This is a genomic window from Amycolatopsis acidicola, assembly GCF_007713735.2.
Classification (GTDB): Bacteria; Actinomycetota; Actinomycetes; order Mycobacteriales; family Pseudonocardiaceae; genus Amycolatopsis_E; species Amycolatopsis_E acidicola.
Genome location: NZ_VMNW02000046.1, coordinates 1 through 56,538, shown reverse-complemented (window position 1 = coordinate 56,538; position 56,538 = coordinate 1). Strand labels below are relative to the sequence as shown.

At 69.1% G+C, this 56,538-nt stretch carries 55 protein-coding genes (1 of these 55 only partly in view); 36 read left to right on the top strand and 19 right to left on the bottom strand.

The window, feature by feature from the left end; translation table 11 throughout:
- Both FPZ12_RS26800 and FPZ12_RS26795 read left to right on the top strand, forming a co-directional pair.
- On the top strand, positions 1-588 hold the end of the coding sequence (locus FPZ12_RS26800; protein WP_144761642.1) for an aldehyde dehydrogenase. 885 nt of this gene lie to the left of the window's left edge; 588 of the gene's 1,473 nt are visible here — the last part of the coding sequence; its start codon lies beyond the left edge, outside the window; the stop codon is at positions 586-588.
- 18 nt (positions 589-606) lie between these two features.
- Entirely contained in the window at positions 607-1,440 is an 834-nt protein-coding gene (locus tag FPZ12_RS26795; protein ID WP_144761644.1) for a glucose 1-dehydrogenase, read from the top strand.
- A 46-nt stretch (positions 1,441-1,486) separates the two neighbouring features.
- Here the strand turns inward: FPZ12_RS26795 and FPZ12_RS26790 are convergent, their stop codons facing one another.
- Positions 1,487-3,010, bottom strand: a complete 1,524-nt coding sequence (locus FPZ12_RS26790; protein ID WP_144757643.1) for a class I adenylate-forming enzyme family protein — start codon at positions 3,008-3,010, stop codon at positions 1,487-1,489.
- A 113-nt stretch (positions 3,011-3,123) separates the two neighbouring features.
- Between FPZ12_RS26790 and FPZ12_RS26785 the strand changes: the two genes are divergently transcribed.
- The 15 genes from FPZ12_RS26785 to FPZ12_RS26715 all read left to right on the top strand — a co-directional run bounded on the left by FPZ12_RS26785 (position 3,124) and on the right by FPZ12_RS26715 (position 19,543).
- On the top strand, positions 3,124-4,008 hold the full coding sequence (locus tag FPZ12_RS26785) for a LysR family transcriptional regulator (RefSeq protein WP_144757642.1): 885 nt from the start codon (positions 3,124-3,126) through the stop codon (positions 4,006-4,008).
- Between the two features lie 161 nt (positions 4,009-4,169).
- On the top strand, positions 4,170-5,486 hold the full coding sequence (locus FPZ12_RS26780) for an MFS transporter (RefSeq protein WP_144757641.1): 1,317 nt from the start codon (positions 4,170-4,172) through the stop codon (positions 5,484-5,486).
- Positions 5,464-6,504, top strand: a complete 1,041-nt coding sequence (locus FPZ12_RS26775) for a phosphotransferase (RefSeq protein ID WP_144757640.1) — start codon at positions 5,464-5,466, stop codon at positions 6,502-6,504. Before FPZ12_RS26780 ends, FPZ12_RS26775 begins: the two co-directional genes overlap by 23 nt.
- Positions 6,505-6,515: 11 nt before the next feature.
- Positions 6,516-7,415: a DUF7065 domain-containing protein gene (locus tag FPZ12_RS26770; RefSeq protein WP_144757639.1), complete on the top strand. Its 900-nt coding sequence runs from the start codon at positions 6,516-6,518 to the stop codon at positions 7,413-7,415.
- Positions 7,416-8,410: 995 nt separating this feature from the next.
- Positions 8,411-9,364 carry a PDR/VanB family oxidoreductase gene (locus tag FPZ12_RS26765; RefSeq protein WP_144757638.1) on the top strand — a complete coding sequence of 318 codons (954 nt, stop codon included), beginning with the start codon at positions 8,411-8,413 and terminating at the stop codon, positions 9,362-9,364.
- A gap of 46 nt (positions 9,365-9,410) precedes the next feature.
- Entirely contained in the window at positions 9,411-10,904 is a 1,494-nt protein-coding gene (locus tag FPZ12_RS26760) for an acetyl-CoA acetyltransferase (RefSeq protein WP_144757637.1), read from the top strand.
- Positions 10,901-11,812 (top strand): N-acetyltransferase, encoded by a 912-nt coding sequence (locus FPZ12_RS26755; protein WP_144757636.1) that lies wholly within the window; start codon positions 10,901-10,903, stop codon positions 11,810-11,812. Before FPZ12_RS26760 ends, FPZ12_RS26755 begins: the two co-directional genes overlap by 4 nt.
- A 37-nt stretch (positions 11,813-11,849) precedes the next feature.
- Positions 11,850-13,031 carry an aromatic ring-hydroxylating oxygenase subunit alpha gene (locus FPZ12_RS26750; protein WP_144757635.1) on the top strand — a complete coding sequence of 394 codons (1,182 nt, stop codon included), beginning with the start codon at positions 11,850-11,852 and terminating at the stop codon, positions 13,029-13,031.
- Positions 13,032-13,097: 66 nt separating this feature from the next.
- Positions 13,098-13,835 carry an enoyl-CoA hydratase-related protein gene (locus tag FPZ12_RS26745; RefSeq protein WP_341771234.1) on the top strand — a complete coding sequence of 246 codons (738 nt, stop codon included), beginning with the start codon at positions 13,098-13,100 and terminating at the stop codon, positions 13,833-13,835.
- Positions 13,832-14,590: a Zn-ribbon domain-containing OB-fold protein gene (locus FPZ12_RS26740; protein ID WP_243770043.1), complete on the top strand. Its 759-nt coding sequence runs from the start codon at positions 13,832-13,834 to the stop codon at positions 14,588-14,590. Before FPZ12_RS26745 ends, FPZ12_RS26740 begins: the two co-directional genes overlap by 4 nt.
- On the top strand, positions 14,587-15,753 hold the full coding sequence (locus FPZ12_RS26735; protein WP_144757633.1) for a thiolase C-terminal domain-containing protein: 1,167 nt from the start codon (positions 14,587-14,589) through the stop codon (positions 15,751-15,753). The genes FPZ12_RS26740 and FPZ12_RS26735 overlap by 4 nt, the downstream gene beginning before the upstream one ends.
- The gene (locus FPZ12_RS26730) at positions 15,750-16,487 is read left to right on the top strand and encodes an SDR family NAD(P)-dependent oxidoreductase (protein ID WP_144757632.1); all 738 of its coding nucleotides are present in this window, start codon (positions 15,750-15,752) and stop codon (positions 16,485-16,487) included. Before FPZ12_RS26735 ends, FPZ12_RS26730 begins: the two co-directional genes overlap by 4 nt.
- Before the next feature lie 11 nt (positions 16,488-16,498).
- On the top strand, positions 16,499-18,091 hold the full coding sequence (locus tag FPZ12_RS26725; protein ID WP_144757631.1) for an AMP-binding protein: 1,593 nt from the start codon (positions 16,499-16,501) through the stop codon (positions 18,089-18,091).
- A gap of 12 nt (positions 18,092-18,103) precedes the next feature.
- Positions 18,104-18,916 carry an enoyl-CoA hydratase/isomerase family protein gene (locus FPZ12_RS26720; protein ID WP_144757630.1) on the top strand — a complete coding sequence of 271 codons (813 nt, stop codon included), beginning with the start codon at positions 18,104-18,106 and terminating at the stop codon, positions 18,914-18,916.
- A gap of 30 nt (positions 18,917-18,946) precedes the next feature.
- On the top strand, positions 18,947-19,543 hold the full coding sequence (locus FPZ12_RS26715) for a TetR/AcrR family transcriptional regulator (protein WP_208026019.1): 597 nt from the start codon (positions 18,947-18,949) through the stop codon (positions 19,541-19,543).
- Between the two features lie 109 nt (positions 19,544-19,652).
- On the opposite strand, the gene FPZ12_RS26710 is transcribed toward FPZ12_RS26715, so the two are convergent.
- The 10 genes from FPZ12_RS26710 to FPZ12_RS26665 all read right to left on the bottom strand — a co-directional run bounded on the left by FPZ12_RS26710 (position 19,653) and on the right by FPZ12_RS26665 (position 29,668).
- Complete coding sequence (locus FPZ12_RS26710; RefSeq protein WP_144757629.1) at positions 19,653-20,294, bottom strand: TetR family transcriptional regulator; 642 nt, start codon at positions 20,292-20,294, stop codon at positions 19,653-19,655.
- Positions 20,295-20,341: 47 nt separating this feature from the next.
- A complete protein-coding gene (locus FPZ12_RS26705; protein ID WP_144757628.1) occupies positions 20,342-21,118 on the bottom strand; it encodes an SDR family NAD(P)-dependent oxidoreductase in 777 nt (258 codons plus the stop codon).
- Positions 21,119-21,153: 35 nt separating this feature from the next.
- Positions 21,154-21,903: an SDR family NAD(P)-dependent oxidoreductase gene (locus FPZ12_RS26700; RefSeq protein ID WP_144757627.1), complete on the bottom strand. Its 750-nt coding sequence runs from the start codon at positions 21,901-21,903 to the stop codon at positions 21,154-21,156.
- The gene (locus FPZ12_RS26695) at positions 21,900-23,066 is read right to left on the bottom strand and encodes an aromatic ring-hydroxylating oxygenase subunit alpha (RefSeq protein ID WP_144757626.1); all 1,167 of its coding nucleotides are present in this window, start codon (positions 23,064-23,066) and stop codon (positions 21,900-21,902) included. Before FPZ12_RS26695 ends, FPZ12_RS26700 begins: the two co-directional genes overlap by 4 nt.
- Positions 23,067-23,485: 419 nt before the next feature.
- Complete coding sequence (locus FPZ12_RS26690; RefSeq protein WP_150980507.1) at positions 23,486-24,676, bottom strand: HNH endonuclease; 1,191 nt, start codon at positions 24,674-24,676, stop codon at positions 23,486-23,488.
- Between the two features lie 206 nt (positions 24,677-24,882).
- The gene (locus tag FPZ12_RS26685; RefSeq protein ID WP_144753735.1) at positions 24,883-25,476 is read right to left on the bottom strand and encodes a metallophosphoesterase family protein; all 594 of its coding nucleotides are present in this window, start codon (positions 25,474-25,476) and stop codon (positions 24,883-24,885) included.
- Positions 25,473-26,993 carry a class I adenylate-forming enzyme family protein gene (locus tag FPZ12_RS26680; protein ID WP_144753732.1) on the bottom strand — a complete coding sequence of 507 codons (1,521 nt, stop codon included), beginning with the start codon at positions 26,991-26,993 and terminating at the stop codon, positions 25,473-25,475. The genes FPZ12_RS26685 and FPZ12_RS26680 overlap by 4 nt, the downstream gene beginning before the upstream one ends.
- Before the next feature lie 40 nt (positions 26,994-27,033).
- Entirely contained in the window at positions 27,034-27,231 is a 198-nt protein-coding gene (locus FPZ12_RS26675) for a ferredoxin (RefSeq protein WP_144753730.1), read from the bottom strand.
- A 9-nt stretch (positions 27,232-27,240) separates the two neighbouring features.
- Positions 27,241-28,107, bottom strand: a complete 867-nt coding sequence (locus tag FPZ12_RS26670; protein ID WP_144753727.1) for an SDR family NAD(P)-dependent oxidoreductase — start codon at positions 28,105-28,107, stop codon at positions 27,241-27,243.
- 106 nt (positions 28,108-28,213) lie between these two features.
- Positions 28,214-29,668 carry an aldehyde dehydrogenase gene (locus FPZ12_RS26665; RefSeq protein ID WP_208026018.1) on the bottom strand — a complete coding sequence of 485 codons (1,455 nt, stop codon included), beginning with the start codon at positions 29,666-29,668 and terminating at the stop codon, positions 28,214-28,216.
- A gap of 134 nt (positions 29,669-29,802) precedes the next feature.
- Here FPZ12_RS26665 and FPZ12_RS26660 point away from each other — a divergent pair, with 134 nt between their 5' ends.
- The gene (locus FPZ12_RS26660) at positions 29,803-31,035 is read left to right on the top strand and encodes a cytochrome P450 (RefSeq protein WP_144753724.1); all 1,233 of its coding nucleotides are present in this window, start codon (positions 29,803-29,805) and stop codon (positions 31,033-31,035) included.
- On the opposite strand, the gene FPZ12_RS26655 is transcribed toward FPZ12_RS26660, so the two are convergent.
- The 5 genes from FPZ12_RS26655 to FPZ12_RS26635 all read right to left on the bottom strand — a co-directional run bounded on the left by FPZ12_RS26655 (position 31,019) and on the right by FPZ12_RS26635 (position 37,229).
- Positions 31,019-32,617 (bottom strand): FAD-dependent oxidoreductase, encoded by a 1,599-nt coding sequence (locus FPZ12_RS26655; RefSeq protein WP_144753721.1) that lies wholly within the window; start codon positions 32,615-32,617, stop codon positions 31,019-31,021. The genes FPZ12_RS26660 and FPZ12_RS26655 overlap by 17 nt on opposite strands.
- A gap of 65 nt (positions 32,618-32,682) precedes the next feature.
- A complete protein-coding gene (locus FPZ12_RS26650) occupies positions 32,683-33,831 on the bottom strand; it encodes an LLM class flavin-dependent oxidoreductase (RefSeq protein WP_144753718.1) in 1,149 nt (382 codons plus the stop codon).
- A gap of 30 nt (positions 33,832-33,861) precedes the next feature.
- Positions 33,862-34,974 (bottom strand): NDMA-dependent alcohol dehydrogenase, encoded by a 1,113-nt coding sequence (locus FPZ12_RS26645; protein WP_144753715.1) that lies wholly within the window; start codon positions 34,972-34,974, stop codon positions 33,862-33,864.
- A 2-nt stretch (positions 34,975-34,976) separates the two neighbouring features.
- A complete protein-coding gene (locus FPZ12_RS26640) occupies positions 34,977-36,506 on the bottom strand; it encodes a class I adenylate-forming enzyme family protein (RefSeq protein WP_144753712.1) in 1,530 nt (509 codons plus the stop codon).
- 93 nt (positions 36,507-36,599) lie between these two features.
- The gene (locus FPZ12_RS26635; protein WP_144753709.1) at positions 36,600-37,229 is read right to left on the bottom strand and encodes a TetR family transcriptional regulator; all 630 of its coding nucleotides are present in this window, start codon (positions 37,227-37,229) and stop codon (positions 36,600-36,602) included.
- A 100-nt stretch (positions 37,230-37,329) separates the two neighbouring features.
- On the opposite strand from FPZ12_RS26635, the gene FPZ12_RS26630 reads away from it, so the two are divergent.
- The 13 genes from FPZ12_RS26630 (at position 37,330) to FPZ12_RS26580 (ending at position 47,945) form a co-directional block, all read left to right on the top strand.
- Entirely contained in the window at positions 37,330-38,742 is a 1,413-nt protein-coding gene (locus FPZ12_RS26630; RefSeq protein ID WP_144753706.1) for an aldehyde dehydrogenase family protein, read from the top strand.
- 33 nt (positions 38,743-38,775) lie between these two features.
- Complete coding sequence (locus FPZ12_RS26625) at positions 38,776-39,966, top strand: aromatic ring-hydroxylating oxygenase subunit alpha (RefSeq protein WP_144753703.1); 1,191 nt, start codon at positions 38,776-38,778, stop codon at positions 39,964-39,966.
- A gap of 11 nt (positions 39,967-39,977) precedes the next feature.
- Positions 39,978-40,418: a Zn-ribbon domain-containing OB-fold protein gene (locus tag FPZ12_RS26620; RefSeq protein WP_166462918.1), complete on the top strand. Its 441-nt coding sequence runs from the start codon at positions 39,978-39,980 to the stop codon at positions 40,416-40,418.
- Entirely contained in the window at positions 40,415-41,071 is a 657-nt protein-coding gene (locus tag FPZ12_RS46630; protein ID WP_166462917.1) for a beta-ketoacyl-[acyl-carrier-protein] synthase family protein, read from the top strand. The genes FPZ12_RS26620 and FPZ12_RS46630 overlap by 4 nt, the downstream gene beginning before the upstream one ends.
- A complete protein-coding gene (locus tag FPZ12_RS46625; RefSeq protein ID WP_243770042.1) occupies positions 41,068-41,580 on the top strand; it encodes a thiolase C-terminal domain-containing protein in 513 nt (170 codons plus the stop codon). Before FPZ12_RS46630 ends, FPZ12_RS46625 begins: the two co-directional genes overlap by 4 nt.
- On the top strand, positions 41,577-42,011 hold the full coding sequence (locus tag FPZ12_RS45720; protein ID WP_166462915.1) for a lipocalin-like domain-containing protein: 435 nt from the start codon (positions 41,577-41,579) through the stop codon (positions 42,009-42,011). The genes FPZ12_RS46625 and FPZ12_RS45720 overlap by 4 nt, the downstream gene beginning before the upstream one ends.
- Before the next feature lie 29 nt (positions 42,012-42,040).
- Positions 42,041-43,312, top strand: coding sequence for an MFS transporter (locus FPZ12_RS26610; RefSeq protein ID WP_144753698.1), 1,272 nt, complete (start codon positions 42,041-42,043; stop codon positions 43,310-43,312).
- On the top strand, positions 43,296-44,513 hold the full coding sequence (locus FPZ12_RS26605; RefSeq protein WP_144753695.1) for a cytochrome P450: 1,218 nt from the start codon (positions 43,296-43,298) through the stop codon (positions 44,511-44,513). Before FPZ12_RS26610 ends, FPZ12_RS26605 begins: the two co-directional genes overlap by 17 nt.
- Entirely contained in the window at positions 44,510-45,016 is a 507-nt protein-coding gene (locus tag FPZ12_RS26600) for a flavin reductase family protein (RefSeq protein ID WP_144753692.1), read from the top strand. Before FPZ12_RS26605 ends, FPZ12_RS26600 begins: the two co-directional genes overlap by 4 nt.
- Positions 45,013-45,795 carry an enoyl-CoA hydratase gene (locus tag FPZ12_RS26595; protein WP_144753689.1) on the top strand — a complete coding sequence of 261 codons (783 nt, stop codon included), beginning with the start codon at positions 45,013-45,015 and terminating at the stop codon, positions 45,793-45,795. Before FPZ12_RS26600 ends, FPZ12_RS26595 begins: the two co-directional genes overlap by 4 nt.
- A gap of 130 nt (positions 45,796-45,925) precedes the next feature.
- Positions 45,926-46,429 carry a cupin domain-containing protein gene (locus FPZ12_RS26590; RefSeq protein WP_144753685.1) on the top strand — a complete coding sequence of 168 codons (504 nt, stop codon included), beginning with the start codon at positions 45,926-45,928 and terminating at the stop codon, positions 46,427-46,429.
- Positions 46,430-46,438: 9 nt separating this feature from the next.
- Entirely contained in the window at positions 46,439-47,065 is a 627-nt protein-coding gene (locus FPZ12_RS26585; RefSeq protein ID WP_144753682.1) for a TetR/AcrR family transcriptional regulator, read from the top strand.
- A gap of 34 nt (positions 47,066-47,099) precedes the next feature.
- Entirely contained in the window at positions 47,100-47,945 is an 846-nt protein-coding gene (locus FPZ12_RS26580) for an alpha/beta fold hydrolase (protein ID WP_144753745.1), read from the top strand.
- Here FPZ12_RS26580 and FPZ12_RS26575 read toward each other — a convergent pair.
- A complete protein-coding gene (locus FPZ12_RS26575; protein WP_144753679.1) occupies positions 47,938-48,837 on the bottom strand; it encodes an LLM class F420-dependent oxidoreductase in 900 nt (299 codons plus the stop codon). The two genes, FPZ12_RS26580 and FPZ12_RS26575, sit on opposite strands and share 8 nt — an antisense overlap.
- Before the next feature lie 115 nt (positions 48,838-48,952).
- Here FPZ12_RS26575 and FPZ12_RS26570 point away from each other — a divergent pair, with 115 nt between their 5' ends.
- Positions 48,953-49,552, top strand: a complete 600-nt coding sequence (locus FPZ12_RS26570; RefSeq protein ID WP_166462914.1) for a TetR/AcrR family transcriptional regulator — start codon at positions 48,953-48,955, stop codon at positions 49,550-49,552.
- Between the two features lie 7 nt (positions 49,553-49,559).
- Here the strand turns inward: FPZ12_RS26570 and FPZ12_RS26565 are convergent, their stop codons facing one another.
- Together FPZ12_RS26565 and FPZ12_RS26560 are read right to left on the bottom strand one after the other, a co-directional pair.
- Positions 49,560-50,483, bottom strand: coding sequence for an NAD(P)H-dependent flavin oxidoreductase (locus FPZ12_RS26565; protein ID WP_208026017.1), 924 nt, complete (start codon positions 50,481-50,483; stop codon positions 49,560-49,562).
- Positions 50,480-51,238 (bottom strand): SDR family NAD(P)-dependent oxidoreductase, encoded by a 759-nt coding sequence (locus FPZ12_RS26560; RefSeq protein ID WP_144753673.1) that lies wholly within the window; start codon positions 51,236-51,238, stop codon positions 50,480-50,482. The genes FPZ12_RS26565 and FPZ12_RS26560 overlap by 4 nt, the downstream gene beginning before the upstream one ends.
- A gap of 250 nt (positions 51,239-51,488) precedes the next feature.
- Here FPZ12_RS26560 and FPZ12_RS26555 point away from each other — a divergent pair, with 250 nt between their 5' ends.
- From FPZ12_RS26555 to FPZ12_RS26540, 4 genes are read left to right on the top strand one after another with little or no spacing between them, the layout of a single operon-like run.
- Positions 51,489-53,252, top strand: coding sequence for an N-acyl-D-amino-acid deacylase family protein (locus tag FPZ12_RS26555; RefSeq protein ID WP_144753670.1), 1,764 nt, complete (start codon positions 51,489-51,491; stop codon positions 53,250-53,252).
- Positions 53,253-53,310: 58 nt separating this feature from the next.
- Positions 53,311-54,702, top strand: a complete 1,392-nt coding sequence (locus tag FPZ12_RS26550) for an MFS transporter (RefSeq protein ID WP_144753657.1) — start codon at positions 53,311-53,313, stop codon at positions 54,700-54,702.
- A complete protein-coding gene (locus FPZ12_RS26545) occupies positions 54,699-56,243 on the top strand; it encodes a class I adenylate-forming enzyme family protein (protein ID WP_144753654.1) in 1,545 nt (514 codons plus the stop codon). The genes FPZ12_RS26550 and FPZ12_RS26545 overlap by 4 nt, the downstream gene beginning before the upstream one ends.
- Entirely contained in the window at positions 56,240-56,518 is a 279-nt protein-coding gene (locus tag FPZ12_RS26540) for a hypothetical protein (RefSeq protein ID WP_144753651.1), read from the top strand. Before FPZ12_RS26545 ends, FPZ12_RS26540 begins: the two co-directional genes overlap by 4 nt.
- Positions 56,519-56,538: the final 20 nt, after the last annotated feature.

Genomic DNA, 56,538 nt, shown 5'->3' with positions numbered 1-56,538 from the left:
GCCTGCATCGCGCTCACGCGCGTGCTCGTGTCCGCCAAGCGCCACGACGAAGTGGTCGCCGCGCTCAAGGCTGCGCTGGGCGCGCTGCCGATGGGCGACCCGTGGAACGAGGCGAACATCCTGGGCCCGCTCGCGATGGAACGCCAGCGCGACCGCGTCGAGGGCTACATCGCGTCGGCCAAGGAGGAAGGCGCCACGATCGTGCTCGGTGGCGGCCGGGGCAAGGAGGAGCACGGGTTCTTCGTCGAGCCGACGATCATCGACGGCGTCCGCAACGACATGCGGGTCGCGCAGGAGGAGATCTTCGGGCCGGTGATCTCCGTGATCACGTTCGAGGACGAGGACGACGCGGTCGCCATCGCCAACGACTCCGTGTACGGCCTCTCCGGCGCGGTGTACACGGCGGACCTGGAGCACGGGTTCGAGGTCGCGCGACGGATCCGGTCCGGGACGGTCAGCGTCAACTGCGCCGCCATGGACTTCACGCTGCCCTTCGGCGGCTACAAGCAGTCCGGCCTCGGCCGGGAGGGCGGAGTGGAAGGGCTCGCGGAGTTCTTCGAGACGAAGACCGTGCACCTGCCGCTCTGAGCTGAGAGGAGAAGACATTTGTCCCGACTGACGGGAAAGGTCGCCGTGGTCACGGGCGGGGCGAGCGGCATCGGTGCCGGCTCGTGCACCCGGTTCGTCGCCGAGGGCGCTCGCGTCGTGATTTCCGACGTCGACGACGAACGCGGTGAAACACTCGCCGCTGAGCTGGGCGAAGCGGCGGTGTTCCGGCACACGGACGTGACGAAAGAGGACGAGGTGGCCGCCGCGGTGCAGTACGCGGTGGACACCTGGGGCAGCCTGGACGTCATGTTCAACAACGCCGGCCGGGTCGGCCCCTGGACGTTCATCGAGGACACCACGGAGGCGGAATGGGACACCGCCTTCGCGGTCCTGTGCCGCAGCGCGTTCTTCGGGATCAAGCACGCCGCGAAGGTCATGCGGGAGCAGGGGCGCGGCAGCATCATCAGCACCAGCAGCGTCGGCGCGATCCGCTCGGGCTACGGGCCGCATCCCTACAGCGCCGCGAAAGCCGCGCTGCTGGGACTGACCCGCAGCGTCGCGGTCGAACTGGCGCCGCACGGGGTCCGGGTGAACGCCCTGATCCCGGGCGGCGTCGCGACCCGTATCGTCGGGCGCGGCGCCGGGCTCGACGGGGCCGCGCTGGACGCGAGCGTCGAGCGCATGCGCGCCGGCATCGCGGACATGCAACCGATCCCCCGTGCGGGCGAGCCGGCCGATCTCGCGGCGGCCGCGGTGTTCCTGGCGTCGGACGATTCCAGCTACTACACCGGCCAGGAACTGGTGGTGGACGGCGGAGTCACGCTCGGCCGGGCCTGGCCCGCGGCGACGATGAAGACCGCCGAGAAGGCCGCGGCGAAGCGCAGGGCATGAAAAACCGGGGTCGTGGCCGGAGTTCCCGGCCACGACCCCGGTTTCGTCAACGGACCCGCGGGTGGGTCTCCGCGAGCGTCGCATACGTCTGCCGCAGTTCACGCTTCGCGATTTTGCCGCTCGCCATCCGCGGCATCGGGCCGTCCACGAAAACGACGTAGCGCGGAACCTTGAAGTCCGCCAAGCGTTCGTTGCACCATTCGACCACGTCCGCCGCCGAGATCTTCCTGCTCGCGCGCACCAGGGCGGCCGGGGTCTCGCCGAACTTCCGGTCGGCCACGCCGAGCACCACGACCTCCTCGATGCCCGGCATCGCCTGCAGCACCATCTCGACCTCCATCGAGGAGATGTTCAGGCCACCGGAGATGATCATGTCCTTCATCCGGTCGACGAACGTCAGGTACCCCCGCTCGTCGAGCACGCCGAGGTCGCCGGTGTGCAGCCAGCCGCCCTTGAGCGCCGCCTTCGTGGCCTCGTCGCGATGCCAGTAGCCCGGCGTCATCCCGGGCCCGCGCAGCAGGATCTGCCCCTGCACCCCGGCCGGCACGTCCCGGTCGTTTTCGTCGACGACCCGGATCTTCGTGAAAATCCCGCCCCAGCCGCACTTTTCCGGATGCAGCGCCGCCTCCTCGCGCGGCATCGCGGTGGCCGAGCCGCCGATCTCGGTCTGCCCGTAGATCTGCCGCAGCGCGACGCCCTTGGGCTGCCACGCCTTCAGCAGTTCAACCGGAACGCGCGCGCCACCGACGTGGGCGGTGGTCAGCGAGGGGAACCCGGCCTCGGCGAACCCTGGCTGTTCGGCGATCTGCTCGAAGATGATCGGCGGTCCCGTCAACGTCGTGACGTGCTGGGTGCTCAGGATTTCGAGCGCACGCGGGGGGTCGAACCGGGGCTGCAGCAGCAGGGTGCCGCCGTTGAGCAGTACCCGCGCGATGCCCCAGATCAGCCCGGCCGCGCTGAACAACGGCAGCACCATCAGCACGCGCAGCGCGCACGGCTGGACCCCTTCGATGAGCGTCCATTCATGAGCCATGCCCGCGATCGAGTTGTGTGTGAACAGCACGCCCTTGGGCTCGCCGGTGGATCCGCTGGTGTAGACGATCGCCGTCGGGTCATCGAGGTCGGCGGCCTGCGGTGGCGCGGGCGGATGCGTGGCGTTCCGCAGCTGCCGCACGTCCGTTTCCAGTGTCCGGATTTCGAAGTCCGGATTCGCCGCGTGCACCTCGTCGACCCGCTCACGCAGGCTCTCCGAGCAGAACATCACACGGGGCTCGCAGTCGCGGACCAGCCCTTCGAGCTCGCGCGCGACCATGCGCTGGTTGAACGGCGCCACGATCGCGCCCACCTTGAACCCGCCCAGCGCGGCGGCGCACCACTCCAGGCGGTTACCCCCGAAGACCGACACGCGGTCGCCCGGCCGCACCCCGGCGGCAAGCAGGTCAGCGGCCACGCCGTCGGCCCAGGAGTTCAGCTCCCGGTAGGTCACCTCGTCGCCGTCGAAGTCGATCGCGACGAGGTCGGGGTTGGTTCGCGCCCACCAGGTCAGGGCGTCGGTGACAGAACCGCTCACAGGCCACTCCTCTGTGGACCGGAAGGAAATACTTAGCGAACGCTATATCAGCACGCGATTCCAGTCTACGATCGTTAGGTTACGGAGACAATGGCGGTCAGGAGCGTGACGCGATGGAAATCCGGCATCTCCGCTACTTCGTCGCGGTCGCCGAGGAGGGCGGCTTCGGCCGGGCGGCCGAACGGGTGGCGATGGCGACCTCGCCGCTCAGCCGCCGGGTGCGCGATCTCGAAGAGGAACTGGGCACGCCGCTGTTCGTCCGCGATTACCACCAGGTGTCGCTGACCGAGGCCGGCCAGGCACTGCTCCCGGAGGCACGGGCGATTCTCGAACGGTTCGACGCGCTGCCGTCGCTCGTGCCGCACTCGTCCGGCGGCACCGTGCTCGTGGTCGGGACCGCGCCCGAGGTGTCGCCCGGCCTGCGCACGCGGTTCCTGGACCTGGTGCGGGAGCGGCGTCCCGGGGTGGTCGTGCGGCAGCGCCCGGCGAGCACCGGGCCACTGGTCCGTGGGGTCGTCACCGGCGAGGTGGATCTCGCGTTCGTGCACGGCTCGGTCGACGACCCGCGGCTGGAATCGGTCGTCGTGGAATCGCAGCCGGTGCGAGTGGTGGTGGCGAAGGGGATCGGGTTCGACGGTCGCGAGTCCGTCGGTCTGGCGGAGCTGGCCCACCTGCCGTACACGTACCTGAAGGCCGCGGCCGCGCCGTTCGTGGTGCAGGCGACCGAAACCCTGTTGCGCCGCTACGGGGTGATGGGCCGCGCGCCGGTGAACGGTGGTCACGCGGACCTGGTGCCGCGGGTGTCGGCGGGGGAGGCGTTCACGATCTGTGGCGCGGAATTCGGTGCCACGCGGAAGGTTCTCCTTGACGAGCCGGTGGTGTTCCTGAAATTCGAGCACGACCGGATCAGGTTGCACACGAATGCCGTCTGGTGCCGCGGCCGTGATCGTGCGTTACACGGCCTGCCGCGGCTGGCCCGGTCGCTGGCGGGTACGTGACCGGAATGGTCACGTGTTCCTTGCCAACCTGGTCGTGGACATTTCCAGCCTTATGTCTCTAGGCTCGGGTGAATTGCGGAAGACCCGGTGCACCGTCGCACTGATTCCTTTGTGGACGGTGCGGAATCCCCGCGAACCACCCGACGTCCCAAGGAGTCTTCATGTCCCGTGCCGCTACGCCGAGAGCCGTCGTGCTGACGTGCCTCGCCGTCACCACGCTCGACGGGCTCGATCTCGCCATGTTCGGGGCAGTGCTGCCGACACTGCTCGAAAAGAAGGTCTGGGGCATGACCACCATCGAGGCCGGCCTGATCGGCAGCCTCTCGCTGATCGGCATGATGATCGGCGCGATGCTCGCCGGGTACCTGATCGACAAGGTGGGGCGGCGGCCGGTCGCGCTGCTGTGCGTGGCCTGTTTCAGCATTTTCACCGCGCTGTGCGCGATAGCCCCGAACCTGCCGATGTTCGCCGCGTTCCGGCTGCTCGGCGGCATCGGGTTCGGCGGCGGGCTGCCGACCGCGATCGCGCTGACGATGGAGTACGTCCCGCGGGCCCGCAGGCAGTTTTACAACGGCGTCATCCAGACCGGTTTCACCATCGGTGGGGCGCTCGTCGCGATCCTGGCGATCTTCGTGGTGCCTTCGCTGGGCTGGCAGGCGTTGTTCGCGTTCGGCGGCCTGATCGGGCTGGTGCTGCTCGCCATCGCGCTCAAAACGCTGCCGGAGTCGCTCACCTTCCTCGCCGGCCGCGGCCGCAGTGACGAAGCCGCGGCGCTCGCGGCCAAGTACGGGGTTTCGCGGGCGTCCGAGTCGGGCGCGGCGGCCGGCGCGCGGGTGGCCGAACGCGTTTCGCCGGTCAGGTCGCTGTTCGTGCCGGGTTTCCGGGTCGCGACGGTGCTGTTCCCGCTCATCTCCTTCTGCGGTCTGCTGTGCGCCTACGGGATGAACACCTGGATCCCGCAGATCCTGCGCTCCAGCGGCTACAACCTGGGTTCCTCGCTGACCTTCCTGCTCGTCTACTACGTCGGCAGCGGGATGGGCATGGTCGTGCTCAGCGGCCTCGCCGACGGGGTCGGCCCGCGCCGGATCGTGGGCGGAGGGTTCTTCTGCGGAGGGATCGCGGTGGCCGTGGTCGCGCTGCATCCGGCGCAGGCGTTCGTGTTCGTGCTGGTGCTGCTGATCGGGTTCTGCTCGTCTTCGCAGACCGCGCTGTCCGGATTCGTCGGTGTCTACTACCCGCCGAACGCCCGTGGGACCGCGCTTGGCCTGGCCGTCGGCCTCGGCAGGCTGGGCGGCGTCGTGGGGCCGATCATGGTCGGCACGCTCGTCGCGTCCACGGTGGGTTCGACCGGCACCTTCTACGCGTTCGCGGTGATCTGCCTCGTCGCCGCCGTGCTGACCGTGCTCGTGCCGCGCACCGGCCTGCTCGACCGCTCGGCCAAGAAGGAGGCCGCGGATGTTTCCCCGCTCTCTGCGTGAGGTCACCCCGGACTGGCTGTCCGGCGCGCTCGCTCAGCGGTATCCGGGCACGCGGGTCACTTCGGTCGTGCAGGACAAGGTCATCAACGGGATGGCGACGAAGGTCCGGCTGCGGCTGACCTACGACGACGCGGGCCAGGCGCACAAACTGCCGGACACGATGTGGCTCAAAACCGGTTTCGAATCCCACAGCGAACGTTCGGCGCTGCTCTACGCCTCCGAGGTCAATTTCTTCGCCGAGATCGCCCCGCTGGCGAACGCGAACCTGCCCGCCACCTACTACGAGGCGATCGACCCTGCCACCGGCAACGGCGTGCTGCTGCTCGAGGACCTCGGGCAGCGCGGCGTCCGGTTCGGCCACCCGCTGGAACCGGTCACCCCCGCCGTCGCTCGTTCGCTGCTCGACATTCTCGCGCGGCTGCACGCCCTGCCGACCACGACCGAACAGGTAGGGCGGCTCGGCTGGCTCAAGCCGGGCGGGGCGATCCACGCGGTCAACGTCGTCGACGAGTACCTGGATTTCTGGGACACCGCGTCGCAGCAGCCGCGGTTCGCCTTCGTCCCGGAAACCCTGCAAGATCGCGCGCGCATCCGCGCGGCGCTGAAGGATATGGAGGCGCAGGACCGCGCGAACCCGGCTTGGCTGGTACACGGGGATCCCCACCAGGGCAACGTTTTCTTCGACGCCGAGGGCAACGGTGGCTTCCTCGACTGGCAGACCGTCGCGCTGGGCCACTGGGCGTTCGACGTGGCCTATTTCCTGATCATGTCGCTCACCGTGGAGGACCGGCGCGAGCACGAACAGTCGCTGGTGCGCCACTACCTCGAGCGGCTCGCCGTGCATGCGGGACAGGCGCCCGGCTTCGAGGACGCGTGGCTCGACTACCGCCGTCACGCGATCTGGTGCTTCCTGACGGTGCTGTGCCCGGTCGAACGTCAGCCGGAGGAGGTCTGCCTGGCCAACGCGGAGCGCACCTGCGCGGCGCTGGCGGATCTGGCCACGCTGGATGGTTTCTGAAGGAGAAAACCGTGTTGAAAACTGATTTCGACCTCGACGACCTGGCCGCCCACCAGCCTCCCGACGACGATCCGCGCTGGCAGGAGAGCTTCTGCATCGTCTGGCACGACCCGGCGACCCGCAGCGGCGGCAACCACCACTTCAGCCTGTGGCGCAACCAGCGGCGCGCGGACATCTGGAGCTGGCTGGTGCTCGACGGCGTCGAGGTGGGGCGCGAGCAGATCAACGAGATCGCCATCCCCGACGGCGGTTTCGAGGACTTCCGCGTCGGCGGCCTGCGGCTGCGGACCTACGGCGACTTCGGGAAGTTCCGGCTGGACGTCGAACACGGCGACGTCAAGGCCGCGATCGACTACCACGCGTACTCGCCGCCGGTCGAGCTCGACTACGCGCGCGGCGGCGCCAGCCTCGGGAAGCGGCACATCGAGACGCTCGGCGCCGTCGACGTCGAGATCGCCGGGCGTCAGTTGACGGGCGTCGCTTTTCAGGACCACTCGTGGGGCAACCGCGAACTCGGGCGCAACCCGGCGGGGCAGTTCATGTTCGCGGTGTTCGGGCCGGACCTGATGACCTCGGTGTTCCTGCGCCAGACGCTGACCGGGCTCGACCAGGACGGCTGGATCCTCCGCAACGGCGCCCTCGAACAGATCCAGCGCGCCACCATCGCCGCCGAGGTCGGGAACGACGGGCTGTTCCCGATCCGCAGCCGGTGCGACATCTGGACCGCGACCGGCGGGACGCGGGTCAACGGCACCTTCCAGACCGGTGCCGTCGAGGGCGGCATCGGGTTGCTCGCGGGGGACGGGCTGATGGAGTTCGAGACCGGCGGAAGGCTCGGCGGCGGGATGCTCGAACTGAAGCCGCTGCGCGCGCCGTTGCCGGAGCACCAGCGGATCCTCAACCTGCCGTAAGGCGTCCGGGCGCATCCGGCCTCGGCGAGCCGGCGTCGCTCCGCGGGCGGCCTCCGGGGCGGGCCTTCGGCAGGCGGGCCACCTGCGACGGGAGGAGAGCTACTCCACGAGCGGAGGGCCACTCCACGGCGGAGAGCCACTCCACGGGGCGGAGGGTCACCCGGGCGGCCTCCGGATGGGTCACCGCACAGGCGGAGGGCCACTCACGGGTGGATATGCCACCCATGGCGGAAGTGCCACCCCACGGAGGGGTCACCCCATGTGCAGAGCGGCCACCCCGCGGGCGGAGGGACCACCTCGAGAGCGCAAGGCTATGCCCGGCGGAGGGTCCACACCCGGCGGAGGGTCCACACCCCGCGGGCGTGCGCTGGCGGAGGACCACTCTTCGGCGGGCACCCCAGGCGGGCACCCCAGGCGGGCACCCCAGGCGAGCGTTCCCAGCGGGCAGCCCCAGCGGGCAGCCCCAGCGGGCGGCCACCGCGCCGCGCCGCCTGCCGTCCTGGCGGGCGCCGCTCCACCTGCCAGGTGGCCCTCCGTTCTGGAGGGAGCGGCTCTGTCTGTCAGGTGGCCTCCTTCCTGGCGGGGCCGCTCCGTCTGTCAGGTGGCCCTCCGCCCTGGCGGGCGCCGCTCTGCCTGCCGCTGTCGGCCTCGTGGCGCCGTCCGCCCCCTCGCCCTCCCGGCGGCGCCGCTAGGGCGGGTTGCCCGTCCCGTCGGTGTGTTGGCCGCAGTCGGCCGGCAACACACATCCGCGCGCAGCCCAACACATCCCCGGGAGAGGCCAACACGCGAACAGGAGGCGCCAAAACAGCCTCAGGGCACCGATCCCACCCCCGCTCGGTGCCCAGCTCCACGTCGCGACTGTGATACAGTAGGCAGACTTTGTCTCATGTTCCATCGTGTGACGCAGGCCAACCCCGTTTGCTGGATTTATCTACTGCCATTAGGCTAGAATCGTCGTAATTGAGCGATCGGTAAACAGAAGGCGAAGAGTCATTGTGAAGACTGGCGAACAGCGACTCGAGCTGAAGGTCGCGAAGAAGGAAACCATCGCCGAAGGCGTCGCGTACCTGGTCCTGGCCGACCCGGACGGGGCCGACCTGCCGGAGTGGACGCCGGGCGCGCACATCGACGTCGAACTTTCCGACGAGGTCGTCCGCCAGTACTCCCTGTGTGGTGACCCCGACGACAGGTCCCGCTACGAGATCGCGGTGCTGCGCGAGCCCGCCGGGCGCGGCGGATCCGCGCGAGTCCACGACGAGGTGCACGAGGGCGACCTGATCGCCGTGCGCGGGCCGCGGAACCACTTCGAGCTGGTCGATGCCGACGAGTACCTGTTCATCGCGGGTGGCATCGGCATCACGCCGATCATGGCGATGGTGCGGCGTGCTGAAGCGTCGGGCAAGCCGTGGCGCCTCGTCTACGGCGGGCGGTCGCGCGCGTCGATGGCATTCCAAGACGAACTCTCGGCCACGTACGGCGACCGCGTGCTGTTGTGGCCGCAGGACGAGTCCGGGCTGATCGACCTCGAAGCCCACCTTGGCACGCCGATGACAGGTGTGAAGGTCTACAGCTGCGGCCCCGAGCCGCTGCTGGCCGCGGTGCAGGAGCGCTGCGTGGCGTGGCCTGCGGGGTCGCTGCACCTGGAACGCTTCAGCGCCGTCGTCCAAAACGACGGCGAGTCCGCGTCGTTCGAGATCGAGCTGGCGCAGGACGGTCGCACGCTGACCGTCCCCGAAGACCGCAGTGTGGTCGAGGTGCTCCATGACGCCGGGATCGACGTCCCGGTCTCCTGTCGGGAGGGCGTCTGCGGCACCTGTGAGACGGCCGTGCTGGACGGCATCCCCGACCATCGGGACGTCGTCCTGAGCGACGAGGAACGAGCCTGCAACGACTGCATGTTCCCCTGCGTCTCGCGGAGTCTGACCCCGCGCTTGCGCCTCGATCTGTGATACACCTAAAGGTATTAGGTAATACCCGAGCGGGAGGACCCCATCGATGTCGCTGGACCCACGTACCCCCGTCCTGGTCGGCGGCGGCCAGCTGAACCGGCGGGACGGTGAGCCGGAGCGCGAACCGGTGGCGCTGATCGCCGAAGCCGCGCGCGCCGCCGAGGCCGATTCCGGTGGTCGTGGCCTGCTTCGCGCCCTCGATTCGGTGCGCCTGGTCCGCATGCTTTCGTGGCGCTACCGCGACCCGGGCCGCCTCGTCGCTGACCAGCTCGGCGCGAGCCCGAAGCACACCGCGTACACCGGCGATGGCGGAAACAACCCGCAAGTGCTGCTCAGCGGCGCCGCGCTGGACATCGCCGCGGGCCGGGCGGACGTCGTGCTGATCGGCGGCGCCGAGGCGTGGCGCACGAGGATGAAGCTGCGCGCCGAAGGTAAGCGGCCCGAATGGACGGTGCAGGACGAGTCAGTGCCCAAGGCGCCCGTGTTCGGCGCGACCGAGCCGTTGCTGGGCGAAGGCGAGCATCGCATCGGCCTGGACCGGCCGTCCTCGGTGTACCCGCTGTTCGAGCAGTCGCTGCGGATCGCCGCGGGCCGCGGGATCGACCAGCACCTCAAGCACTGCGGCGAGCTGTGGTCACGGTTCAGCGAGGTCGCGGCGGGCAATCCGCACGCATGGACCACCCGGGCGCACAGCGCCGAGGAGATCGCCACGCCGTCGCCGTCCAACCGGTGGATTTCCTGGCCGTACCCGAAACTGATGAACTCCAACAACATGGTCGAGCAGGGCGCGGCCGTGCTGCTGTGCTCGGTCGCCGCCGCGGAGCGCGCCGGGGTTCCGCGTGAGAACTGGGTGTTCCCTTGGTCCTCGGCCGAAGCGCACGACACCTACGCGATCGCCGAGCGGCAGGCGCTGCACGCCTCGCCCGCCATCCGGATCGCCGGACGGCGCGCGCTGGAACTGGCCGGCACCCGCATCGAAGACCTCGGGCCCATCGACATCTACTCGTGCTTCCCGGCCGCGGTGCAGGTCGCGGCGGCCGAACTCGGGCTGCCGGTGGACGATCCCGCACGCCCGCTCACCATCACGGGCGGGCTGACCTTCGCGGGCGGGCCGTGGAACAACTACGTCACGCACTCGATCGCGACCATGGTCTCCAAGCTGCGCGAGGCCGGGGGCCGCGGGCTCGTCACCGCCAACGGCGGCTACCTGACCAAGCACGCGCTCGGCGTCTACAGCACCGAGCCGCCTGCCGAGGGCTTCCGCGCTGAAGACGTCCAGGCCGAAGTGGGCCGTGAGCCGAAAACCCGGGCACTGGATTCGTGGCAGGGCAAGGGCTCGTTGGAATCTTGGACGGTGGTGCACGACAGGTCGGGCGCGCCGGAGACGGCGTTCCTGGCGGTCCGCACCCCGGACGGCGCCCGCACGCTCGCGGTGAACCGCGAAGCCGATGTGCTCGCCATGCTGGTGTCCGACGACCTGGCCGGCGCCGCGATCGCCGTGCGCGAGGACGGCACCGGATGGCCGGAGGGAGTCCGATGATCACCTACGAATGGGCGGACTCCTGGCACGAGGAGCCGGAAGTCGTCGCGTTACTCGACGAGTCGGCCCGATTCGACGCCGAGCAGGGCTTCTCCGCGACGCCGCCGCAGCTCGATCCCGGTCCCGCCGGCCATGCCCGGCATCGCGAACTGGTCGCGTGGATGTCGCCGGAGGTCGGTTCGGTCACCCCGGGCCGCCGCTGCGCGGTGGCCTTCGCGCGAGTGTCCATCGGCGGCGACGGCGACGGTGTGCTCGAACTGCTGGTGCACCCCGAATTCCGCTCGCTGGGCGTAGGGACGCTGCTCGCGGAAGAGCTCGGTTTCGTCGTCGGCGAGCAGGGCTGGGCCGGGACTGGCGCGACCTCGCTGCGTACCTGGGCCCGGGGTTCGCATCCGGCCGCCGAGCGGATGGGCCGGCGGTTCGGCGCCGAGGTCGAGCGCAGCGTCTGGCGCATCGTGCGCCCGGGCAAGGCGCACGACCGGCTCCCGGTGGACAGCTTCGGCATCACCGTCGAGCCGGCCGGGGCCGAGCGGGAGAAACTGGCCCGCGTGAGCACGGCCTGGCTGGCGCCCGTCGATAAAAACGACGATGCCGAACTCCTTGTCGCGAAAGACAAAGAGGGAGCCGTCGTCGGCTTCGTGGCGCTGAACCTGCCGGGCGCGCCCGGCAGCGAAGGGCCGCGGCTGGGCACGATCCGCACCCTCGGGCTGGCACCCGGCGCCGACGAACACGCGGCGCGGGCGACGTTGCTCAGCCACGCCGTCGATCACCTGACCGAGGCCGGCGCGCGCGAGGTGGACATGCTCGTGAACGCCGTGGGCGACGACCTCGTCCGTACCTGCCGGGTGCTCGGGTTCCACCATGACCAGACCGATCTCTGCTTCCGCGTCCCACTCCGGAACGCTTGAAGCCATAAACCTAATGACATAAGATAAGAATTCTAGGATGGGAGGTGTCGTGTCCGAATACGACGTCGAGCGCGAGAAACGTATCCGCCGTCTGCTGACCCACCTGCGGGACGGGACCACTGACCAGTTCGACGGCATGGTCGAGTTCGGTCCGGGTGAGTTCACCGATCCGGCGGTCGCCAAACGTGAGCGCGACCTGATCTTCGGCCGGGTGCCCTCGATCGTGGCGCACGGCTCGGAGATCCCCGAGGCGAACAACTTCCGCACGATCCGCATGCCGCGCAACAACGTGATCATCGTGCGGCAGCGCGACGGAGGCGTGAAGGCCTTCGTCAACCAGTGCCGCCATCGCGGTGCGCTGCTGGAGGAACAGCCCGAAGGCAAATGCCGGCTGTTCTCCTGCGGCTACCACCGCTGGTCCTACGACACCGACGGCAAGCTGCGCACGATCACCCGGGAGAACACGGTCGGCGAGTTCGACCACGACAAGTTCCGGCTGATCGAGCTGCCGGTCGAGGAGCGGCACGGGTTCATCTGGCTGGTGGACAAGGCCGGCGCCGAGATCGACGTGGCGTCCTGGCTGGGCCCTGAGGTGGACCGGATCATGGCCGGCTACCACCTCGAGGACCTGGTGTCGTTCCGGTGGGAGGGCTTCGACGAGCCGGTCAACTGGAAGGTCATGCAGGACGCCTTCGTCGACGGCTACCACATCCAGTACGCCCACCCGAACACCGCCGGCAAGATCATCCACACCAACGTCTACGCCTTCGAGGACTTCGGCAGGCATGCCCGCTGGCTGGCGCCGCGCAAGACGATCGACCGCTGGATCGACGAGGACCCCGGCGACGAGAGCCTGGCCCGGCACGTCACCGAAAGCCACTTCCTGCTGCCGAACAGCACCCTCCTGAGGCTGCCGGACGACCACTTCGAGCTGCTCACCTTCCGCCCGCACCCGCGTGATCCCGGGCGCTGCTGGATGGAGATGCGAGTGCTGGTGCCGCCGCTGGAGACGACGCCGTTCGACAAGGAGAAGTGGACGCGGCGCTGGGAGAAGAACTGGCAGATCCTGCTGGACGTGCTGCACCAGGAGGACTTCCCGCTGCTACGCAGCTCGCAGGAAGCGATGTTCTCCGAGGACGCCGGGCAGATGCTGTACGGCCGCAACGAGACCGGCAACCAGGTGTTCCATCGCGAGGTCCAGAAACTCCTGGCCCAGTAAGGGGAAACAGTGACAACGACGTCCGGGCCCGCTGCTTTGTACGAGCGTCGGGGACATGTCGGCATCGTGACGTTGAATCGTCCGACGGCGCTCAACGCCGTCAATGCCGAACTGGCCACCGCGGCGGGCGAAGCGCTCGCGGCGGCCGACGCCGATCCTGAAGTGCGCGCGGTCGTGATCACCGGCGCGGGCCGGGCGTTCTGTGCCGGCGCGGACCTGAAGGAGGTCGCGCGCCGGCGGTCCATCGACTCGCCCGAACATCCCGAATGGGGTTTCGGCGGGATCGTGCGGCACTGGATCGCGACGCCGACCATCGCCGCCGTCAACGGGTTCGCGCTCGGTGGCGGCACCGAGATCGTGCTCGCGTGCGATCTCGCGGTGGTCGACGAAACGGCCGAGCTGGGACTGCCGGAAGTCCGGCGGGGCCTGATGGCCGCCGCCGGTGGCGTGCTCCGGCTGCCGCGGCTGGTCCCGATGAAGATCGCGCTCGAAATCGGTCTCACCGGGCAGCCCGTCAGCGCGGCGAAGGCCGCCGAACTCGGCCTCGTGAACCGCACGGCGCCACAAGGGAAAGCGCTGGAGGTGGCGCTCGAACTCGCCGAGACGATCGCCGCCAACGCGCCGGTTTCCGTGCGCGAGACCAAACGCGTCATGCACGAAAGCCGGGAAGCCGGTTCGGACTGGGGCGACGAGATCTGGCGCCTCAACACGGACGCGATGCGCACAGTCATGCGCTCCGAGGACGCGAGCGAAGGGCCGCGCGCGTTCGCGGAGAAGCGCGCGCCACGCTGGAGCGGCCGATGACCACCGTGGAGGAGAAAGTGTTCCCAGGAGTTCCGGCGGACCTCGTCGAGGTCGCCGAACGGCACGGCCGCGTCGTCGCCGCGGGTGACAACAAGGCGATCCTCGCCGACTTCCGGCCCGACCGGGTCGCCCAGCTGATCGCGTCGGCGTCGCTGCCGCCCGATCTGGTCAAGTCCGAGTTGCTCGACCTGCGCCCCGAGGGCGACCTGTTCGCCGCCCGCATCCGCTACACGGCGGCCGACGGTTCGGAGACCGTGCTGCGTTCGCGGTGGATCCGGCTGCCGGAGGGCTGGAAGGTCACCCAGGTCCGGAACCTGCCCGCGACGCCGCCGCGGATGCACACCATCGGCCCAGCGGAGGACGGGCACGACACCCCGCACTGGGAAGGCCTGCGCGAGGGCGAACTGCGTGTCCCGCAGTGCGATGACTGCGGGAACTGGATTTGGCCCAAGCGGCCGATCTGCCCGCGCTGCCACAGCTTCAAGGTTTCGTGGAAAGCCGTCGAGCCGACCGGGAAGGTCTTTTCCTGGACCCGGACCTGGCAGCCGTTCGCGCCGGAGTTCTCCGGGCACCTGCCGTTCGTCACCGTGCTGGCCGAGCTGCCCCAGGCCGGCGGACGCCGTCTGCTGGGCATCCTGCTCGACGCCGACGGGGTGGATCCCCAAGTGGGACAACAGGTTCAGGCCGAGTTCGAGGCCTCGCCCGACGGTGGCTGGCCGGTGCTGCGCTGGCGCCTGAGCAAGGAGGAATCATGAACGCGTTCCGGGGCGCCGCCGCGGTCGTCGGCATCGGCAGTCCGCGCTACCACAAACGGGGCACCAGCGAGGATTCCGCGCTGACGCTCATCCTCAAGGCGATCCTCGCCGCCTGTGACGACGCGGGCGCCGACCCGCGCGGCATCGACGGGTTCGTCTCGTACGCCAACGACCTCAACGAAGGCATCGCCGTGGGCGCCTCGCTGGGTGTCCGCGAGGTCCGCTGGTCGACCATGATCTGGGGCGGTGGCGGTGGTGGTGTCGCCGCGGCGATCAACGCCGCGGCCGCCGCGGTCGCGAGTGGACAGGCCGAATGCGTTGCGGTGTACCGGGGAATCACCGAAGCCGACGACGGGCGGCAAAGCTACGGCAAGGGACATTTCCCGCCGTTGCTGACCGCGCACGGCATCGTGACGCCCGCGCAGATCTGCGCGTTGCGCACCCAGCGGCTGCTGGAGGCGGACGGGGTTCCGCGTTCGGCGATGGAGGCCCTGACCGAGGTCGCGTACCTGAACGCGCAGCAGAACCCGGACGCGGCTGCCTACGGGAAACCGCTCGACCCCGAGGTGTACGCCGACTCGCGGTGGATCGCGGAACCGTTGCGGCTCTACGACTGCTCGCGTGAGAACGACGGCGCCAGCGCTCTGCTCGTGGTGTCGGCGGAACGCGCGAAGGAGTTCGCGAAGCCGCCCGCCTACGTGCTTTCCGGCGTGCAGGGCGCGGGTCCGGACTGGAGCGAGCAGATGGAGAACGACGCGGCGTACACCAGCGCCGGTTTCCATCCCGCTCTCGTTTCGCGGATGTGGAACAACGCCGGCCTCAAAGCGGGCGAGGTCGACGTCGTCCAGGTGTACGAGAACTTCACCGGTCCCGCGGTCGCGTCGCTGATCGACACCGGCCTGTGCCCGCCCGGCGCGGCGGCGGGCGAGTTCATGACCGTGGACAATCTCCGTGCCCCGGACGGGAAACTGCCCGTCAACACCTCCGGCGGCAACATCGCGGAGGGTTTCGTGCACGGCATCGGGCTGGCGGTGGAGGCGGTGCGGCAGATCCGCGGCACCTCGTCGAACCAGGTCGCGGACGCGAACGTTTCGCTACTGCTCGGCGGGCCGATGGCGCCCTTGGTGAGCGCGACCGTGTTCGGCTCCGAGGCGGCCCTATGAGCCGCGTCGCGCTGGTGACCGGCGGGGCGCGCGGCATCGGCGCGCATATCTCGCGGCGGTTGGCGCGCGACGGGTTCACCGTCGCAATCAACTACCGGGGGAGCGCGGTCGAGGCGAAGGAACTGGTCACCGAGATCGAAAACGCCGGTGGCCAAGCCGGCGCGATCCAGGCCGACATCGCCGACGCCGAAGCGGTCGACGCGATGGTGGCCGAAATCCGGGAACGCTGGGGCGCGCCGACCGTGCTGGTGAACAACGCGGGTCTCAACCTCGCCGCCTCCGTGCGTTCGCAGGCGCCCGCGGACTGGGACCGTGTCATCGGGGTCAACCTGAGCGGCGCGTTCTACTGCACGCACGCGGTGCTGCCCGGGATGTACGAACGTCGCTGGGGCCGGGTCGTCTTCACCGGCAGCCCCAGCGCGGAGCGCACGCCCACGCCGACCACCAGCGCGTATGCCGCGGCGAAGGCCGGGCTGGCGGGGCTGTGCAAATCGCTGGCCAAGGAGGTCGCGCGGCGGGGGATCACGGTCAACACCGTCGTTCCCGGCTACGTCGACACGGAAATGGTCCGCTCCGAGGGCGCACAGACGGTCGAGATGCTGGCACGCAATTGGCCCCTGATCCCCGGCGACGCCATCGCGGCGACCGTCGCCTTCCTGACCACTGATGACGCCCAGTACATCTCCGGCGAGGAAGTCGGAGTTTGGCAAGGCGGACCGAAGAGCTTGGGCTGAGGAGAACAACGATGACGTGGAACTTCGCGACGGTGTTCGAGGCGCTGGCCCGCGTGCGGCCCGGCGACACCGCGCTGATGCACGGTGAGCGGACGGTGTCCTGGGGCGAGCTGGACGACCGCGCCGCGCGGCTCGCGTCGGCGCTGCGCGCCGCCGGGTTGAACGACGGCGACGTCGTGGCGCAGTACCTGCCGAACCGCCCCGAATACATCGAATCCTTCGTGGCGGCGGCGAAAGCGCGGCTCGCCCCGATGAACACCAACTACCGGTACGTCGAAGACGAGCTGCTCGAGGTCTGGCAGGACGCGAACGCCCGCGCGGTCATCTACGACCCGTCGTTCGCCGACCGCGTCGCGGCCGTCCGCGACCGGATGCCGGGTGTGAAGGCGTGGATCGAGGCCGGCAGTGAGTACGAGTCGCTGATCGCCGCGAACGAGCCGATCGCCGTCGGTTCGGGCGACGACGACTCGCTGGTCCTGATCTACACCGGCGGCACCACCGGCAGGCCGAAGGGCGTCATGTGGCGGCAGGCCGACCTGCTGTCCCTGCTGAACTCCATCGCGGCGCGCAAACTGCCCGACGGCGCGGGGCCGGACGAGCTCGTCTCGGTGATCGGTGAACGCCGCGACGGCGTGCGAGCACTGGTCGCGTGCCCGCTGATGCACGGGTTCGGGCTGTTCTACTCGCTGTCCGAGCTGATCAGCGGCGACACCCTGATCACGCTGCCGACCGTCAAGTACGACCCTGAGCTGCTGCTCGACGCCGTGCAGACCCACAAGCTCAAGTCGATCGCCCTCGTCGGCGACGCCTTCGCGAAACCGTTGCTGGACAAGCTCGACAACGAGCCCCAGCGCTGGGATGTGTCGTCGATCCGCGTGCTGATGTCCTCGGGCGTCATGTGGAGCGCGCCGGTCAAGGAAGGCCTGCTGCGGCACATGCCGAAGGCCCGGATGATCGACGGCCTCGGCTCCTCCGAGGCTTCGAGCATCGCGTCGACGGCTTCGACGGCGGGGCAGGTCGCCGACACCGCGTCGTTCGAGCCCTCGGACCGCGCGGGCGTCCTTCTCGACGACGGCACGCTGGCCCAGCCGGGCGACGGGAAGGTCGGCAAGCTCGCCGTGACGGGCTGGCTCCCGATGGGCTACCTGAACGACCCGAAGAAGACGGCCGAGGTGTTCGTCGAGGCCGCCGGGCGCCGCTGGTCGATGCCGGGCGACATGGCGACGATCGAGGCGAACGGCCGGATCAAGCTGCTCGGGCGCGGGTCCTCCTGCATCAACACCGGCGGCGAGAAGGTGTTCCCGGAGGAGGTCGAGCAGGTGCTCGTGAAGCATCCGGGCGTCGTCGACGTCGCCGTGGTCGGCGTGCCCGACGAGCGCTTCGGGCAGAGCATCGTCGCGCTGGTCGAGCCGCGCGGTGAAGCCCCGTCGGAGACGGAGCTGCGCGAGCACGTACGCGCCAGCCTCGCCGGATACAAAGTGCCGCGCCTGTTCCACGCCGTCGAATCGGTCGACCGGCTGCCGAACGGGAAACTGGATCATCGCAAGCTGGCGGACGTGGCGCGCGCGGCCTGGGCCGCCGGCGTCTCCGCGGCGGCGAGCTGAGGAAGGACGCACATGACGAGCGAGATCCATGTCGAGGAAGCCAGGCCGGGCATCCTGGTACTGCGGCTGAACCGGCCCGACAAGCTGAACGCCATGACGGCCCGGCTGATCGAGGGGCTGCACGAGTTCCTCGACTCGATCCGGGAGGACTCGAAGGTCCGGGCCGTCGTGTTGACCGGCGCCGGCCGCGCGTTCTCCGCCGGGTTCGATTTCCGCGGCTACGGCACGCCGTCGGACGCGCCCGAGGACGGCGAGGGGCGGCTACAGGCAGGGATGCGGATCCAGCAGCAGATCGCCGACCTCGGCGACGCGTTCCGCCGGGTGCGTGCCCCGATCATCGGGGCGATCAACGGCGCGGCCGCCGGTGGTGGAATGGCGCTGGCGCTGTTCTGCGACGTTCGCCTCGCGGGCTCGTCCGCGGCCTTCCACGCGTCCTTCATCAAGCGCGGGCTCGGCGGCTGCGACATCGGCGTGAGCTGGCTCCTGCCGCGCATCATCGGCTTCTCGCGCGCTTCGGATCTGTTGCTGACAGGCGGTACCGTGACCGCGGACGAGGCCGAGCGGATCGGCCTGGTGTCCACTGTGGTCGATGACGGCAAACTGCTCGACGCCGCGCTCGACCGGGCCTCGATGATCGCCGAGAACAGCCCGTTCGGCGTGTGGATGACCAAGGAAGTGCTGTGGTCCAACCTGGAGACCCCGAGTTTCCGCAGCGCGGTGGAGATGGAGAACCGCACGCAGGTGCTGACCACGCTGACCAAGGACCACCGCGAGGCCGTCGCGGCGTTCCTGGAGAAGCGGCCCCCGGAGTACCAGAACCGCTGATCACGGGTGTGCTGACGTACGCTGTGCGCCGTGACTGACCGCAACACCGCGACCGAGGCGCCAGAACTGGTGGAGAAGGTCCTGATCGCCGCCGACGAGTGCTTCGAGCACTACGGCATAGCGAAGACCACGATGGAGGATGTCGCGCGCGCGGCCGGTATCTCCCGCGCGACGCTCTATCGTTATTTCGCTGACCGGGAAAGCCTCCTCACGGCCCTGGTGCGGCGGCGCGCGCGGCAGAACATGAAGACAGCGCACGCCTACCTGAAACGCCGCCGCACCATCGAGACGCGCATCGTCGACGGGATCGTGCGCAACGTCCGCCGCGGCAAGCACGATCCGCTGATGCACCTGCTCGTTTCGCCGGAGCAGATGGCGCTGGCGACGAAGCTGCTCGAAGGCACCGGGCTGGCCAACGAGCTGACGCGGGAACTGTGGGAGCCGGTGCTGCGGGAGGCGCAGGAGGCCGGCGAGATCGCGCCCGAGGTGGACGTCGTCGAGCTGTGCGAGTGGATCGCGCACCTCGAGATCATGTTCATCAGCCAGGTCGAGGACACGCCCGAGGCATTCACCTGGGTGCGGCGCATGGTCGAACGGTTCGTGGTGCCTGCTTTGACCCCGCGCTGAGCTGTGCGGAGTTTGCCGCGCTGCCGGGAGTGGCGTCGCTTTTGGGCATGCGGTTGTCGATGGCGCTGCGCCGCGCTGTCAGTAGCCCCCGGTCAGTCAGAACCCCCGGTCAGGAACGGCGGCGTTTCTTCGGCATGTGGTTGTCCGTCACCCCGCGCAGGAACGTGCGGATCGACTCGGCCCAGAGGTCCTCGGCGTTGCGGGTATTGGCCTTCAGCGCGCGGGCGAGGTTCGGCTCCCGTTCCGGGTCGGCGTGCGGGAAGATCTTGCTGCGCTGGCGCGGTTCCTTCATCGCCTCGGTGAGCGCGGCGCCCAGGGTGAGCTTGTCCAGTCCATCGAGGATCAGCACGTGCAGCTCGTCCGGCACGCCGACCTCGATGAGGAACTTGGCTGAGCGGTCGTAGACCCTGGCCAGCACGTCGCGCGGCGGGTAGCGCAGCAGCACCGGAGCCGCCTTGGCGTGGCTCAGGATCGTGCGCCGGAAGTTCAGGCTCTGCGTGACGAAGTACTCGACCCAGTTCTCCGCCGAACGGTCGCGCGGGCGAGGCGTCTCCAGCACGATCATGCGGGCGACCTCTTCGAGGATCTCGTCCTTGTTCGCGAAGTGGTAGTAGATCGAGGGCGCCCGCACGTTCAGCTCCTTGGCTAGCCGGGGCAGGCTCAGGGCTTCGAGGCCCTCGGTATCGATGATCTTGACGGCGGCCGTGATCACCCCTTCATGGCTGAGCAACGGCTGCGTAGGACGAGGCATGGTTTCCATTATCAACGACTAGGTAATCCGGGCTGCGGGGACACGCGCTAGAAGGAGCTGTAGCCCCCGTCCACCGTGATGGCGTCCGCGGTGTGGAACACGCTCGCGGGGCTCGCGAGGTACACGGCCAGCGAGCGGAAGTCGTCCGGTTTGCCCCAGCGCCCGACGGGCATCCGCGGCAGGACACGCCGCTGGAAACCGTCCGAGTCCAGCAGCGGATCGGCCAGCGGCGTGGAAACCCAGCCCGGCAGCACGGCGTTCGCGCGGATGTGGTGGCGGGCCAGTTCGATCGCGATGGACCGGATCATCGACACCAGCCCACCTTTCGCGGACGCGTAAGCCTGGCCGCGCGGCTGACCGGTGCGGGCGGCGAGACTGGACGTGCCGACGAGGCTGCCGCCGTCGCCCTGCTCGACCATGACCCGCGCGGCGGCGCGGAAGGTGAGGAACGCACCTTCGAGATTCACGCGGGTGACGCGCCGGAACTCGGCCAAACCGGTGTCGAGGAAACGTTCCCCGCTCGAACTGACGCCGGCGTTGGCGAAGCACGAATCGAGCCGCCCGACTTCGGACACCGTGCGCGCCATCGCGTCCTCGACCTGCTGCTCGTCACCGACGTCGCAGTTCAGCGCGAGTACCCGGGTGCCGTGCTCCGACAGCTCCTTCGCCGCCTTGGCGTTGCGTTCTTCGTTGGTGCCCCACACGCTCACGTCGGCGCCCGCTTGCGCCAGCCCGTGCGCGAACGCCAGGCCGATGCCCGAGTTCCCGCCCGTGACCACCGTGACGTGCCCGCGCAGGTCGAACGGATTCTCTTCGGCTGCCATCCCGAATCCCTTCCAACGGTTCGTGCGCGGCATGGTCACCGGCCCATCTGCCCGTCGTCCACTTTGATCACCGTTCCGGTGACGAACTCTGAAGCGGGCGAGACGAGGTACAGCAGCGAAGTGTCCAGCTGCGCCGGGTCGCCGAGGCGTTTGCGGGGGAACGCGCCGCTCGGGTCCCCGACGCGCTCGATCATCCCGTCCATCATCTCGGTCGCGAACGCGCCCGGCGCAATCGCGTTGACGTTGATGCCGTGCCGTGCCCACTCCACGGCCAGCGTCTCGGTCATCCGGTTGACCGCGGCCTTCGTCGTGGAGTAGAGCGCGGCCGCGTTGCCGTGGTAGTCGAAGGAACCCATCGATGAGATGTTGACGATCCGGCCCCCGCGCTCGGCGGCGATGAGCCGTTTGGCGACCTCGCAGGACAGCACGAACGGGCCGCGGAGGTTCGTGTCGATCACGGCGTCGACGAGCTCCAGCGGGATCTTGTGCGGCCGTCTCGCGTCGTTGATGCCCGCGTTGTTCACCAGCACCGTGACCAGGCCGAACAGTGCCTCGACTTCGTCCATCACCCCAGGCAAGGCGTGCGCGTCGGCGACGTCGAAGGGAACCGCTTCGCACCGGCCACCCGAGGCGGTGATCTCCTCGACGACCTCCTTCAACCTGTCCTCACGGCGGCCGCTGATCACCACGCGCGCCCCGGCCGACGCGAGGACTGCGGCGAACCGGCGGCCCAGCCCGGAGGTCGCGCCCGTGACCAGCGCGACCTCGTCCGAAAGCTCGTTCATGAGACCAGCTTATTCAGTTCCCGATGGAAGATCTGGTTGACGACCTCGTTGCGGCCCAGCACCATGCCGCCCGCGTCGGCGCTCGCCAGCGCCCGCTGCGAACCGCGCAGCAGCGGGAAATCCTCTTGGTGCAGCACGGCGAGCAGGATCTCCCAGTTCTTGTCCCAGGTGGCCGCCCAGCGCTCCGGGGTCAGCCCGCTCTTCTCGACGGGCGGGACGAGCAGCCGCATCTCCATCCGGCAGCGGCCGGGATCGGTGGGGTGCGGGCGGAAGGTGAGCAGCTCGAAATGGTCGTCCGGCTGGCGCAGCAAAGTGCTGTTGGGCAGCAGGAAATGCCCGTCGATGACGTAGCGGCCGAGGTCCCTGTCGCCGGGGTCCTCGTCGAGCCAGCGGTCGATCTTCTTGCGGGGCGAGCACATCCGCGCATGCCGCCCGAAGTCCTCGACCACCTGGACGTTGGTGTGCACGTGCTTCCCCGCGGTGTTCGGATGCGCGTACTGGATGTGGTAGCCGTCGAGGAATGCGTCCTGCATGATCTTCCAGTTCGCGGGCTCGTCGAAGCCCTCGCACCGGTAGGCCAGCAGCCGCTCGAGGTGGTAGCCGGCGAGTATCTCGTCCACCTCCGGCCCGAGCCACGAGGCGACGTCGATCGGCGCGCCTGCCTTGTCGACCAGCCAGATGAACCCGTGGCGTTCCTCGCACGGCAGCTCGACGAGCCCGTACGCGTCGCGGTCGACCTCGCCGAACGTGGAGTCGTGCGTGATCGTGCGGAGTTTGCCGTCGATGTCGTAGGACCAACGGTGGTATCCGCACGAGAACAGCCGGCAGCTGCCCTTCTCCCGCTCCTCGACCAGCCCGCCGCGGTGCCGGCAGGCGTTGACGAACGCCTTGACTCCGCCGTCGTCCTGGCGCACCACGAGTACTTGATTGCGTGGCATGCGCAGGGTGACGAAATCCTTGGGGCGGGGCAGTTCCCCGCTGTGCGCGACGATCGAGGGCACTCGGCCGAACACCTGCTCGCGCTCGCGAGCGGCGATGCCCGGATCCGTGAACTCCTCCGGCTGGAAGGTCACGACCTCGTCGAACTCGTCCGTGGTCCCAGCGCGAAGGTGGTCCAGCGTGCGCCGGATTCGTTCCTGCCTGGACGTGGCGATCGTGGTCATCGCTGCCTCCCTCCCAAATACTTACCTACTCATATTAGTTTTCGGGAGCGGAAATGTCACGCGGTATCCGCATATTCAAGTCCTCTCGGCGACTCATCGCCGAGACTCCCCGGGATTCTCGGCGACTCTCTGCGATGTCATGGGATTCAGATGTGTTCACGGCAGGCGAGTGCGAGTGCGGCTTTGGGGGCAGCTTTGACTGCGGCTGCGGTCTCGTCACTTCCGCAGGTTCGCGGATGTGACGAGGGTGCGCCGTGGCCGGTCGGCAGATCATGCTTGTGGGTGCGTGAGTGCATGCTTCGTAAGTGAGTTGTGTCGCTCCCGTTCCGGTTGAGCCGGCCGGCTGTGCGGCCGGCAGGATCGCCCGTGCGCGAGGTGCAGGGTTTCCGGATACGCGCTGCTAGGGGCTCCGTCGGGGGTTATGCAGCCTTCGAGTGGGATGCGTCGTTCCTCTCGACGGGCTCTGGCTTGAAGTCGAGTGGTTCGGGGCGGTCGTGGTAGCGGCGTCCGGCGGGGGTGGTGATGGTGGTTTCGCCGGTGGTGTCGTCGAAAAGGACTTCCCAGCCGGGTTGTTCGCGGAGTCGGTTGTGGTGCGGGCAGAGGGCGTGCAGGTTCCTGGTGCTGGTGGAGCCGCGGTGACGCCAGCGTCGCGTGTGGTCCAGATGGGAGTGGTGGGCGGGGCGGTGACAGTGCCTGACGCCGCATTCCCGGTCTCGTGCCCGCACGAAATCCTGCACGGCTGCCGGAGGTCGTCGTGTTTTACGGCCCACGTCCCGTACCGCGCCGGAGGCGGGGTCGGTGAGGACTTTCTTCCAGACGCTGGCGGGGTTGTTGAGGATGTCGCGGGCGATGGAGCCGGGGATCGGGCCGTGGCCTTCCAGGACCGCGCCATGCTCGGTGACGCCGAGGGCGGTGCCGATCGGGACGTGGAGGAAGACGGTGGCCGCCGCCCCGCCGTGTTCCTTGCCCAGGAGTACATCGGTGAAGATGTCGGCGCGGAGTTGGTCGAGGGTGCGCTCGTCGCCACCGGTCCGTCGCTGCCGGGCGATCCGGTCTATGCGGGTGTAGCCGGCGGCTGCGGCCTCGACGGGTAGATATGCCGACAGAGTGGCCATCGCGTTGTCCTCGTGAACGATCCGGACACGGCGATCCTCTCGGCGCCGCGTCGCGCGTGCGGTGGCGCCGTCGGGGTCGATCCGGTTCACGAGATCCCGGGCTGCCCGCCGGACCTGGGTGGCATCCCGGCCTGCGAGCCGGGGCGCGAGGAGCACGTCCACCTCCAGGCACTTGTCGTCCGACAACGCCGAGGTGACTTCGTGAACCTTGCCCGCTGTATGCAGATCAGCGTTCCCGGCCTCGATTTCGGCCAGGGTGCGGGGAAGTCGCGTCACCAGCGCATCGGCCACCGCCAACTGGGCGGTGGCCGCGTGCCGCGTGATGTGCAGCTCCAGAGATATTTCGTCTGCCACCGTCGGATCTCGTCGTCGGATCTGGTTCAGGCGAGCCATCGCCCGAACCATTTTTCCTTGGGCAGCACCGATCTCCTGCTGTGCCGCGACGAGATGCTCCAGCGTCTGGTCGGCGGTGAGGGTTCCCCAGTTCGTGTTCACCCAGCAAAATTATCGCAGGGAACGAACGCGTGAGCGAAAATTCACGCAAGGGAGTGATTGGGGATACAGCCTGCCAACAAGGTGGTCTCACCAGGGAACAGGTGGGTGTGCGTCCGTGGTGCGTGATATGGTTGGCGTGCTTGAAATCGGGTGTGGAGTCCCTGGTAGTAAGACGTTCGCTGGCGACGCGAAGCCGCCGGTATTCCTTAGGAAGCACGCCGCGGGTTGGGGAAGGTCCGGAACGAGACCTCACCCGAGCCGGTGTCGGCCAGCGCGTACCCGACGGAATCGCCGAGCCCGGGCTGGTCGCTCATCCCGACCGAACCCGGGTTGACCACAAGCGTGCCGCGAACCCGACGTGCCATGGGGAGATGGGTGTGGCCGAGCACGACCAGGTCGGCGTCGAGCTCGTCGGCGTGGTCGAACTCGGGGCTCCCGGGATCGAGGTAGCGACCGTAAGGCGGCCACGGGCTTCCGTGCACCATGAGCACCCGCATTCCGCCGAGGCGCACCCGTAGCTCGGTCGGCGCGCGGCTGACGAAATCTAGTTCAAGGCGCGAAACGCGCGACGATTCGCGGGCACGGGCGTTCGCGGGAGAGAGGAAGGACAGCTCATGGTTACCGAGCACGTAGTGCGCGCCCGCGCACCGGATCAGCTTGACGATCTCGTTCGAGAACCGGTGGTCGGAGAAAGCGTCCCCGGCCACCAGCACCTCGTCAGCCTCGTCGGCCAGTTCGGTCAGGGCGCGTTCGAACGCCGCGAGATTGCCGTGCGCGTCCGCGAGGATGCCGAGTTTCATCCGCTGGGGACCGGTTTCGCCGACAGCTCGGGATGGGCCTCGCGGATCCGGCGGCGCGCGATCTTGCCGCTGGCCATGCGTTCCAGCGGTTCGTCCTGCAGCACGACGTGGCGCGGCACCTTGTACCCGGCCAGCCGCGCGCGGCAATGCTCCTGGATCGCCTCGGCGGTGACGGACCCGTCGGAATGGACGACGGCCGCCGGCGTCTCGCCGAACTTCGGGTCGTCCGCCGAGACCACGCAGACCTCGAGCACGCCGGGCAGCTCGTCGACTACAGCTTCGATCTCCGAAGGCGCCACGTTGTAGCCGCCGGTGATGATGATGTCCTTGAGCCGGTCGACGACGCGGATGTAGCCCTCGTCGTCTTTTATTCCGACGTCGCCGCTGTGGAACCAGCCGTCGCGCAACGCGTCGGCTGTCGCCTTTTCGTTGCGCCAGTAGCCCGGCGTCATCCCCGGGCCGCTCACGACGATCTCGCCCGGCTCGCCCGCGTCACAGTCCGTACCGTCCGGGCGCACCACACGGTGGCGGGTCAGCACTGTGCCGCGGCCGATCGACTCGGGACGGTTGAGGGCCTGGTCCGCCGGGTTGAGCGTGGAGATCCCGCCGAGCTCGGTCATGCCGTACGCCTGCCGCAGCGGGACGCCCTTCTCCAGCCACGCCTTGATCGTCGGCACCGGCGCCCGCGCGCCGGCGATGGTGACCAGCTCCAGTGAGGAGAGATCGGCCTCGGCGAAAGCGGGCTGGGCGGCGAGCTGTTCGAAGATCACCGGGACCCCGCACAGGATCTGGATGCGTTCCTCGGTGAGCCGTCGCAACGTGACCGGTGCGTCGAAACCCTTTTCGTAGAACAGTGACGCGCCGCGCGTAAGTGGGTGCAGGACGTGCCAGGGGAGTCCGGGCGCGCCCGACATCGAGAGCACGTAGATCATCCGGGCTCCGGGCCGCAACGCGGGTTCCGCCAGCGCGAAGTCCGCGATGAAGTTGAACATGCTGCGGTGGCTGAAGACCACGCCCTTCGGCTTGGACGTGGTGCCGCTGGTGTAGACGATCACGGCGGGATCGTCCCAAGTGGACTCCGGGCGGGCGACCGGCTCCGGCGCGAGTTCGCGCAGCGCGGTGAACTCGCCCAGCCCGACGAGTTCGAGCGCGGAACCCGCCAACCCGGCGGCCATCCGTTCGCGGTGCGCCTCATCTGCGAGCACCAGCCGTGGTTCGGAATCGTCCACGAGGTAGCGCAGCTCGTCCGGCGTGAACCGGTTGTTGTACGGCACCACGGCCGCGCCGAGCTTGAGCGCGCCGATCGCGGCGACGCACCATTCGAGGCTGTTCGCCCCGATGACACCGATCCTGTCGCCCGCGGAAAGCCCGCGGGCGGACAGGAAAGCGGCGGCGGCGTCGGTCCAGCGATCGAGCGCGCGGTAGGTGACCACGTCGTCACCGTCGAACACGATCGCGGGCCGCTCCGGTGCCTCGCGCGCCCACTGCTGGAGACCGTCCGTGACGAGAACAGTCATCGTTTCCGCTCCCTTGCGAAAGACGTGACGGCGGCGGGTGTCAGTCCCGCAGTTCGAGTGCTTGTTCCGGGCAGGCCCGGACGAGGTGATCCGCCTTGTCCAGCAACGATTCCGGCACCGGGTCCGTGACCAGAACGGGGTAGCCCTCGTCGTCGCAGTCCATGATCTCGGGCGCGGCGCCGTAGCAGATGCCGTGCCCCGCGCAGGCGGTTTCGTCGATGCTCAGGTGCTTGCTCATTTTCGCCTCTTACAGCGTCGGCTGGCCCTGGTCCTCGGGGAACGGGATCGACACCCGCGCCAGGGTGCCGCCGTCCGCGGAGGAGAGGACCTGGCCCGAGGTGTATGCGGCGTCGTCGGAGACCAGGAACAGCGCCGTCTTGGCGTTGTCGCGCAGTGACGGCGGCCGGTCCAGCTTGAGCGGGATCGGGGTGACTCCCTTGTCCCACGGGCCGGCGACCTCCTCATAGGACTTGCCGACGACCGGGGCGCCTTGCTCCATCAGGAAGTTCGGCGACATCCCGTGCGTCGGCGCGATGGCGTTGACGCGGATGCCCCACTTGCCGAGGTCGAGGGAAAGCCCGCGCACCATGCCGTTGACGCCCGCTTTCGTGGCCGAATACGGGGCGATGCTGTGGTAAGCGGCCATCGACGCGGCGGAGGAGGTGACGAGGATGGCCCCGCCTCCGTTCTCGCGCATGGGTTTCACCGCGTGCTTGGCGCACAGGAACGGGCCGGTCAGGTTCACGCTGATGACCTTGTGCCAGTCCTCGAGCGGGAAGTCCTCGAAGGCCAGCTCTTCGCCGCCCATCACGCTGGGCACGCCGCCGCGGGAGACGATGCCCGCGTTGGCCCACATGATGTCGAGCTTGCCGAACTTTTCCAATGTCGTCGCGACTGTCCGGGCCACATCGGCCTCGGCCGTGGTGTCCGCCTCGACCGCGATGGCCGTGCCGCCCTGCTCGGTGACGAGCTTGACGGTGGCCTCCGCGCGATCGCCGAGGATGTCCATCACCACGACCTTGGCGCCCTCTTCCGCGAAGAGCTGCGCCGATTCACGGCCCAGCCCGGATCCCGCGCCGGTGATGATCGCGACCTTGCCCTCGAGCCTCGCCATGACGGTTTCCTCTCTCCGGACAACGGTGACCGGGGATCGACGAGATGAAGAATGCAGTTACCTTATAGCTCTAGATTAAGCAGCGTCAACAGAGTGCGCTGCGACCTCAGGCGAAAAGGCCTTCCATCGACGGCGTCAGGTTGATCGTCTTCAGTTCGTAGTACGCCGTCAGCCCTTCGTGCCCCGTGTCGCGGCCGACGCCGGAGCATTTGACGCCACCGAACGGGGCCTCGATGTTGTAGGTGAAGGAGTTGACGCTGAACGTGCCGGTGCGCACCGCGCGGGCGACCTCCAGCGCCTTCTCGTCGTCGGTGGTGAACACGGCGCCGTGCAGGCCGTACTCGGAGTCGTTGGCGATGGCGATCGCCTCCTCGACCGTGTCGTAGGCCAGCACCGCGGCGACCGGGCCGAAGATCTCTTCACGGCAGATGCGCATCGAGTTCTCCGCCGAGCCGAATACCGTGGGAGCAATGAAGAATCCCTTGTCCAGATGCTCCGGACGGCCACCGCCGGTGAGCACCTTCGCGCCCTCCGCGACGCCCGCCGCGAGATAGCCCTCGACGCGGTCGCGCTGCCGCCGCGACACGAGCGGGCCCATCGTCGTCGCGGGGTCGAACGGATCGCCGACCACGAACGACTCCGCGGTGGCCACCAGCGCGTCCACCACCTCGTCGTGCCGGCTGCGCGGGACGAGGATCCGGCTGTAAGCGGCGCACACCTGCCCAGTGTTGAAGAACGACCCGATCGCGATGCCCTGCATAGTGGTCGTGAGGTCCGCGTCCTCCAGCACGATCGCGGCCGACTTCCCGCCCAGCTCCAGTTGCACCCGCTTGAACGAGCGCCCGCACTCCTCGCCGATCTGGCGTCCGGCGGCGGTCGACCCGGTGAAGCTGACCTTGTCCACTTCCGGATGCGCCACGAGCGCGCGGCCCGTGTCGCGGTCGCCGGTGAGATAATTGAAGACGCCTGCGGGCACCCCGGCTTCGGCCAGCGCGTCGGCGATGAAATACGCGTCCAGCGGGGTTTCCGGTGCTGGTTTGTAGACCACGCTGCACCCCGTCGCCAGCGCCGGGAAGATCTTCGCGACCGCCATGTTGAACGGCCCGTTCCAGGGCGCGATCGACGCGACGACGCCCACTGGCTCCTTGACCACCGCGGCGTTCGTCTGCCCGCGGCGCACTTCGGCCGTCGGTTCGGCGCGGGCCAGTCCCAGGAAGTAGCGGCCGGTCTCCAGCGCGCCCGGGATCTGCACCTTGGCGATCGAGGACGGCAGGCCCATCTGCGCGGTGACGAGCCGGCCGATCTCGTCCAGTTTCGGTTCCAGCAGGCGCAATGCCGCGTCGAGGATGTCGGCACGTTCGTCGGCGCTCATCCGCCGCCAGGTGCCTTCGCTGAACGATCGCCGTGCCGCCCGCGCGGCGGCGTCCACGTCCTCGGCACCGGCGTCGGGCACCTCCCCGATGACCTCTTCCGTCGAAGGGGAGACGACCGGGATCCGGCCGGAAGAACGAGGACGGACCCAGTCGCCGTCGATGAGGAGCTTCTCGTTACTGATCATCATTGACCTCTCCGAGTGAGGAAGCGAAACCGTTCCGGTTGACACCGATCGCCGCCCAGTTATTCTAAGCACATTAGGTAACCCGGGGAACCCCACCGAAGCAAGCCTCTGTCAACGACGATGGGAGCACTTGCCCCATGACCAGCACCCTGGACGAAATTCCCCAGCACCTGCGCGTGGATTTCGACATCTACGATCCCGCGCTGTGCACCCCGGCCGACCAGGTCAACGACCGGGTCGCCGAGCTGTCGGCGCGCGGGCCGCTCGTGTACTCCGAGCGCTACGGGGGGCACTGGATCGTCACGCGCTACCAGGAGATCCACGACGTCCTGCGCGATCCGGCCACTTTTTCCAGTTTTCCCAACAACTTGATCCCGCACGGGGCCGGCAAGTTCCTCCCGCTGGAGGTCGACCCGCCCGAGCACACCGCGTACCGCCACGCGCTGCAGCCGCTGTTCAACCCGAACCGGATGAAGGCGCTGGCACCGCGCATCCGGGAAATCGTCAACGAACTCATCGACGGGTTCGCCGCGCGGGGCGAGGCCGAGTACATCTCCGAGTTCGCCCACGAGATGCCCGCGCGCGTGTTCCTTGCCCTGATGGGCTGGCCGGTCGAGGACGCGCCGATGTTCACCGAGATGACCGACATTACGTTGCAGGGCAAGCCGGGCCTCAGTGAAGAGGAGAACGTCAAGGTTCGCGCCGAGGCCGCGCAACAGATCTTCGGCTATTTCGGGAACGTGATCGCGGACCGCCGGTCCCGCCCCGACGCGGACGACATCACGAAGGCGATCATCGACACCCCGGTCGAGTTCGAGGACGGGAAGCGGGCGCTCACCGACGAAGAGCTGTCCAACATGTTCTTCCTGCTCCTCATCGCCGGGTTGCACACCGTTCAGGGCTCGCTCGCGTGGGGCGTCATGCACCTGTCCGACCATCCGGAAAAGCGGCAGGAACTGGTCGGCAACCCGGACATCATTCCCACAGCCGTCGAGGAAATCCTCCGGATCGAGGCCGCCGTGTCGCCGGGGCGCCGCGTCACGAAGGACACGGAGCTCGGCGGACTCCGGCTGCGAGAAGGCGACCAGTTGCTGCTCGTGCTGGCCGGCGCGAACCGCGACGCGGCGGAGTTCGAGGACCCCGGCGTGCTCGACCTGCACCGCACGCCGAACCGGCACATGTCCTTCGGCTCGGGCCCGCACCGCTGCCTCGGCTCGCACCTGGCCCGCGTCGAGCTGACCATCGCGTTCGAGGAGCTGTACCGGAGGCTGCCCGATCTTCGTGTGGACTCCGGCAAGCCGTCGATCTCGCACCCCAGTCAGGTGCGTGGGGTCGCCGCGCTGCCCGTGGTGTTCACCCCGGAGTCCTGACCGCGACGTCCAGCATCGCCCGTACGTCGACGAGTTTGACGCGCGGGCGGCCCTGGGCCCGCCCGGCCTCCCGCTCGTGGGTGTCGATCGCCCGCCAGCCGCCGTGCTCCAGCGCGAGCGGCTGGCGGCGTTCGACCAGCTCCCGCACCGCGGCGGCGTCAGCGGACGGCCGGGACAGCTTGCCGTTCAGGTAGTCCTCCAGCAGTGCGGCCACCGTGTCCTCGGCGCATTTCTTGTTGGTGCCGATGACCCCGGACGGGCCGCGTTTGATCCAGCCCGCCGCGTAAACCCCGGCCGCCACCCGGCCGCCGTCGTTCGGCACGACGCCGCGTGCCTCGTCGAACGGCAGTCCCGGCAACGGCGCGCCACGGTAACCGATCGAGCGCAACACGAGGCCGCAGTCGAGATCCTCGGTCTCGCCGGTGGCCACGGCCTGCCCGTCGACGACGTCGTTTTTTCCGACGCGGAGCCCGGAGACCTTGTCCTGGCCCAAAATTTCGATCGGCGACGCGAGATAGCGCAGCACGATCCGCTTCCCGCCCCGGGTGGGCCGGTCGGCGAGTTCACGCAGGAGCTCGGCCTTGAGGCTACCCGAGGGATCGGCGCCTTCGACCGCGATGTCGAATGTGGACAGGCCCAGCAGCTCCGGCACGGTGTATGCGGCGTCCCGCGGGCCCCGCCTGCCGAGCACGACGACCTCCTGGATCCGGCTCGCGGAAAGTGCTTCCAGCGCGTGGTCGGCGATGTCCGTGCGGGCGAGTTCGTCGACGTCACCGGCCAGTACCCGTGCCACGTCCAGGGCGACGTTGCCATTTCCGACGACGACCGCACGCTCCGCGGACAGGTCGAAACTCGCGTCGGCGAAATCGGGATGGCCGTTGTACCAGGCGACGAACTCGGTCGCGGCGTGGCTGCCCGGCAGGTCTTCCCCGGGCACGCCGAGCCGCCGGTCGCGAGGCGCGCCGACCGCGTAAAGCACCGCGTGGTGCGACGCGAGCAGCTCTTCGTGCGTGACGTGCGTGCCGACCTCCACGTTGAGGTGCAGGTGCAGGCCCTTGCGCGTGATGGTGCGGCCGAAGGACTTCGTCACGGCCTTGGTGCTCTGGTGGTCCGGCGCGACGCCGAACCGCACGAGCCCCCACGGCACGGGCAGCCGCTCGAACATGTGCACTTCGACCTCGAGCCCGCGGCGCGTGAGCAGTTCCTCCGCCGCGTAACAGGCGGCAGGACCCGAACCGACGATCGCGACGCGGAGCGGGCCCGGCTCGGTCGTCTCGATCTTCGGGTTGGCGGGTTCGACGGGCGTCGGCGGGTAGTCGCGGCGCCCGGGTTCGTCGAAGTAGCGCGCGTTGATCTCGGTGAACCGCAGGTTCGCGTCGGTGAGGTCGTAGTCGGGCACGATGGCCTCGACCGGGCAGACGTCGATGCAGGCGCCGCAGTCGATGCATGTCTCCGGGTCGATGTAGAGCATTTCGCTGCGCGCGTAATCCGGCTCGTCCGGCGTCGGGTGGATACAGTTGACTGGGCATACCGGCACGCAACTGGCATCGTTGCAACAGGGCTGGGTGACTACGTGCGCCATTGCGGGCCTCCCGGTGCGATAAAACTAAGCGCTTTAGGTTAACGGGGAGGTCAGCCAGAGGCAAGTCACCGGCGGTAGGACTCGGTGGCCTTGCGGATCCCGGTGTCGAAGCGCTCGTTGAAGCCTTCCTTGCGCTCCTTGGTCCAGGCGTAGGAGCGGTGCAGTGCCGCCGTCGCTCCGGTGAACCGCGGCATGACGTCGCTCGCGACCAGTTCGTACATGTGCGAAGTGGCCGCCGGATCGGCCCAGTCGTGCGCGGTCAGCAGGAAGGTCCCGAACCCGCCGGTGCGGTCCACAATGCTCTGGATGTACTCCGTGACGCGCTCGGGGCCGCCGATGCAACCGAACCCGGACTCGTTGACGCGGTGCACCAGCTCCTCGTGGGAGACCTCCTCGCCGGGCGCGATCATCTTCATCGGCGAGGTGACGTGCCGGTAGTCGAGGAACTCGCGCAGGCCGTAGCGGGTGTCCTCGATCGCCTGCTCTTCGGTTTCCGCGAGGTGCACGTTCCCGACGATCGTCCAGTCCGCGCGGTCAACGGTCTGGCCGGTCTTGCGAGCCTCGACCGTGGTGATGTCCCAGGTCTGCTCGAGTAGCTCGGCGGCCTTGGCCGACGTGCCGCCGACCGAGAGCAGGCCGAGCCCGTAGCGGCCGGCCAGTTTCGGCCCGTTCGGCGACATCGCCGCCGCCACCGCGAGCCGCACCCGCGGCTGGGTGTAGCTCTGCAGCTGCAGGCGGGCGTCGTCGAGAGTGAACCAGTCCGTCTTGCGGTGCACCGCATCCGGCGAGTCGAGCAGCTCCAGGATCGCGTCGAGCGCCTCTTCCATCCGCGGCCGGGCGAGGTTGTAGTCCAGCCCCATCATCTGTGCGTCGGCGACCAGCGCGCCCGGCCCGAACCCGATCCGCACCCGGCCCCGCGTCAGGTGGTCGAGCAGCACGATCCGGTCCGCGACCATCAGCGGATGGTGGTACGGCAGGGAAATCACGCCGCTGCACAATTCGATCCGCGCCGTCCGCTGCGCCGCGGCGGCGATCATCAGCTCCGGTGACGCGATGTACTCGAACCCGCCGCTGTGGTGCTCGCCGAACCACACCTGCGCGTAGCCGAGCCGGTCCAGCTCCTCGACGTGGCGCAGGTCCTGGTCCAGTGCCGAGGTCGGATCACGGCGGGGATTGTGGTATGGGGGCAGGAAAACACCGAAGCGCAACGTCATGGGCCGGGCCTCTCTGTCGAATGTGGACGGTCAGACGTACGAGATGATGCCGCGCAGCGTGGTGCCGGCGTGCATCTCCTCGTAGCCGAGGTTGATCTCGTCGAGGGTGAAGGTCCGGGTGATCAGCTCGTCGAGCTTCAGTCGGCCCTCGCGGTAGAGGCCCAGCAGCCGGGGGACCGCCTCCACCGGGGACATCCCGCCGTAGAGACAGCCCTGGATGCGCTTCTGGTAGCTCGGCAGCATCCCGAGGTCGAGCGGGATCGAGTTCGCGTTCTTCGGCGGGATGGCGGTCACCACCACGGTGCCGCCCTTGCAGATGGCCTCGAAAGCCTGCCCGACGTGCGTCCCGTCGAGAATTCCGACGGTGACGATCGCGACGTCCGCGCCCTGCCCGTTCGTCAGTGACCGCGCCAGTTCGGTCGCTTCGTGGATGTCGGCGACGGCGTCGGTGGCGCCGAACTTCAGCGCGCTGGTGCGCCGGAACTCGATGGGATCCGCCGCGATGACGCGCGCCGCGCCGGCGTGGCTCGCTCCTTGGACGGCGTTCATACCGACGCCGCCGGTGCCCATCACGATCACGACGTCGCCGGGTTTGACCTGCCCGCCGTTCACCGCGGACCCCCAGCCGGTGGGTACGCCGCAGCCGATGAGCGCCGCCGTCAGCAACGGGATGTCCTGGGGGATGGGCACGCAGCACAGTTCGGGCACGACACTCCACTCGGAGAACGTGCCCACGAACGCCGCCTGGGCGACGTCGTTTCCGTCGACGTGCATCCGGTAGGTGCCGTCGAGCTGGGCGCCGGCCGGGATCAGCGCGCCGAGGTCGCACAGGTTCTGCCTGCCGCTCGCGCACCACCGGCAGCGCCCGCAGCCCGGGATGAACGGTGTCACCACGTGATCGCCGGGCTTGACCAAGGTGACCCCGGGGCCGACGGCCTCGACGACGCCGGCACCTTCGTGTCCGCCGCAGTAGGGCAGGTGCTGGGTGTTGTCGTCGCCGGTGGCGTGGTGGTCGTCGGAATGGCACAGACCCGTGGCGTGGAAGTGCACGAGGACTTCGCGTTCGCGGGGGTCGTCTATTTCGACGTCGGTGACTTCCCATTTACCGGGGACTTCTCGCAGCAGAGCGGCTTTCGACCTCATCGTCATCGCACCTTCGGGTGAGTATCGGGGATATCGGCGTACTCCCGCCGGATCTCGCGCCGCGCGATCTTGCCGCTGGCCATCCTCGGCAGCGGCTGCTCGGTGCGCACGACGTAGCGGGGAACCTTGTAGCCCGCGAGGCGGGCGTTGCAGTGCTCGATGATTTCCTCGACGGCGACCGGCCTTTCGAGGTGGACCACCGCGGCGGGCGTCTCGCCGAACTTCGTGTCGCGGACCGGGATCACGCACACCTCGGCCACGCCGGGCAGTTCGCCCAGCACGTTCTCGATCTCCGAGGGCGCAATGTTGTAGCCGCCCGAGATGATCAGGTCCTTCATCCGGTCGACCATCCGGATCAGCCCGGTTTCGTCCGCCACGCCCAGGTCCCCGGTGTGGAACCAGCCGTCGCGAATCGCGACGGCCGTCGCTTCGGGGTTGCGCCAGTAGCCGGGCGTGATCGACGGCCCGCGCGCCACGATCTCGCCCTCCTCGCCGGGAGCGCAGTCGGTGCCGTCGGGCCGGACGACGCGGTGCGGGGTGAACACCGAACCGCGGCCGATCGCCTCCGGATGCCGCAGCGCTTCCTCGGCCGGGTTGATCGAGGACAATCCGTGCAGTTCGGTCATACCGTAGGACTGGCGGAGCACGACCCCCTTGTCCAGCCACGTTTTCAGGTTGGTCGGCGAGACGCGGGCCCCGGCCACGGTGGCGAGCTGAAGCGAGGACAGGTCCGCGTCGGCATACTCAGGCAGCGCGGAGATCTGCTCGAACACCAAGGGCACCCCGCACATCACCTCGACGCGATCGTGGGTGAGCCGCCGCAACATCGTCTTCGCGTCGAACCCGCGCTCGTAGTACAGGGTCATGCCGCGCGTCAGCGACATCATCACGTGCCAGGGCAGCCCGGGCATTCCCGACATCGACAGCGCGAAGACCATGCGGCCGCCGGGGCGCAGCGCGGGCTCGGTGAAGCCGAACTCGGTCATGAAGCTGACCGCGCTGCGGTGGGAAAGCGTGACGCCCTTGGGCTTCGACGTGGTGCCGCTGGTGTACACGATGATCGTGATGTCGTCGGGCGACAGCTCCGGCGGCTGGAGTGGAACGTGCTCGGCGGTTCGCAGCGAGGCGAAGTCCTCCATCGCGACGACCCGTCCGCCGGCCTCCGTGACCTGGGGTGCCGCGCCGTCGTCGGCGATGACGACCACCGGCTCGGCGTCCTCGATCAGGTGTCGCAGCTCGTGCGCGACGAAACGGTTGTTGAACGGGACGGCGACGGCGCCCAGCTTGAGCGCGCCGATGCCGGCGGCTATCCATTCCAGGCTGTTCGCGCCGATCAGTCCCACCCGGTCGCCGGGGCGTACGCCCAGTTCGGCGATCCTGGCGGCGGCGTTGTCGGTCCAGCGATCGAGGGTCTCGTAGGAGACCTCGTCGTGGCCGTCGAAGACGAGCGCCGCCTGGCCCGGGGTGTTACGGGCCCACCAGCGTACGCCGTCGGTGATCAGGGGAGCGTTTTCCGAACATGACCGCTGCATCGCGCCCGCACTCCTGTCTTCGTTGACGGAGAAATCAGCCGGAAAGGGCAAGAAGAATTGCTTTATTTACCTTACGGCGGTAGATAGAGCGTGTCAATGGCCAGAAGGGCCGTCACCCGCGATGCCGCGCAGGAACGTCCGGATCGACTCCGCCCACAGCTCCTCGGGGGTGAGTTCGTTGGCACTGACCGAATGCGAGAGCGAGGGCTGCAGCAGCGGATCGACGTGCGGGAAGATGTCCTTGCGGTCCGCGGGCGGCTTCATCGCCTCGGTGAGCGCGGCGCCGAAGGTGAACCGGTCCAGTCCTTCGATGATCAGCACCTGCTGGTGCTCCGGGATCCCGGCTTCGGTGAGGAACCGGGCGGAGATCTCGTAGATCGGGCCGAACACGTCCCTCGGCATGAACTCCTGCAGCACCGGCGCGGCGTTGGCGTGCCGCAGGATCGTGCGCCGGAAGTTCAGGCTCTGCGTCACGAAGTACTCGATCCAGTGCTCCGGCGCGCGGTCGCGCGGTCGTGGTGTCCGCTGCACGATCCGTCGTGCCACGGCCTCCAGGATGGCGGCCTTGTCCGAGAAGTAGTAGTACAGCGACGGGCCGCGCACGTTCATCGCCCGCGCCAGCGCCTTGACGCTGAACGACTCGAGCCCGTCCGCGTCGATCATCGCGAGCGCGGACTCGACGATCCCGTCGTAGCTGAGGATGGGCTGTGCGGGGCGTGGCATGCGGACAGTATGCCGGATCTTCCCGGTCATGTGTTGACAGAATTGTTTCTACACTCATAAGGTAAATTCGCACATTTTCTTCGAGGGGAGTTCCCCAACCGTGACTGCAGATCTCTATCTCGACGGCGCCTGGACGTCTTCCACCGGCACGGAGCGGGTCACCGTGCTCAACCCGGCCACCGAGGAACCCGTCGGCGACGTGCCCGCCGGTACGTCCGAGGACGTCGACCGCGCGGTCCACGCCGCGCGCCGCGCCTTCGAAGGCTGGGCGGAAACCGGACCGGGTGAACGCGCCAAGCTCGTCGCCCGCCTCGCCGACGAACTGGAACGACGGCAGGACGAGATCACCGACATCCTCGTCTCCGAGGTCGGCACGCCGCGCCGGGTCGCCCGGTGGGCGCAGGTGGGCCTCGGCATCGTCGACCTCCGGGAGGCGAGCGCGGCCGCGACCGAGTTCGCGTGGGAGGAGAAGCTGCGCAACTCGCTGATCATCCGCGAGCCCATCGGCGTGGTCGGCGCCATCACGCCCTGGAACTATCCGCTGCACCAGATCACCGCGAAGATCGGCGCCGCGCTGTCCGCCGGCTGCACGGTCGTGGTGAAGGCCAGCGAGGTCGCGCCGTTGACGGCCATCGCGCTCGCGCGGTCGATCGACGCGGTCGGGTTCCCGCCCGGGGTGTTCAACCTCGTGCACGGCTACGGGCCGGTCGTCGGCGAAGCGCTGGCGCGGCACCCCGACGTGGACATGGTGAGCTTCACCGGCTCCACCGTCGTCGGCAGGCGGATCCTCGAGCTCGCGGCGCCGACGGTGAAGCGCGTCGCGCTCGAACTCGGCGGCAAGAGCGCGAGCGTCGTATTGGACGACGCCGACCTGAGCGTGGCCGTCCCGCACACCGTGCGTGCGAGCTACCTCAACGGCGGCCAGAGCTGCAACGCCCAGACCAGGATGCTCGTGCCGAGGTCGAAGCTCGCCGAGGCCGAGGAACTGGCCGCGTCCGCCGCGGCGAAGTACGTGCCCGGCGACCCCACGGACGACGGGACGAGGCTCGGCCCGATGGTCAACGCCAGCCAGCGCGACCGCGTGCTCGGGTACGTCCGTCAGGGGATCGAGGACGGCGCGCGGCTGCTCACGGGTTCGGCGGAGCCGTCGAAACGCAACCCACGCGGGTACTTCGTGGAGCCCGTCGTCTTTTCCGACGTGGACCCGCAGGCGCGGATCGCGCAGGAAGAGATCTTCGGCCCGGTGCTGTCGATCATCGCCTACGACACCGAAGCCGAGGCCGTCGCTATCGCCAACGACACCCAGTACGGCCTCGCCGGCGCCGTCTGGTCGGCCGACGACGAGCGCGCCCAGCGTGTCGCCCGGCGGCTGCGGGCCACGCAGATCGAGGTCAACGGCGGCAAGTTCAACGGCGCCGCGCCCTTCGGCGGCTACAAGCAGTCCGGCCTGGGACGGGAAGGCGGGGCGTTCGGCTTGGCGGAGTTCGTCGAGATCAAAAGCCTGCAGTTGTAACACCGGCTGAACCTCAAGGAGGAGGTCTGTTCAATGGTGTTCACCGAATTGCCGTATGACGCCGCGCAGAAGGCCGGGTTCGCGCGGGCGATGTTCGACCACATCGAGAACCGGACCACCGACCTCGCCGACGAGGTCCTCGAAGTGGATCCCCGCGTCTACTCCGATCCCGAGCTCGCCCGGCGGGAGCGCGCGGAGATCTTCGGCCACGTGCCGATCCTCGCCGCGCACGGGTCGGAACTGCCGAACCCGCAAGACTTCCTGACGGTGCGGCTGCCGAACAACGAGGTCGTGCTGGTGCGCCAGCCCGACGGGGAGATCCGCGGGTTCGTCAACGTCTGCCGGCACCGCGGCGCGCGACTGGTGATGGACGACGCCGGTTCGCGGCGGTTCTTCAGCTGCGGCTACCACGGCTGGACGTTCGCCGGTGACGGGAAGCTGCGGGCGATCGCGCAGGAACAGACGTTCGGCTCGGTCGACAAGAGCTGCCTCAACCTGCTGGAGGTGCCGGTCGAGCAGCGGCACGGGTTCGTCTGGGTGGTGGACTCCGCGGCCGGGGACGTGAAGATCGACGTGGCGGAGTGGCTCGGCCCCGAGCTGGACGACGCGCTCACCGCGTTCGAGCTGGACGCCTACACCTGTTACACCACGGGGAACTTCGACGAGGACATCAATTGGAAGGTGCTGATGGACGCCTTCCTCGACGGCTACCACATCACCGCCACCCACGCGAACACCGTCGCGCCGTACTTCTACAACAACGTGCAGGACTGGCGGCAGATGGGGCGGCACGGGCGGGTGGTGTCCGCGCGCAAGAGCATCGACAAGGTGCGCGATCGGGATCCGTCCGAAGTGGACATAAACCGGCACATCACGATCGCGCACTTCATCATGCCGAACATGAGCATCCTTCGTCAGCCCGATCACCTGGAGGTGCTCAACTTCGTGCCCGCGCCGGGGAAGGCGGTGGGCACCCGGATGCAGATGCGCATCTTGATCCGCGAGCCCGCCGTCACCGACGAGCAGAAGGCGCGCTGGGACAAGAACTGGAACATCCTGATGGCCGTGCTGCGTGACGAGGACCTGGTCGTCAACCGGGCCCTGCAGCAAGCGGTGTCGAACACCGACCTGCGGCCGTTGCTGTTCGGCCGCAACGAGGTCGCAAACCAGCACTTCCACCACTGGCTGCGGCGCGCGCTCGACGACCCGCGGCACTGGGGCTGAAGGAGAACACCGTGGGTTACAGCTTCCAGGCGCACCGGATCTCCGGTGGCATCAACGCCGATGAGAAGTACTGGGAGTTCCTCGAAGACGGGCAGTTCCGGCTCCCGCGCTGCGCCGGGTGCGCGCGCTGGATCTGGCCGGCGCACTTCCGGTGCGGGGACTGCGGTTCGTGGGACCAGGAATGGGTGCTCGTGGAACCGGCGGGCACCGTCTACTCGTGGACGCGCAGCTGGTACGCGTTCGACCGGACCCGCGAACGCGCGGAGGACGTGCCGTACGTCGTGGTGGTCGCCGAACTGCCCGGGGCCGGGCGCGTCCGCGTGATCGGGGTGCTCGACGGGCCCGAAGACGGCCTGAAGATCGGGGCGCCGGTGCGTGGGCACATCGACCCGCCGTCCCCGAAGTCCAAGGGCTATCCGGCGCTTCGCTGGGCACTGGAGGCGAAATCGTGAACACGGCTCTGCGAGGCACCACGGCGGTGGCCGGCATCGGCCAGACGCCGTACTACAAACGGGGCACGTCCGGGAAACCGGCGCTGGAACTGGCCTTGCGGGCGATCGTGTCCGCCTGCGATGACGCCGGGCTCGATCCGTCCGAAGTGGACGGGTTCGTGTCGTATGGCTCCGAGCGCAACGACGGCCAGCGGATGATGCCCGCGCTGGGCACGAAGGAACTGCGCTTCGGCGCCCTCGTGTGGACCCACGGCGGCGGAATCCCCGGCGCTCTCGGGCCCGCCGCGAGCGCGATCGTGACCGGGCAGGCCAACGTCGTCGCCGTCTACCGGGCGATGTCGGAGAAGGGCGGCCAACGGCTGCGGGTGGACGTCGCTCAGGACGACACCGCGGCGCAACACCTGGTCAACGGGCTCGACGCGCCGGCGCAGATGTGCGCGCTCCGCACCACGCGGCTGATCGAGGCCGAGGGTGTGCCCGCGCGGACGTTGCGGGACATGGCTTTGGCGTCCTACCACCACGCGCGGAACAACCCCGCGCGATCGGCCGCGACACCCAGTTGGATGCCGAAAGCTACGACGAGTCACGGTGGGTTTCCGAGCCGTATCACCTGTTCGACTGTTCGCGGGAGAACGACGCCGGTGCCGCGGTGATCCTCGTGTCCGCGGAACGGGCCAAGGATCTCGCGCAGCCGCCCGCGTATCTCCTCGGCGCGCCCACCGGGGCCGTCAAAGGCTGGGGCATGATCGAGGAGAACCAGAGCCCGTACTGGTCCGCGGGGTTCCAGGGCGTCGCGGACCGGCTGTGGAAGGAGACCGGGTACGGGCCCGGCGACGTCGACGTCGCGCAGATCTACGAGAACATGACCGGCATGGGCGTGTCCGCGCTGATCGAGCACGGGTTCTGCACGCTGGAGAGCGCCGGCGATTTCATCACCTTCGACAACCTCATAGCGCCCAAGGGAAAGCTGCCGGTCAACACCTCCGGCGGCAACCTCGCCGAAGGGTTCATCCACGGGATGAGCCTGGTGAACGAGGCCGTGCGCCAGGTGCGCGGCACGTCGTGCAACCAGGTGCCCGATGCCGCGCTGTCGCTGATGACCGGCGGCCCTGGCGACCCGGTGGTGTCCACCGCGCTGCTGGGCACGGAGGCGACCCTGTGACCGAGCCCGAGGACCTGTACGGCACCTGGGATCTGGTCGATTTCGTCCGGATCGTCGACGGGAACCCGATCGGCCAGGTCCTCGGGCCGGAGCCGGTCGGCAAGATCAGCTACTCCCCGGACGGCCGGGTCACGGCGCTGCTCATGCGCCGTGACCGCGAATGGCCCGCCGGAGCCGAATTCCTCACCGCCGACGACGCAGAACGAGGTGCCGCCGCGTTCGGTTTCGTCGGCTACGGCGGCCGGTTCTCGCTGGAGGGCGAGAAGGTCGTGCACCACCTGGATATTTCGCTCTACCCCGAACATCCCGGCACCGATCTGGTGCGCAGGGTGCGGTGGGAGCAGGACCGGCTGGTCCTGGCCACCGAAGAACGCACCACCCGGTCCGGGCGCCGTATGTGGGACGAGCTCACCTGGCGCCGCCTCTCCTGATCCCCGAAACGGCGAAAAAAGGAACGACAATGACGTTGTTCGCACGCCCCACCACCACACGCGGCGCACTCGGCGTCGTCTGGCTCTGTCTCGCAGTCACTGTCCTCGATGGACTCGACCTGACGATGTACGGCACCGCCGTGCCCTCGCTCGTGAAATCGCACCAGTGGGGGCTCGACTCCGCGATGATCGGGCTGGTCGGCAGCCTGTCGCTGCTCGGGATGCTCATCGGCGCCGCGGTTTCCGGCAGCCTCGCCGACATCGTCGGCAGACGGCCGGTGATCCTCGCCTGCGTCGCGAGTTTCTCGGTCTTCACCGTCCTCTGTGCCGTCGCCCCCAACGCGGAGCTGTTCGGTGTCTTCCGGTTCGTGGCCGGTCTCGGCTTCGGCGGCGCGCTGCCCAGCACGATCGCGTTGACCCAGGACTACGTTCCCCCGCAACGGAAACAGTTCTTCAACGGGTTCATCCAGCTGGGCTTCCCGATCGGCGGGATCGTCGGCGCGCTGCTGGCACTCGTCCTGATCCCGGCTTTCGGCTGGCGTTCGGTGTTCGCGTTCGGCGGAATCCTCGCGCTGGTCCTGTTCCCCGTGGTCTTCTTCCTGCTGCCCGAATCGACGACGTACCTCGCGAACCGCGGCCGCACCCGCACGCGGGTGAACCGCACCGAAGCGATCCGCCAGCTCTTCCGGCCGGGTTTCCGCCTGGCTTCCCTGCTGTTCCCGCTCATCACCTTCTGCGGACTGATGATCTCCTACGGGATGACCACGTGGCTGCCGCAGATCCTGGTGGCCAACGGCTACGGGTTCGCTTCGGGGCTGAGTTTCCTGCTCGCCTTCTACCTGGGTGACGTCGTCGGAATGCTCGGCGTCACCGCGCTGGCCGAGCGGTTCAGCCCACGCAAGGTGATCGGGCTGTCGTTCTTCATCTGCGGGCTGGCGGCGATTTTCCTGGTATTGCGCTTGCCCGCGTTCGCGATCGTGCTGCTCGTGTTCGGGGTCGGGGTGTTCTGCACGGCGCAGACCGCCGTCTCCGGTTTCGCCGGGATCTATTACCCCGCGAGCGCCCGGGGCACCGCGCTCGGCTGGGATGTCGGCATCGGCCGGCTCGGCGGGGTGTGCGGGCCGCTGATCATCGGTGCCGTCATCGGTGCCGGTTTCTCCGCCTCCACGGCATTCCTGCTGTTCGCCGTCGCCGGGGTGCTCGCGTGCGTGCTCACTGTGGCCGTTCCGCGTACCGGTGTCTGCGACGGCGCCCCGGCTTCCCCGACCGAAAAGGAGATCACCGATGCCCGCACGCACTGACGAAATCCCGCCCGAGCTCGTCGTCGATTTCGACATCACCGATCCGGCGCTGGCCGTGCCGCACGAACGCCTGGCCGAACTGCAGGAGAAGACGCCGGTGGCGTACTCACCGCTGCACGGCGGCTACTGGATCATCACCCGTTACGACGACGCCCACGACGTGCTGCGGAACTGGGAGGTGTTCTCGAGCACGCAGGACCAGGTGCCGCGGCTGACCACGGACCAGGCGATCCCGGTCGAGATCGACCCGCCGGAGCACAAGAACTACCGCGACATCCTCAACAGGGTGTTCAGCCCGCGGCGGATGAAGGCGCTCGAAGATCCGATCCGCGCGCGGGCGACCGAGCTGATCGACGGGTTCGCCGAACGGGGTGAATGCGATTTCGCCGCGGAGTTCGCCCATCCGATCACGAGCGCGACCTTCGTGTCGCTGATGGGCTGGCCGTCGGAGGACGCGCCGAAGTTCGAGAAATGGACCAACGATCTGCTCGTCGGAAAACCCGACGGCACCCCTGAGCAGGACACGGCAGTCCGGCAGGCCGCGAACACGGCGGTGTTCGAGTACTTCGGGAAGATGGTCGCCCGGCGCGGGGAACCGCGGTCCGAGGACGTGATGTCGGTGCTGTTCGACGCCCAGTACGCCGGCGAACGACGCCTGACCGACGACGAGTTGCACCGGCTGCTGTGGCTGCTGATGATCGGCGGCCTGCACACCGTTCGCGGGGTGCTCTCGTTCGGGATGCTGCATTTCATCCGTAATCCCGCCCAGCGGGACGCGCTGCTGGCCGATCCCGCGCTCGCCGGTCCCGCCGCTGAGGAGCTGCTGCGGTTGGACGCCCCGGTCGCCATCGGGCGGGTGGTCAAGCAGCGAGTGCAGCTGCGCGGGGTCACGATGGAACCGGGCGACATGGTGCTGGTGATGTCGTCGGCGGCGGGCCGGGACGGCCGGGAGTTCGCCTGCCCGCACGAAATGCGCCTCGACCGCGAGGTCAACCGGCACTTGGCTTTCGGTGCCGGCGTGCACCGCTGCGTCGGCTCGCACCTGGCGCGCTTGGAGCTGCGGATCGCGCTCGAGGAAATCCACCGCCGGATGCCGGACTACGCGCTCGCGCCGGGCGCCGAACCGTCGTTCCACCACAGCCAGGTCCGTGGCGTGGAGTCGCTCCCGCTGGTGTTCACGCCGTCGCGGAAACCGACGTGAGTGTGGAGGCCGCCCGGTTCCGGGAAGTGCTCGGGCACTTTCCGACCGGGGTGTGCGTCGTGACCGCGATCGGGGAGGACGGATCCCCGGCGGGGATGGCGATCGGCTCGTTCACGTCGGTGTCGCTGAATCCGCCGCTCGTCGGGTTCCTGCCGGCGAAGGCGTCGAGCAGCTTCCCGCGGATCCGGGCGGCGAAGTCCTTCTGCGTCAACGTGCTCAGCGCCGGACAGGAGGACCTCTGCCGTGTTTTCGCCACCAGCGGCGCGGACAAGTTCGCGGACGTCGGCTGGAGCGACGCGCCGTCGGGCGCTCCGGTGCTCGACGGGGTGCTGGCGTGGATCGACTGCGCGTGGGAATCCGTGCATGAGACCGGCGATCACTACCTGGCACTGGGCCGGGTGACCGCGCTCGATGCTGTCGCAGATCACCCCCTGGTGTTCTTCCGCGGCGGATATGGTCGGTGGGAGAAGCAGACCGCCTTACCGCACAAGGAGTTCCCGTGACCGCTCCCGTTCTGGTGGAGACGACGGGCGACGGCACGGCCGTCGTCACGTTGAACCGGCCCGATGTCCGCAACGCGATCGATTCCGTACTGCTGCGGGAACTCCGGGCGGCACTGGCCGATTTGGACGGTACGGAGGACGTCGCGGCGATCGTGCTGACCGGTGCGGACCCGGTGTTCTGCGCGGGGCTCGACCTGCGGGAGCTGTCCGGGGGAGGTCCGCTGGAAGAAGCGGTCGACCGCACCCAGTCGCGGCCGCCGTGGGGTGAGCCGTTGCGTACCCCGCTGATCGGGGCGATCAACGGGGCCGCCGTGACGGGTGGCCTCGAAATCGCGCTAAACTGCGACATCCTTATCGCCTCGGAGAAGGCGCGCTTCGCCGACACGCACGCGCGGGTCGGGGTGCTGCCGGGCTGGCGGCTTTCGGTGCTGCTGCCGCTGGCGGTCGGCCCCGGGCTGGCCCGGCGGATGAGTTTGACCGGCGATTTCCTTTCGGCGGATCAGGCCTTGCGTGCGGGGCTGGTGACGGACGTCGTTCCGCACGACGAGTTGCTGCCGGCCGCGCTCCGCGTGGCCGCGACGATCGCGGGCAACGACCAGGCGGCGGTGCGAACGCTGCTCGGCTCCTATCGGCGGCTGGAGTCGGAACTCGTCGGCGACGGCGACCGCGTGGAGGCCGCCACCGCCCGCGAATGGCTCGCCGCCGCACCCGGAAGCGCGGACGTCGAGCGCCGCCGCGAGGACATCATCGAGCGCGGCCGGGCGCAGAACCGGGGCTGAGTAAGGAGAAACGGCGTACGTCGCGTTTTCCGACGATCGCCCGGACCTGCGGTCTTCAAGCCCGCGAGGGCCCGCGAGGCCCGTGCGCGAGGCGGGCTCGCTCGTTTTCGCGTATGTTGAGAGGAGCCAGATGCGCAAGGTCATCACCGCGGAGAAGCCCGACGGCCGGTCGTACGTCCAGTCGGACGACGTCGTCGGCACCACCTCGTTCGGGAGCATGGACCTCGAACACCTGTGGCGCGCAGATTCTCCGCCCACGGTGCCCGCCGGCGGAGAAGCGCCGCCCGCGATGTCCTTCCCGCCGCCCGGTGGCGTGTGGGTGCTGACCTGGACGGTGCCCCCGGGCGCGACGGGCGAACGGCCGGAGAACGACGAGGCGGAGAACGGCGAGGCGGAGAACGGCGAGGCGGAGAACGGCGAGCGGCCGGGCTTCCACGTCACGGATTCGGTGGACGTCAACCTCGTGCTGTCCGGGTCCGTCGTCCTCGAACTCGACGACGGCGAGGTCGCGCTGACAGCGGGTGACCTCGTCGTGGTCAACGGCACCCGGCACGCCTGGCGGAACGATTCCGCGGAGGCCGTCCGCGTCCTTTCGACGATCATCGGGGCGGCCCGCGCCGATTCCGCCGGTTAACATGCGCAGGTGCCCAGGCCGAAGCAACCGCTGATCTCGAGGCGTCTGGCAGTGCGCGCCGCACTGCGGATCATCGACGTCGAAGGGATCGACGGGTTCAGCCTGGAGAAGCTCGCGCGGCACCTCGGGGTGAAAAGCCCGTCGCTGTACCACCATTTCGCGAACCGCTCGGACCTGCTGGCCGAGGCGGCGCGCGAGTGGCTTTCGGACATCCCGCTCGGCAGCGACCCGCAACCGGTGAACTGGCAGGACTGGTTCGTCGAGCTGTCGATGCGCACCTACCGGCACATCATGGCGCACCCGAAAGCGGTGCAGCTGTTGTACTCGCATTTTCCCGCCACTTCGGTGATGCCTTCGCACGAGCGTGGCGCGCAGATCCTCGAGCGCATCGGCATCCCCGCCGAAGCGCGGTACGCCATCATGCGCGGACTGGAGAAATCCGTCTTCGGGATCGCGTTCGCCGACGCGGACGATTTCGTGCAGGGCAGGGAAAACCCGCCCACCGAGATCGACGACGAACGCTGGCCCGGCCTGGCGAAAGCCGTCGCCGCGAGCCGGATGGGCCGCGAGGAGATCGCGGAGCACGCGGTGCGAATGTACCTTCAGGGTGTGGCGTCGGCGTATCCCGTAATCTAAAGTCATTAGGCGAAAAGAGGACGGGAGTGTGCGTATGGAGGTCCGCCATTTCGCCGGCGCCGGGGGCGTCCGCCTGGTCGCCGACGTGGCCGGCCCGCCGGACGGGCCCGCGGTGATCCTGATCCACGGTGGCGGGCAGACCCGGCATTCGTGGGGCGAGACCGTGGATGCGCTGGCCCAGGACGGGTTCCTGGCCGTGAACCTCGACATGCGCGGCCACGGCGAGAGCGGCTGGGCACCGGATGCCGACTACACGGCAGGCGTGCTGGCCGACGACATCCGCGCCATCGCGGCGGAACTGGCCCGGCCGGTCGCGCTGGTGGGCGCGTCGATGGGCGGGCGCGCGGCGCTGCTCGCGGCCGGTGAGGATCCCGCGGTCGACTGCTCGGGGCTCATCCTGGTCGACGTGACGCCGCGGATGAGTGACGACGGCCGTCAGCAGGTGGTCGATTTCATGCGCGGCGGGCTCGACGGTTTCGCCACGCTCGAGGACGCCGCCGCGGCCGTGTCGCGCTATCTGCCGCATCGCCCGCCGGTCAAGGACACCCGTGGGCTGGCCAAGAACCTGCGCCGGGGCGAGGACGGCCGCTGGCGCTGGCACTGGGATCCGGCGCTCGTCGACCCGGCCCGGCTGCGGCGCTTCGACGACGATCCCACCCGGTACGAGACGGCCGCCGCGAACGTCACCGCGCCGTTGTTGTTGGTGCGTGGCGGGAGCAGTGAGCTCGTCGAGCCCGAGCACGCTCGCGCTTTCCTTGCTGTGGCGCCGCGGGCGGAGTATGTGGAGGTCGGCAGGGCGCGGCACATGGTCGCGGGCGACCGCAACCGTGACTTCAGTGATGCCGTCCGGGGTTTCCTGCGGCGGGCACTCGTCAGCTGACGGCCCCGTCCCACCACGCGGCGAACTCGGCGATAGCGGCGATGTGGTCGTCGACATCGTCGAGCGGCCGCACTTTCTGCCCGATCGCCGCGGCGCTCGCGGTGGACGTCCGGACGGCCATCCGCGTGCCGCCGGTCTTCCGCCAGCGGGCCAGATCCGCCGCCCACGCGTCCGGGCCGACCCCGTACGAGACGTACATTTCCATCGGCACCTCGGCCGTGTCCCGCCCCGCCTGCTGCACGGCCGCGTGGAGCTCTTCGGCCTGCTGGAACGTTTCCTCGCCCCCGAAGGCGAACAGGAACCCGTCGGCCAGCCGCGCCGCCCTGCGCACCGCGGCCATCGACCGGCCGCCCATGAGCACCGGGATCCGGCGCACTGGACGTGGCACGAGACCCGCCCGGTCGATCCGGTGATGCCGCCCGTCGAAATTCACGACGGGCTCGCTCCACAGGCGCCTGAGCACCTCGATCTGCTCCTCCAGCCGCGCCCCGCGGTCCGTGAAGCCCATACCCAGCGCCTCGAATTCCACGTGGTTCCAGCCCGCGCCCACCCCCAGCGCGAGCCGTCCGCCGGACAGCCCGTCGATCTCGGTGGCCTGCTTCGCCAGCAACGCGGTTTGCCGCTGTGGCGCGACGAGCACACCCGTCGCGAGCTCGATCCGTGACGTCACCGCCGCGAGGAAGGCGAGCAGGGTGAGCGGCTCGTGGAACGGCACCGTCTCGTCGTAGCTCGCGGCGAGCGCGGGCGTGCGCTCTTCCTGGACCGCCCCGAGCACGTGGTCGTAGACGATCACCCGCGAGTAGCCCAGCTCCTCGGCGGCCTGGGCGAACGCGGTGACCACGTCGCGGTCGGCGGGCAGCTCCTGGCTGGGGAAGACTACTGATCGTTCCATGTTCGCTACTCCCGTGCGTCTGGACGTGTTAGGTTTACGGCTGGAGAACAGGCCGCTGACGTCTGGTTTCCCGCCTATCGGTGCTTGCCTGATCCCCTCGGAACCACGGAGTGCCATGCCCCGGCCCAAGGTCCCGCTCATCTCGCGGCGATCGGTCATCCGCGTCGGGCTCGACCTCGTGGAGCAGGAGGGCATGGACGCGCTGACGGTGCGGCGCATCGCCAAGGAGCTCGACGTCAACGCGGCCTCGCTGTACCACTACTTCGCGTCGAAGGAGGAGATCCTCACCTCCGTCACCCGCGCCGCGCTCGCCGAGATGCCGGTGCCCGCGATGAAGGAGGGCGAGGACTGGCGGCACTGGTTCGCCGAGGTCGGCATCGAATACCGGGCCTTCCTGATCGCCCGGCCGTACCTCACCCAGCTCCGGGTGAACGGCTACGTCTCGCGCGCCGACCTGCCCACCGAGGCCGCGGCGATGGCGCGGATGACGGAGGCGGGCGTCCCGCCGGAGCACCAGATGGTCATCCTCGACACGATCGAAGCCTTCGTCATCGGTTCCGCCCTGATGCACGAGGGAAAACGCGGCACGAGCCTGTCCGGGGGAGCCGCGCAGCGCAAACGGCGAGCCGCACTGGAGGACGAGGTTTTCGCCGGGATGCTGCGCACGGTCGTCGTCGAACTGACCGAGCGCTTCGCCCCTGCAGCGGAGGACTGAGCCCAGGTCAGCCATCGCCGTGGAACTCCGCGAACGTTTGCGCGACCACCTCGGCGGCCGTCCGCACGGCTTCCACTCCGGACACCGAATGGCCCGCGCTCTTCACGTCGGTCCACCGCCGCGTGCCCGAGCCCGCGCCGTACAGCTCGGCCGCGGTCGCCGGGTCCACGGATTCGTCCAGGCGTGAGGGATCCAGGCCCGCGGCCCGGATCGACGGCGCGAGCATGCTGGAGGGCAGTCCGGTGAAAGCGCTCGTGAGCACGACGTCGTCCATCGACGCGGAGACCAGCATCTCGCGGTATTCCGGTGAGGCCAGGCTTTCCGGGGTCGCGATGAAACGGGTGCCCATGTAGCCGAGATCCGCGCCGAGCGTCACCGCGGCGCGCAACGCATGCCCGTCCGCGATACCCCCGGCGAGCACGATGAGGCCGTCGTAGAAACCCCGCACGGCACGGGTGAACGCGAACGGGTTCAGCCAGCCGGTCTGCCCGCCCGCGCCCGCGGTGAGCAGCACGAGACCGTCCGCACCGGCTTCGGCCGCCTTGCGTGCGTGGGCGAGGGTGGCGACGTCGGCCAGGACCAGCGCGCCCGCCTCGTGGAGCGGCCCGATCACCGGGGCGGGGGAGCCGACGCTCGTGATCACCACCTCGGTCCGGTGCGCCAGCAGCACTTCCAGGTGTTCCGCGGTGCGCGGGCCGCGCATGATCAGGTTCGCGGCATACGGGGCGGGCGAAGGACATTCGCCGAGCGCCAGCTCGATGGTCCGCAGCCACCGGTCGAGTTCGCCGCCGGCGTTGGCGGTGGGGAAGGCGCCGATCACCCCGGCCGAACACGCCGCGGCCACCAGTTCAGGCCCGGAAACACGCAGCATGGGAGCCGAGATGAGCGGCAGCCGCAAGCGCCCGGCGAGGGACGGCGGCAACCGCGTCACGGGGCCGTCCAGCCCGCGTCCGCGACCACGGCGGAGCCGTTCATGAACGACGCGCCCTCCGACGCGAGGAAGACGGCGATCGACGCGACCTCCTCCGGCAGGCCACGGCGCGGCATGCTCGCGCGGAACTCGGCGACCAGTTGCGCGGTCTCCTCGTCCCCGGCCACGCCCGCCTGGAAGCCCGAGTCGACGCCGCCGGGACAGACGGCGTTGCAGCGGACGCCGGATCGGCCGTAGTACGCGGTGATGCTGCGGGTGAGCCCGATGAGCGCGTGCTTGCTCGCGGTGTAGGCCGCGCCCGCGCGGCGCCCGCGGATCCCGGCGACCGACGCGATGTTCACGATCATCCCGGCACCGCGTTCGAGCATTGCCGGGAGCACGCGGCGGCACAGCAGGTACGGGCCCTTGACGTTGACGCCGAAGTCCAGATCCCACGCGGATTCCTCGACCCCGGCCACGCCGGCGAGCCCTTCGGCGGCGACCCCGGCGTTGTTGACCAGCACGCCGACGGGGCCGAGCGTGCGTTCGACGGTGGTGATCGCGCTGTCGACGTCGGTGGCCGAGGTTACGTCTGCTTCGACCGCGAGGGCCCGGTGGCCCGCGGCGGTCAGCTCCGCCGCGGTCTTGTCCGCGAGCCCGGCGTCGATATCGACGACGGCCACGGCGTCCCCGGCGGCGGCGAAGGCGCGGGCGATGGACGCCCCGATTCCCCGCCCGGCCCCGGTGATCACGATCGTCCTGGGTGCTTCGGTCATGGGTCACTCCCGGCTCGTGTCCGATGTGGACTCTGGTGGCGCACGGCGGTGTCCATCGAGTAAACGGCGTTGGATATGGGTTGTCAATTCAAATCCGGTGACCGTCCCTGTCATGTCTGTGTTGATCAGAAACCATGTGGTACGAAGGAAGTCGTCGATCCGCCGTGAGACATTGACGGCGTTCTGATTCACGCTTAATCTAAAGGCGTTTGACAGAGTTGTCGGACCAGCCGTGGAAGAGGTATCAGCGATGCTCGACCTCGTCATCAAGGGCGGCACCGTCGTCGACGGTCTCGGCTCGGCGGCGTTCGAGGGTGATGTCGGCGTCCGGGACGGCGTGATCACCGCCGTCGGCAAGGTGACCGAACGCGCGCGGCGCACCCTCGATGCCGCGGGAGCGATCGTCACGCCGGGTTTCGTCGACGCGCACACCCATTACGACGGCCAGGTGACCTGGGACGACGAGCTGATCGGCTCCGCGTCGAACGGGGTCACCACGGCGGTGCTGGGCAACTGCGGCGTGGGGTTCGCCCCGGTCCGCGATGGCGGGCAGGCCGAGCTGATCGATCTGATGGAGGGCGTCGAGGACATTCCGGGCACCGCCCTTCATGAAGGGATCCCGTGGGGCAATTGGGAAACCTTCGCCGAGTACCTGGATTTCCTGCGCGGCCGGTCGTGGTCGCTCGACATCGCCGCCCAGCTCCCGCACGGTCCGCTGCGTCACTACGTGATGGGCGAACGCGGGTACGACGAGGCCGGGGAGCAGCCCGCCACGGCCGAGGACGTGGCCGAGATGGCCCGCCTCGCGCACGACGCCGCGCAGGCCGGTGCCGTCGGTTTCAGCACCTCGCGGATCCTGTTCCACCGCGGCATGTCCGGCCGTCCGGTGCCCGGCACGTTCGCCCCGGAAGCCGAACTGCTCGCCATCGCCGAGGCGCTGTACGCAGGCGGAGCCGGGACGGTGCAAGCGATCCCCGCCAACGGCGAGTCCGAGGTGCCCGGAGCGGGCGGGGATCCGGCCAAACTGCTCGAAGAGGTGCGCATGCTCGCGCGCATCTCGCGCAAATCCGGTGTCCGGTGCACCTTCACCACCTCACAGCATTCCGGCGATCCTGGCCTGTATCGCGAGGTGCTGGCCACCGCGGCGGCCGCAAACGTGGCGGGGGCACGGCTTTCCCCGATGGTCATGCCCAGGGCCGCGACCGTGCTCACCACGCTCGGCGGCTACCACCTGTTCATGCGGCGGCCCACCTACCTGCGGCTGGCAGAACGGTTTTCCGGCGCGGAACTCGTTGCCGCGCTGCGGGATCCCGCGGTCAAGAGCGCGATCCTGGCCGAGCCGGATCACCCCCACGAGCGGCCGGGTTCGATGCAGAACAGCATGCCGCCGTTCTTCCGTCGCGCGCTGCCGCGCACGTTCCGGATGACCGATCCCGTCGACTACGAGCCACCGCTGGAAAAATCCCTGGCGTCGCTCGCGGCGACGGCCGGGCGTGCCGAGGACGAGTACCTTTACGACTTCCTGCTGGAGGACGAGGGCACCAGTGTCGGGATGTACCTCGCGGTGAACTACGTGGACGGAAACCTCGACGCCGCCGGGGAAATGCTCGCCGACCCGAACTCCGTGTCCGGTCTGTCCGACGCGGGCGCCCACGTCAACTTCATCTGCGACATGTCCGTGCCGACGTTCCACCTGGCGCACTGGGTGCGCGACCGGACCCGCGGCGAGCGGCTGCCGATCGAGCTCGTCGTCGCCAAGATCACCGCGAAACCCGCCGAGACGTTCGGGCTGACCGACCGGGGCGCGCTCGTACCCGGCCGCCGGGCCGACGTGAACATCCTCGACCTGGACCGCCTCGCGGTCCGGCCCCCGAAGCTCCTGCACGACCTGCCCGCCGGCGGCAGCCGGTTCATCCAGCCAGGGGAGGGCTACGTCGCCACCGTCGTGCGCGGCGTGCCGACCCGGCTGGCCGACCAGGACACCGGCGAGCGGCCGGGAAGACTCGCTCGCTGACCCCAGTTACGCACGCACCGCTCCGGTATCCGTTCCGGCCTCGAATCGAGGGACGCTTGTGGCCACCGTCGTCCGCATCACCGAAGTCATCGATCGCGCCCGCCTTTCCGGTCTCCAGAACCGGATCTTCGCCATCTGCTGCCTGCTGACCTTCGCCGACGGCGTGAACTCGCTGTCCATCGGCTACGCGATCCCTTCGCTGGCCGGGAAGTTCGGCACCAGCGCCGCCGTGTTCTCGATCGTGGTCATGGTGACCCTGATCGGGCAGATCGTCGCGGAGTTCGTCCTCGTCCCGCTCGCCGACGTGGTCGGCAGGCGCCGGGTGATGAGGTACGGGATCCTGCTCTACAGCGTCGTCACCATGCTGTGCCTGTTCGCGACCTCGGTGCCGGAGCTGGCCGTCCTGCGGTTCTTCTCCGGGCTCGGGATCGGCGCGGCCGTGCCGACCTGCGCCGCGCTCGGCGCCGAGTTCTCGCCGACCCGGCTCAAGGCGACCATCCAGACGATCCTCAGCGTCGGCGCGGCCGGCGGTGGCATGGTGATCGGGTTCATCGCGTCCGTGCTGGTGCCGCACCTCGGCGGTTCCGCGCTGCTGTTCGTGGCGGGCGCGCTGCCGCTGATCCTGTTGCTGGCCACCTGGACACTCGTGCCCGAGTCCGTGGAATTCCTGGCCCGCAAGGGAAACCACGCCGGAGTGGCGCGGCTGCTGCGCCGGATCGACCCCGGGAAGTCCTATCCGGACGAGGCCACCTATCTCGCCGACGAGGACCACCGGCACGGCGGCGGGCTCGGCGTGCTGTTCCGCGACGGTTATGCCGGGCGCACCCTGCTGGTCTGGTTCATGCTGTTCTTCGCGCTGTTCACCAGTTTCTTCATCTTCAGCTTCCTGCCGGAGCTGCTGACCCGCGCCGGGGTCGGCGAATCCGCCGCCGCGGTGGCGACGTCGATCGCCTCGCTCGGCGGGATCGTCGGCGGGATCTCGCTCGGCGTGCTGATGGACCGGCTGCCGCCGAAGTCCGCGATGATCGCGCTCGGGCCGCTGCTCTCGATCGCCGCCGTCGTACTGCTGATGCTGAACCTGTCCACCGGCGCGGTCGACGGGCTCGTGATCCTGCTGTGCTTCTTCTACGGTTTCGGCACGCTGGGTTCCGCGTCGGCCGTCACGGCGCTCGCCGCGCTGGTGTACCCGACCACGATCCGCGCGATGGGTTTGGGCTGGGCCAATGGATTCGCCACGATCGGCGGGCTGTTCGGCCCCGCGCTGGGCGGCGCGCTGATCGCCGCCGGGCTTTCCACGCCGAGGATCCTCGCGATCTCGCTGACCGCCGTGGTCGCCGTCGGCGTGCTGGCCGTCGTTTTCCGCGTCGTCGAGCTGCGCAGGCTCCGGCGCGCCCCCGACACCGCCGGGCTGTCCCCGCGCACCGGCACCGAAGAGGAGATCATCCGATGACACAACAGAATCTCGCGGGCCTGGTGCACTACTGGGCCGAGTACCGGCCGTGGCACACGGCGCTCCACTTCGAGGGCACCGATACGACGTGGCGTGAACTCGACGCCCGCTCCACGGCTCTCGCGCGCGGGCTGCGCGCGCTCGGCGTCGAGCCGGGCGACGGGGTCGGGATCCTCATGCGCAACCGGCCCGAGTTCGTCGAGACGGTGATCGCGATCTGGAAGGCCGGTGCTTTCGTCGTCCCGCTGAACATCCGCTGGACCGCGGCCGAGTTGGGCTTCCCGCTGGACAACTCCGGGGTCCGGCTGGTGGTGACCGAACCGCATTTCGCCGGGGTGCTGGGCGAACCGGCGGCCGACCGCGACATCACCGTGGTGTCCACCGAAGCGGCCGACGGCTGGCGCACGCTGGAGGCGATCCGCGAGCCGGGGCCGCGACTGCCGGAGCCGGGCCGCGACGACATGGCGTTCCTTTTTTACACCTCGGGCACCACCGGATATCCCAAGGGCGTGCGGATCAACCACGGCAACATCATCGCTTCCGCGCTGGCCGTGGCGCTCGGGGACGGCGTCACCTGGCGGGACCGGACGCTCGTCGCGATCCCGATGGCCTTCACCGGCGGGATGAACACCTATGTCCGGGAGACCCTCATCTGCGGCGCGACGCTCGTGCTCGCGCCGAGGTTCGACCCCGAGTACGTCATGCACCTCGCGGCGGAACAGCGGGCGACGGTGTGGAGCAGTGTGCCGGTGATCTTCGAACAAGTGTTGCACCACAAGGACTTCGGGTCGCTGGACCTGTCCTCGCTGTGGTTGTGCAGGGCGGCGGGGGCGACGGTGTCGCGTGGCCTGCTGCACGGGTGGCAGGAGCGCGGGATCACGCTCGCGCAGGGGTACGGGCTCACCGAATGCTCCGGCGGGTACCTCGCCACGCTCAACCCGGCCGACGCCGAGCGGAAGCTGGGCTACGCCGGGCGTCCGGTGCTGCACACCGAGATGCGGATCGTCGACGACCAGGACGAGGAGCTGCCCCGCGGCGAGGCGGGGCAGATCATCGCGCGCGGACCGTCCATTATGGACTCTTACTGGAAGCTTCCGGAGGAGACCGCCGAGGCGCTGCGGGGCGGCTGGCTGCATACCGGCGACGTCGGCGTGATGGACGAAGAGGGCTACATCCGCGTGGTGGACCGGAAGAAGGACATGCTGATTTCCGGCGGGCTCAACGTGTATCCGGCCGAGATCGAGCGCGTGCTCGCCACGGTGCTGGGGCTGGAGGAGTGCGCCGTGATCGGGGTCGAGGACGAACGGTGGGGCGAGGTGCCGGCGCTCATCGTCACCGACGCGGCGGCGGTCGACGTGCCCGCGCTGCGCTCGGCGCTGGTGACGGAGCTGGCCGACTACAAGCGGCCCCGGTACCTCATCGACAACACCGGGCCGCTGCCGCGCACGCTCAGCGGGAAGATCCAGAAGACCGAGCTGCGGAAGCAGTATCCGGGTGCTCCCGCCGGGTCGCTGGACCTGAAAGCGGGGCAGCCGGTATGAGCGAGGGAGTGCTCTGGCTGGTCCGCAGCGCCCCGGCGGCGGGTCGTGAAGCCGGCTACCACCGCTGGTACGACGAGGTGCACCTGCCCGAGGTGCTCGCGATCCCGGGCGTGCGATCCGCGCGGCGGTACGAGTCCGGCGATGAGTTCCTCGCCGTGTACGTCCTCGACTCGCCTGAGGTCGCGGCCGAGGTGGGGCGCCGGATGCGGTCGGGTGAGCTGGCGGGCTCGGACGCGGTCGAACCGAGGGGGTCGGAACTGTGGACGCCGCGGTAGCTGGTGGGGAGGGGCGTGGT

Bases quoted from the DNA above. Each gene is read 5' to 3' on its own strand.
- FPZ12_RS26785 (WP_144757642.1), top strand. From the start codon at position 3,124: ATGGAAATCCGGCATCTCCGCTACTTCGTCGCGGTCGCCGAGGAGGGC.
- FPZ12_RS26780 (WP_144757641.1), top strand. From the start codon at position 4,170: ATGTCCCGTGCCGCTACGCCGAGAGCCGTCGTGCTGACGTGCCTCGCC.
- FPZ12_RS26775 (WP_144757640.1), top strand. From the start codon at position 5,464: ATGTTTCCCCGCTCTCTGCGTGAGGTCACCCCGGACTGGCTGTCCGGC.
- FPZ12_RS26760 (WP_144757637.1), top strand. From the start codon at position 9,411: ATGTCGCTGGACCCACGTACCCCCGTCCTGGTCGGCGGCGGCCAGCTG.
- FPZ12_RS26755 (WP_144757636.1), top strand. From the start codon at position 10,901: ATGATCACCTACGAATGGGCGGACTCCTGGCACGAGGAGCCGGAAGTC.
- FPZ12_RS26750 (WP_144757635.1), top strand. From the start codon at position 11,850: ATGGGAGGTGTCGTGTCCGAATACGACGTCGAGCGCGAGAAACGTATC.
- FPZ12_RS26740 (WP_243770043.1), top strand. From the start codon at position 13,832: ATGACCACCGTGGAGGAGAAAGTGTTCCCAGGAGTTCCGGCGGACCTC.
- FPZ12_RS26735 (WP_144757633.1), top strand. From the start codon at position 14,587: ATGAACGCGTTCCGGGGCGCCGCCGCGGTCGTCGGCATCGGCAGTCCG.
- FPZ12_RS26730 (WP_144757632.1), top strand. From the start codon at position 15,750: ATGAGCCGCGTCGCGCTGGTGACCGGCGGGGCGCGCGGCATCGGCGCG.
- FPZ12_RS26725 (WP_144757631.1), top strand. From the start codon at position 16,499: ATGACGTGGAACTTCGCGACGGTGTTCGAGGCGCTGGCCCGCGTGCGG.
- FPZ12_RS26720 (WP_144757630.1), top strand. From the start codon at position 18,104: ATGACGAGCGAGATCCATGTCGAGGAAGCCAGGCCGGGCATCCTGGTA.
- FPZ12_RS26710 (WP_144757629.1), bottom strand. From the start codon at position 20,294: ATGCCTCGTCCTACGCAGCCGTTGCTCAGCCATGAAGGGGTGATCACG.
- FPZ12_RS26705 (WP_144757628.1), bottom strand. From the start codon at position 21,118: ATGGCAGCCGAAGAGAATCCGTTCGACCTGCGCGGGCACGTCACGGTG.
- FPZ12_RS26700 (WP_144757627.1), bottom strand. From the start codon at position 21,903: ATGAACGAGCTTTCGGACGAGGTCGCGCTGGTCACGGGCGCGACCTCC.
- FPZ12_RS26695 (WP_144757626.1), bottom strand. From the start codon at position 23,066: ATGACCACGATCGCCACGTCCAGGCAGGAACGAATCCGGCGCACGCTG.
- FPZ12_RS26685 (WP_144753735.1), bottom strand. From the start codon at position 25,476: ATGAAACTCGGCATCCTCGCGGACGCGCACGGCAATCTCGCGGCGTTC.
- FPZ12_RS26680 (WP_144753732.1), bottom strand. From the start codon at position 26,993: ATGACTGTTCTCGTCACGGACGGTCTCCAGCAGTGGGCGCGCGAGGCA.
- FPZ12_RS26675 (WP_144753730.1), bottom strand. From the start codon at position 27,231: ATGAGCAAGCACCTGAGCATCGACGAAACCGCCTGCGCGGGGCACGGC.
- FPZ12_RS26670 (WP_144753727.1), bottom strand. From the start codon at position 28,107: ATGGCGAGGCTCGAGGGCAAGGTCGCGATCATCACCGGCGCGGGATCC.
- FPZ12_RS26665 (WP_208026018.1), bottom strand. From the start codon at position 29,668: ATGATGATCAGTAACGAGAAGCTCCTCATCGACGGCGACTGGGTCCGT.
- FPZ12_RS26660 (WP_144753724.1), top strand. From the start codon at position 29,803: ATGACCAGCACCCTGGACGAAATTCCCCAGCACCTGCGCGTGGATTTC.
- FPZ12_RS26655 (WP_144753721.1), bottom strand. From the start codon at position 32,617: ATGGCGCACGTAGTCACCCAGCCCTGTTGCAACGATGCCAGTTGCGTG.
- FPZ12_RS26650 (WP_144753718.1), bottom strand. From the start codon at position 33,831: ATGACGTTGCGCTTCGGTGTTTTCCTGCCCCCATACCACAATCCCCGC.
- FPZ12_RS26645 (WP_144753715.1), bottom strand. From the start codon at position 34,974: ATGAGGTCGAAAGCCGCTCTGCTGCGAGAAGTCCCCGGTAAATGGGAA.
- FPZ12_RS26640 (WP_144753712.1), bottom strand. From the start codon at position 36,506: ATGCAGCGGTCATGTTCGGAAAACGCTCCCCTGATCACCGACGGCGTA.
- FPZ12_RS26635 (WP_144753709.1), bottom strand. From the start codon at position 37,229: ATGCCACGCCCCGCACAGCCCATCCTCAGCTACGACGGGATCGTCGAG.
- FPZ12_RS26625 (WP_144753703.1), top strand. From the start codon at position 38,776: ATGGTGTTCACCGAATTGCCGTATGACGCCGCGCAGAAGGCCGGGTTC.
- FPZ12_RS26610 (WP_144753698.1), top strand. From the start codon at position 42,041: ATGACGTTGTTCGCACGCCCCACCACCACACGCGGCGCACTCGGCGTC.
- FPZ12_RS26605 (WP_144753695.1), top strand. From the start codon at position 43,296: ATGCCCGCACGCACTGACGAAATCCCGCCCGAGCTCGTCGTCGATTTC.
- FPZ12_RS26590 (WP_144753685.1), top strand. From the start codon at position 45,926: ATGCGCAAGGTCATCACCGCGGAGAAGCCCGACGGCCGGTCGTACGTC.
- FPZ12_RS26580 (WP_144753745.1), top strand. From the start codon at position 47,100: ATGGAGGTCCGCCATTTCGCCGGCGCCGGGGGCGTCCGCCTGGTCGCC.
- FPZ12_RS26575 (WP_144753679.1), bottom strand. From the start codon at position 48,837: ATGGAACGATCAGTAGTCTTCCCCAGCCAGGAGCTGCCCGCCGACCGC.
- FPZ12_RS26570 (WP_166462914.1), top strand. From the start codon at position 48,953: ATGCCCCGGCCCAAGGTCCCGCTCATCTCGCGGCGATCGGTCATCCGC.
- FPZ12_RS26560 (WP_144753673.1), bottom strand. From the start codon at position 51,238: ATGACCGAAGCACCCAGGACGATCGTGATCACCGGGGCCGGGCGGGGA.
- FPZ12_RS26555 (WP_144753670.1), top strand. From the start codon at position 51,489: ATGCTCGACCTCGTCATCAAGGGCGGCACCGTCGTCGACGGTCTCGGC.
- FPZ12_RS26545 (WP_144753654.1), top strand. From the start codon at position 54,699: ATGACACAACAGAATCTCGCGGGCCTGGTGCACTACTGGGCCGAGTAC.
- FPZ12_RS26540 (WP_144753651.1), top strand. From the start codon at position 56,240: ATGAGCGAGGGAGTGCTCTGGCTGGTCCGCAGCGCCCCGGCGGCGGGT.